The organism is Mycobacterium gordonae, assembly GCF_017086405.1.
GTDB lineage: Bacteria > Actinomycetota > Actinomycetes > Mycobacteriales > Mycobacteriaceae > Mycobacterium > Mycobacterium gordonae_D.
The window spans coordinates 6,159,669-6,217,339 of the sequence record NZ_CP070973.1 but is presented as its reverse complement, the minus strand read 5'-3'; the positions used below and the strand labels follow the sequence as shown (position 1 = coordinate 6,217,339).

The 57,671-nt window shown below is 66.4% G+C and carries 54 protein-coding genes and 4 pseudogenes (2 of these 58 cut by a window edge); 26 read left to right on the top strand and 32 right to left on the bottom strand.

Translation table 11 applies throughout. The features are described from left to right. Together JX552_RS26605 and JX552_RS26600 are read right to left on the bottom strand one after the other, a co-directional pair. Positions 1-586: the 5' portion of an SDR family oxidoreductase gene (locus JX552_RS26605; protein WP_205874769.1), read on the bottom strand. It extends 185 nt beyond the left edge of the window; 586 of the gene's 771 nt are visible here — the first part of the coding sequence; the start codon lies at positions 584-586; the stop codon falls past the left edge of the window. Between the two features lie 86 nt (positions 587-672). Further along, positions 673-3,415 (bottom strand): annotated as a pseudogene (locus tag JX552_RS26600) (helix-turn-helix transcriptional regulator). Between the two features lie 142 nt (positions 3,416-3,557). Here JX552_RS26600 and JX552_RS26595 point away from each other — a divergent pair. From JX552_RS26595 to JX552_RS26540, 12 genes are all read left to right on the top strand, one after another. Beyond that, on the top strand, positions 3,558-4,364 hold the full coding sequence (locus JX552_RS26595) for an SDR family NAD(P)-dependent oxidoreductase (RefSeq protein WP_205878706.1): 807 nt from the start codon (positions 3,558-3,560) through the stop codon (positions 4,362-4,364). A gap of 96 nt (positions 4,365-4,460) precedes the next feature. Beyond that, the gene (locus JX552_RS26590) at positions 4,461-5,285 is read left to right on the top strand and encodes an SDR family NAD(P)-dependent oxidoreductase (protein WP_205878705.1); all 825 of its coding nucleotides are present in this window, start codon (positions 4,461-4,463) and stop codon (positions 5,283-5,285) included. Between the two features lie 11 nt (positions 5,286-5,296). Then, entirely contained in the window at positions 5,297-5,683 is a 387-nt protein-coding gene (locus tag JX552_RS26585) for a DoxX family protein (protein WP_205878704.1), read from the top strand. A 31-nt stretch (positions 5,684-5,714) separates the two neighbouring features. After that, entirely contained in the window at positions 5,715-6,377 is a 663-nt protein-coding gene (locus JX552_RS26580) for a TetR/AcrR family transcriptional regulator (protein ID WP_205874768.1), read from the top strand. Next, the gene (locus JX552_RS26575; protein ID WP_205874767.1) at positions 6,374-6,568 is read left to right on the top strand and encodes a ferredoxin; all 195 of its coding nucleotides are present in this window, start codon (positions 6,374-6,376) and stop codon (positions 6,566-6,568) included. The genes JX552_RS26580 and JX552_RS26575 overlap by 4 nt, the downstream gene beginning before the upstream one ends. Before the next feature lie 3 nt (positions 6,569-6,571). After that, entirely contained in the window at positions 6,572-7,816 is a 1,245-nt protein-coding gene (locus tag JX552_RS26570; RefSeq protein WP_205874766.1) for a cytochrome P450, read from the top strand. 10 nt (positions 7,817-7,826) lie between these two features. Next, the gene (locus JX552_RS26565) at positions 7,827-8,987 is read left to right on the top strand and encodes an amidohydrolase family protein (RefSeq protein WP_205874765.1); all 1,161 of its coding nucleotides are present in this window, start codon (positions 7,827-7,829) and stop codon (positions 8,985-8,987) included. Next, a complete protein-coding gene (locus JX552_RS26560) occupies positions 8,984-10,216 on the top strand; it encodes a M24 family metallopeptidase (protein ID WP_205874764.1) in 1,233 nt (410 codons plus the stop codon). The genes JX552_RS26565 and JX552_RS26560 overlap by 4 nt, the downstream gene beginning before the upstream one ends. Further along, complete coding sequence (locus tag JX552_RS26555) at positions 10,206-11,324, top strand: M24 family metallopeptidase (RefSeq protein WP_205874763.1); 1,119 nt, start codon at positions 10,206-10,208, stop codon at positions 11,322-11,324. Before JX552_RS26560 ends, JX552_RS26555 begins: the two co-directional genes overlap by 11 nt. 3 nt (positions 11,325-11,327) lie before the next feature. Then, on the top strand, positions 11,328-12,299 hold the full coding sequence (locus JX552_RS26550; RefSeq protein ID WP_205874762.1) for an enoyl-CoA hydratase/isomerase family protein: 972 nt from the start codon (positions 11,328-11,330) through the stop codon (positions 12,297-12,299). Continuing rightward, positions 12,299-14,677: a CaiB/BaiF CoA transferase family protein gene (locus JX552_RS26545; RefSeq protein WP_205874761.1), complete on the top strand. Its 2,379-nt coding sequence runs from the start codon at positions 12,299-12,301 to the stop codon at positions 14,675-14,677. Before JX552_RS26550 ends, JX552_RS26545 begins: the two co-directional genes overlap by 1 nt. Positions 14,678-14,707: 30 nt before the next feature. Beyond that, on the top strand, positions 14,708-15,541 hold the full coding sequence (locus tag JX552_RS26540; protein WP_205874760.1) for an SDR family NAD(P)-dependent oxidoreductase: 834 nt from the start codon (positions 14,708-14,710) through the stop codon (positions 15,539-15,541). Positions 15,542-15,608: 67 nt separating this feature from the next. On the opposite strand, the gene JX552_RS26535 is transcribed toward JX552_RS26540, so the two are convergent. The 4 genes from JX552_RS26535 to JX552_RS26520 form a co-directional block, all read right to left on the bottom strand. Then, positions 15,609-16,445 (bottom strand): SDR family NAD(P)-dependent oxidoreductase, encoded by an 837-nt coding sequence (locus JX552_RS26535; protein ID WP_205874759.1) that lies wholly within the window; start codon positions 16,443-16,445, stop codon positions 15,609-15,611. A gap of 22 nt (positions 16,446-16,467) precedes the next feature. Next, positions 16,468-17,307, bottom strand: coding sequence for a mycofactocin-coupled SDR family oxidoreductase (locus tag JX552_RS26530; RefSeq protein ID WP_205874758.1), 840 nt, complete (start codon positions 17,305-17,307; stop codon positions 16,468-16,470). 18 nt (positions 17,308-17,325) lie between these two features. Next, positions 17,326-18,528: a cytochrome P450 gene (locus tag JX552_RS26525; RefSeq protein WP_205874757.1), complete on the bottom strand. Its 1,203-nt coding sequence runs from the start codon at positions 18,526-18,528 to the stop codon at positions 17,326-17,328. A 207-nt stretch (positions 18,529-18,735) separates the two neighbouring features. After that, positions 18,736-19,389 carry a TetR/AcrR family transcriptional regulator gene (locus JX552_RS26520; protein ID WP_205874756.1) on the bottom strand — a complete coding sequence of 218 codons (654 nt, stop codon included), beginning with the start codon at positions 19,387-19,389 and terminating at the stop codon, positions 18,736-18,738. A gap of 210 nt (positions 19,390-19,599) precedes the next feature. Between JX552_RS26520 and JX552_RS26515 the strand changes: the two genes are divergently transcribed. Next, on the top strand, positions 19,600-20,787 hold the full coding sequence (locus tag JX552_RS26515) for an acyl-CoA dehydrogenase family protein (RefSeq protein ID WP_205874755.1): 1,188 nt from the start codon (positions 19,600-19,602) through the stop codon (positions 20,785-20,787). 80 nt (positions 20,788-20,867) lie between these two features. Here the strand turns inward: JX552_RS26515 and JX552_RS26510 are convergent, their stop codons facing one another. From JX552_RS26510 to JX552_RS26480, 7 genes are read right to left on the bottom strand one after another with little or no spacing between them, the layout of a single operon-like run. Continuing rightward, a complete protein-coding gene (locus tag JX552_RS26510) occupies positions 20,868-21,602 on the bottom strand; it encodes an acyl-CoA dehydrogenase family protein (RefSeq protein WP_205878703.1) in 735 nt (244 codons plus the stop codon). Between the two features lie 46 nt (positions 21,603-21,648). After that, positions 21,649-22,737, bottom strand: coding sequence for an acyl-CoA dehydrogenase family protein (locus JX552_RS26505; protein WP_205878702.1), 1,089 nt, complete (start codon positions 22,735-22,737; stop codon positions 21,649-21,651). 15 nt (positions 22,738-22,752) lie between these two features. Beyond that, positions 22,753-23,214, bottom strand: coding sequence for a nuclear transport factor 2 family protein (locus JX552_RS26500; protein ID WP_205874754.1), 462 nt, complete (start codon positions 23,212-23,214; stop codon positions 22,753-22,755). Further along, positions 23,198-24,412: a metal-dependent hydrolase family protein gene (locus JX552_RS26495; RefSeq protein ID WP_205874753.1), complete on the bottom strand. Its 1,215-nt coding sequence runs from the start codon at positions 24,410-24,412 to the stop codon at positions 23,198-23,200. Before JX552_RS26495 ends, JX552_RS26500 begins: the two co-directional genes overlap by 17 nt. Positions 24,413-24,415: 3 nt before the next feature. Then, entirely contained in the window at positions 24,416-24,742 is a 327-nt protein-coding gene (locus JX552_RS26490; RefSeq protein ID WP_205874752.1) for a hypothetical protein, read from the bottom strand. Next, positions 24,723-26,015, bottom strand: coding sequence for an aromatic ring-hydroxylating oxygenase subunit alpha (locus JX552_RS26485; protein WP_205874751.1), 1,293 nt, complete (start codon positions 26,013-26,015; stop codon positions 24,723-24,725). Before JX552_RS26485 ends, JX552_RS26490 begins: the two co-directional genes overlap by 20 nt. A 2-nt stretch (positions 26,016-26,017) precedes the next feature. Next, positions 26,018-26,569 carry a carboxymuconolactone decarboxylase family protein gene (locus JX552_RS26480; protein WP_205874750.1) on the bottom strand — a complete coding sequence of 184 codons (552 nt, stop codon included), beginning with the start codon at positions 26,567-26,569 and terminating at the stop codon, positions 26,018-26,020. A 304-nt stretch (positions 26,570-26,873) separates the two neighbouring features. Between JX552_RS26480 and JX552_RS26475 the strand changes: the two genes are divergently transcribed. From JX552_RS26475 to JX552_RS26445, 7 genes are all read left to right on the top strand, one after another. Beyond that, positions 26,874-28,172, top strand: a complete 1,299-nt coding sequence (locus JX552_RS26475) for an amidohydrolase family protein (RefSeq protein WP_205874749.1) — start codon at positions 26,874-26,876, stop codon at positions 28,170-28,172. A gap of 91 nt (positions 28,173-28,263) precedes the next feature. Further along, a complete protein-coding gene (locus JX552_RS26470) occupies positions 28,264-29,430 on the top strand; it encodes an acyl-CoA dehydrogenase family protein (protein WP_205874748.1) in 1,167 nt (388 codons plus the stop codon). A gap of 97 nt (positions 29,431-29,527) precedes the next feature. Then, positions 29,528-30,676 (top strand): thiolase family protein, encoded by a 1,149-nt coding sequence (locus JX552_RS26465; RefSeq protein WP_205874747.1) that lies wholly within the window; start codon positions 29,528-29,530, stop codon positions 30,674-30,676. Positions 30,677-30,774: 98 nt separating this feature from the next. Next, positions 30,775-31,389, top strand: coding sequence for a TetR/AcrR family transcriptional regulator (locus tag JX552_RS26460; protein ID WP_205874746.1), 615 nt, complete (start codon positions 30,775-30,777; stop codon positions 31,387-31,389). Next, complete coding sequence (locus JX552_RS26455) at positions 31,386-31,889, top strand: hypothetical protein (RefSeq protein ID WP_205874745.1); 504 nt, start codon at positions 31,386-31,388, stop codon at positions 31,887-31,889. Before JX552_RS26460 ends, JX552_RS26455 begins: the two co-directional genes overlap by 4 nt. Positions 31,890-32,070: 181 nt before the next feature. After that, on the top strand, positions 32,071-33,348 hold the full coding sequence (locus JX552_RS26450; protein WP_205874744.1) for a cytochrome P450: 1,278 nt from the start codon (positions 32,071-32,073) through the stop codon (positions 33,346-33,348). Positions 33,349-33,358: 10 nt separating this feature from the next. Beyond that, positions 33,359-33,547, top strand: a complete 189-nt coding sequence (locus JX552_RS26445; protein ID WP_205874743.1) for a ferredoxin — start codon at positions 33,359-33,361, stop codon at positions 33,545-33,547. Positions 33,548-33,551: 4 nt separating this feature from the next. On the opposite strand, the gene JX552_RS26440 is transcribed toward JX552_RS26445, so the two are convergent. The 5 genes from JX552_RS26440 to JX552_RS26420 all read right to left on the bottom strand — a co-directional run bounded on the left by JX552_RS26440 (position 33,552) and on the right by JX552_RS26420 (position 39,668). Further along, complete coding sequence (locus tag JX552_RS26440; protein ID WP_205874742.1) at positions 33,552-35,420, bottom strand: PE family protein; 1,869 nt, start codon at positions 35,418-35,420, stop codon at positions 33,552-33,554. A gap of 137 nt (positions 35,421-35,557) precedes the next feature. Then, positions 35,558-35,746 (bottom strand): ferredoxin, encoded by a 189-nt coding sequence (locus JX552_RS26435; RefSeq protein ID WP_205874741.1) that lies wholly within the window; start codon positions 35,744-35,746, stop codon positions 35,558-35,560. After that, positions 35,743-36,948, bottom strand: a complete 1,206-nt coding sequence (locus JX552_RS26430) for a cytochrome P450 (RefSeq protein WP_205874740.1) — start codon at positions 36,946-36,948, stop codon at positions 35,743-35,745. The genes JX552_RS26435 and JX552_RS26430 overlap by 4 nt, the downstream gene beginning before the upstream one ends. Positions 36,949-37,074: 126 nt before the next feature. Next, the gene (locus JX552_RS26425) at positions 37,075-38,016 is read right to left on the bottom strand and encodes an alpha/beta hydrolase (protein WP_205874739.1); all 942 of its coding nucleotides are present in this window, start codon (positions 38,014-38,016) and stop codon (positions 37,075-37,077) included. Continuing rightward, the gene (locus tag JX552_RS26420) at positions 38,013-39,668 is read right to left on the bottom strand and encodes a thiolase C-terminal domain-containing protein (RefSeq protein ID WP_205874738.1); all 1,656 of its coding nucleotides are present in this window, start codon (positions 39,666-39,668) and stop codon (positions 38,013-38,015) included. Before JX552_RS26420 ends, JX552_RS26425 begins: the two co-directional genes overlap by 4 nt. 96 nt (positions 39,669-39,764) lie before the next feature. Here JX552_RS26420 and JX552_RS26415 point away from each other — a divergent pair, with 96 nt between their 5' ends. From JX552_RS26415 to JX552_RS26400, 4 genes and pseudogenes are all read left to right on the top strand, one after another. After that, positions 39,765-40,532, top strand: coding sequence for an enoyl-CoA hydratase/isomerase family protein (locus JX552_RS26415; protein ID WP_205874737.1), 768 nt, complete (start codon positions 39,765-39,767; stop codon positions 40,530-40,532). Between the two features lie 17 nt (positions 40,533-40,549). Then, positions 40,550-41,074: pseudogene (locus JX552_RS26410) on the top strand (acyl-CoA dehydrogenase family protein); the annotation flags it as partial. A 323-nt stretch (positions 41,075-41,397) separates the two neighbouring features. Next, positions 41,398-42,657, top strand: a complete 1,260-nt coding sequence (locus JX552_RS26405) for an IS110 family RNA-guided transposase (RefSeq protein WP_205873902.1) — start codon at positions 41,398-41,400, stop codon at positions 42,655-42,657. A 21-nt stretch (positions 42,658-42,678) separates the two neighbouring features. Further along, positions 42,679-43,449: pseudogene (locus tag JX552_RS26400) on the top strand (acyl-CoA dehydrogenase family protein); the annotation flags it as partial. On the opposite strand, the gene JX552_RS26395 reads toward JX552_RS26400, so the two are convergent. Genes JX552_RS26395 through JX552_RS26380 form a run of 4 tightly spaced genes read right to left on the bottom strand, consistent with a single transcriptional unit; the run spans position 43,446 to position 46,742 of the window. Next, positions 43,446-44,405 (bottom strand): phosphotransferase family protein, encoded by a 960-nt coding sequence (locus JX552_RS26395; RefSeq protein WP_205874736.1) that lies wholly within the window; start codon positions 44,403-44,405, stop codon positions 43,446-43,448. The pseudogene JX552_RS26400 and the gene JX552_RS26395 sit on opposite strands and share 4 nt — an antisense overlap. After that, positions 44,393-45,178: an SDR family NAD(P)-dependent oxidoreductase gene (locus tag JX552_RS26390; RefSeq protein WP_205878701.1), complete on the bottom strand. Its 786-nt coding sequence runs from the start codon at positions 45,176-45,178 to the stop codon at positions 44,393-44,395. The genes JX552_RS26395 and JX552_RS26390 overlap by 13 nt, the downstream gene beginning before the upstream one ends. Further along, positions 45,175-45,471: a ferredoxin gene (locus JX552_RS26385; protein ID WP_205874735.1), complete on the bottom strand. Its 297-nt coding sequence runs from the start codon at positions 45,469-45,471 to the stop codon at positions 45,175-45,177. The genes JX552_RS26390 and JX552_RS26385 overlap by 4 nt, the downstream gene beginning before the upstream one ends. Then, positions 45,468-46,742, bottom strand: coding sequence for an NADH-ubiquinone oxidoreductase-F iron-sulfur binding region domain-containing protein (locus JX552_RS26380; RefSeq protein WP_205874734.1), 1,275 nt, complete (start codon positions 46,740-46,742; stop codon positions 45,468-45,470). The genes JX552_RS26385 and JX552_RS26380 overlap by 4 nt, the downstream gene beginning before the upstream one ends. A 27-nt stretch (positions 46,743-46,769) precedes the next feature. On the opposite strand from JX552_RS26380, the gene JX552_RS26375 reads away from it, so the two are divergent. Beyond that, entirely contained in the window at positions 46,770-47,243 is a 474-nt protein-coding gene (locus tag JX552_RS26375) for a hypothetical protein (RefSeq protein ID WP_205874733.1), read from the top strand. Between the two features lie 5 nt (positions 47,244-47,248). On the opposite strand, the gene JX552_RS26370 is transcribed toward JX552_RS26375, so the two are convergent. The 8 genes and pseudogenes from JX552_RS26370 to JX552_RS26335 form a co-directional block, all read right to left on the bottom strand. After that, entirely contained in the window at positions 47,249-48,115 is an 867-nt protein-coding gene (locus JX552_RS26370; RefSeq protein ID WP_205878700.1) for an alpha/beta fold hydrolase, read from the bottom strand. 11 nt (positions 48,116-48,126) lie between these two features. Continuing rightward, entirely contained in the window at positions 48,127-48,519 is a 393-nt protein-coding gene (locus JX552_RS26365) for a Rieske (2Fe-2S) protein (protein WP_205874732.1), read from the bottom strand. Next, positions 48,520-49,665: an amidohydrolase family protein gene (locus JX552_RS26360; protein ID WP_205874731.1), complete on the bottom strand. Its 1,146-nt coding sequence runs from the start codon at positions 49,663-49,665 to the stop codon at positions 48,520-48,522. A gap of 23 nt (positions 49,666-49,688) precedes the next feature. Beyond that, entirely contained in the window at positions 49,689-50,786 is a 1,098-nt protein-coding gene (locus JX552_RS26355) for an amidohydrolase family protein (RefSeq protein WP_205874730.1), read from the bottom strand. Positions 50,787-50,900: 114 nt separating this feature from the next. Continuing rightward, positions 50,901-51,785: an NAD(P)-dependent oxidoreductase gene (locus tag JX552_RS26350; protein ID WP_205874729.1), complete on the bottom strand. Its 885-nt coding sequence runs from the start codon at positions 51,783-51,785 to the stop codon at positions 50,901-50,903. 4 nt (positions 51,786-51,789) lie between these two features. Further along, positions 51,790-52,170 carry a carboxymuconolactone decarboxylase family protein gene (locus JX552_RS26345; protein WP_205874728.1) on the bottom strand — a complete coding sequence of 127 codons (381 nt, stop codon included), beginning with the start codon at positions 52,168-52,170 and terminating at the stop codon, positions 51,790-51,792. A 91-nt stretch (positions 52,171-52,261) separates the two neighbouring features. Continuing rightward, positions 52,262-52,654, bottom strand: a complete 393-nt coding sequence (locus tag JX552_RS26340; protein WP_205874727.1) for a DUF4189 domain-containing protein — start codon at positions 52,652-52,654, stop codon at positions 52,262-52,264. Between the two features lie 208 nt (positions 52,655-52,862). Continuing rightward, positions 52,863-53,703: pseudogene (locus JX552_RS26335) on the bottom strand (phosphotransferase family protein). 162 nt (positions 53,704-53,865) lie between these two features. Here JX552_RS26335 and JX552_RS26330 point away from each other — a divergent pair. Then, a complete protein-coding gene (locus tag JX552_RS26330) occupies positions 53,866-55,572 on the top strand; it encodes a PE family protein (protein ID WP_205874726.1) in 1,707 nt (568 codons plus the stop codon). A gap of 42 nt (positions 55,573-55,614) precedes the next feature. On the opposite strand, the gene JX552_RS26325 is transcribed toward JX552_RS26330, so the two are convergent. After that, entirely contained in the window at positions 55,615-56,517 is a 903-nt protein-coding gene (locus JX552_RS26325; protein WP_205874725.1) for a LysR family transcriptional regulator, read from the bottom strand. 106 nt (positions 56,518-56,623) lie between these two features. Then, positions 56,624-57,671 carry the 3' portion of a CaiB/BaiF CoA transferase family protein gene (locus tag JX552_RS26320; RefSeq protein WP_205874724.1) on the bottom strand. Its footprint extends 131 nt past the window's final position, so 1,048 of the gene's 1,179 nt are visible here — the last part of the coding sequence; its start codon lies off the right edge, out of view; it ends in the stop codon at positions 56,624-56,626.

Below are 57,671 nucleotides of genomic sequence, written 5' to 3'. Positions count from 1 at the left end.
GGTCGTCCATGCCGAACTTGTCCGGCCCGGCGACGTTGGTGGTCCCGTTGAGTGGCCGGTTGATCGCCGCCTGTGTGACCGCGGTGGCAACATCCTTGGCGGCGATGGGTTGGATGGCGGCATCGTGCGACAGGCGGACCGTGTTGCCGTCGGTCGCCGAATCGACTATTCCCATTGCGAACTCGAAGAACTGGGTCGCTCGTACGATCGAGTACGGGGCACCGGATTCGGTGATCAGCTTCTCCTGGGCCGCCTTTGCGCGCAGATAACCGCTGCCCGGCACCCGGTCGGTGCCGACGATCGAGAGTGCGACGTGGTGGCCGACGCCGGCGGCCCGCTCCGCCTCGAGCAGGTTCCGGGTCGAGGTGGTGAAGAAGTTCATCACGTCGTCGTCGGTCCACGACGGCGCGTTGGACACGTCGACCACGACGTCCACGCCGGCCATCGCCGCAGCGACGCCCTCACCGGTCACGCTGTTGACGCCGGAGCTCGGCGAGGCCGCGACGGCGTCGTGCCCCAGCTCGGTCAGGTTGGCGACCACCTGCGATCCGATCAGCCCGGTCCCACCGATTACCAAAATCTTCATTGCCCCGCCTTTCAAGATCTCCCGATGAACTGGCTTACCCAGCATCACCCGCCCCGTGGGCCGATCGAGCCCTTGAAAGTCCGTAGTCAGTCCGTAGCGGCGTTGCGTAGTTGCCGGCGCGACTTGATGCCGAGCTTGGCGAACACCTTCCGCAGGTGCCACTCCACCGTGTGGGTGCTGATGAACAACTGGGCGGCGATCTCGGGGTTGGTCAGCCCCTCACCGGCCAGCTTGGCGATCTGCGCCTCCTGAGCGGTCAGTTCACCGGCGGGCGTGCTCGAGCGCTTGCTCGCCTTCTGCCCGGTCACGAGCAGCTCGCGGCGGGCCCGCTCGGCGAAGGCCTGGGCGCCCATCCCGGTGAACATCTCGTGGGCGGTGTGCAGCTGGGCGCGGGCATCGACGCGGCGATTGCAGCGACGCAGCCATTCCCCGTACACAAGATGGGCGCGGGCCAGCTGCACGGCCATTCTGGTGTTGCTCAGGTGTCCGATGGCGTCGCGGTACAGACTTTCGGCTCTCGTTTCCTCGGCCAGCAAGGCCTGCGACAGGGCCAAAACACCTCGTGCCCAATCAGTTCCGCTATTGCGCGCGCGTTCTTCCAGCTGGGCCAGCGCAGCACCCGCCGCTTGGAGATCACCGCTTCGCGCACCGGCTTCGATGAGCTCGACCAGGCACCAGCCGTACAGGCCGAGGTCTTCGTCCTCGCACGCCTGCCGCGCCGCGCTGAACGCCTCCTCGTAGCGACCCAGTCCGTTGTACAGCACGGCGACAGCGAAATTCGTCAGACCGACGACTCGTCCTTCGCCGCGTGCGACGCCGTCGCGGCGCGCAGACTCGATCAGGGTCGAGGCTTGCGATTCGTCGCCCCGCAACGCCGCCAGCAATACCGAGTGATACTTGACCGGCGCGTAGCCGGTGGCGGTCGTGATGGCATCGGCCTCCTCGATCAGTGCCGTGGCCGCGGCGAACTCACCCGCCTGCACATGGACGCCGGCCCGATAGACCAGAGCCAGCGGCAAGACGGCCAGTGCTCCGGCGCCCCTGGCGAGGCGCACCGCGTGGGTGGCCAGTTGATGCCAGACGTCGTCGTCCCAGAGCTCGTGAGCCGCCGACTCCTGCACGATCGGGAAGGCCTGCCAGAACCATCGCATGATCTCTGTGCCCCCGCGCTCGGCTTCCGTGCGGATCAATGCGAGCGCGTCGCGCAGGGTCGCCAGGCTCGCGGCGTGACCGTCGGTGGCCCGGATGGCGATCCCGTCCAGCAGCAGGTCGACTGCCCGGGCCGGATTCGGTCCGAGTGGCGCGGCGCGCGCGGCCGCCGCCGTCATCCGGATGCCGCCGTGTGGACACAGGCGGCCGCCGAAGAGTGCCGCCCCCACTGCCTCCAGGTAGGTCTCGCGCGACTGGGCGATATCGAGGGTGGCGAGTTGGCGTGCGGCATCCAGCAGACCGATGGCGGCTTCGGACACGGTCGGTGCGTCGGCGTCGCCGCTGCGGCTCCGGGCGAAGGCGATCTGAGCGCGCAGTCGAGTCAGCCGGGCCCGCTGCACATCGTCCAATGACACCGACGCGGCCGACTCCGCGATGGTCAGCAACTCGTCGGCGGCGTCGAACGCCGCGGTGTCACGCTTGGTCTGGGCCGCGGCCAGTGCCCGGGCCGCGCGCCTGACCGGGTCGGCGCTCAGTTGGGTGGCCCGCTCCAGGAACGCCGCAGCGGCCGCCACCCCGCCTCTGGCCTGGCTCGCGCTCGGCGGAGAGTTCCAGTTGGACGGCGACCGACTCGTCGGGCCCGGTCGCCGCGATGGCGAGGTGCCAGGCGCGACGGTCGGGATCGGCCGAGCCGTCGGTCGCCTCGGCCAGCGCCCGATGCGCGCGCCGGCGTTCCGGCAGATCCGCGGCGCGGTAGGCGGCGGAACGAACCAGCGGATGACGGAACCGCACCGTCGTCCCCACGTCGATCAACCCGGCCGCCTCGGCCCCTTCGGCCGCGTCGCGCGGTATGCCCAGCAACTCGGCGGCCCGCATCAGCAACACCGCGTCACCGACCGGTTCGGCCGCTGCGGTCAACAGCAGTCGCTGGGTGTGACCCGACAACCGTTCGATCCGGCGCAGGAAGGTTTGCTCGATCTGCCCGGCCAGCGGTCGCGCATCCGGCGGCCCGAATCCGCCGGCCAACTCCTCGGTCGTCAATCCTTTGGGCAGTTCCAGCAGGGCCAGGGGGTTCCCGCGGGTTTCCGCGACGATGCGATCACGCACCTGGTTGTCCAGCCGGCCCAGGACGGCCGAGTCCAGCAACGCGCGCGCGTCACCGGAATTGAGTCCCTGCAGCGTCAGCTCGGGCAGGCCGGTCAACTCGTCGTCGTCGAACCCGTCCCGGATGGCGAACACCAGACACACGGGTTCGGCGACCAGGCGGCGCGCGACGAATGCCAACGTCTGGGCCGAGACGCGGTCGATCCACTGCGCGTCGTCAATCAGGAACAGCAGCGGCTTGCCCGTGGCGGCGCTGCCGATCAAATTCAGCACCGCCAGGCCGACCAGGAAGCGGTCCGGAGCGGGGCCCGCCCTTCGCCCGAGGGCGATCTCGAGTGCGTCCTGTTGCGGGGCGGGCAGCTCGTCGAGGCAGTCCAGCAGCGGCACACAGAGCTGATGCAGCGCCGCGAATGCCAATTCCATCTCTGATTCGACGCCGGCCACGCGGGCGGTCCGGAAACCCCGCGCGCACTCGGCGACGAAGTCCACGAGCGCCGTCTTGCCGATGCCGGCTTCACCGCGCAGGACGAGCACCTGACTCTCGCCCGAGCGGGCACGAGACGTCAACCGCTGCAGGGCCGTGCATTCCGCGCGCCGCCCCCGTAAACGCAATGCATGAACAGTGTTGATCACTTGGACGTCGACCTTACCGACCGTACCCGCGGAGTGTTTAAATCAACTGCTTGACTTGATAACGTGGCCCCGATTGACTCGACGGGTGGGCAACGAACTGCTGGACAAGGTCGTCATCGTCACCGGAGCGGCCTCCGGCCTCGGCCGCGGGATAGCCCAGCGGTTCGCCGCCGAAGGGGCGCGGGTGGTCATCGCCGACATCGACACCGACGGCGGCGAGGCACTGGCCACCGCTCTGGGGCCGGACGCCCTGTTCGTGCGCACGGACGTTTCCGATCCCGACCAGGTCGGTGCGTTGGTCGCGGCGGCGGTCGCGCGATTCGGCGGGCTGCACGTCATGGTGAACAACGCCGGCGTCTCGGGAACCCTGCGCCGCCTGCTCGACGACGACCTGTCCGACTTCCACCGGGTCATGGGGGTCAACGTCCTCGGGGTGCTGGCAGGCACCCGAGATGCTGCGCGGCACATGGCGATTCATGGCGGCGGATCGATCATTAACCTGACCTCGATCGGCGGCATCCAGGCCGGAGGCGGGGTGATGACCTACCGCGCATCCAAGGCCGCCGTCATCCAGTTCACCAAGTCTGCTGCAATCGAATTGGCGCAGTATGAGATTCGGGTGAACGCCATCGCGCCGGGCAATATCCCGACACCGATTCTGGCCTCGTCGGCCGGGGATCTAGATCCTATGGAGATCGAGCGATTCGAGGCCCGGATTCGTCAGGGGATGCGAGACGATCGGCCGTTGAAGCGGGAAGGCACACCCGACGACGTCGCCGAGGCGGCCCTGTATCTGGCGACCGAGCGATCGCGCTACGTGACGGGGATTGTGTTGCCGGTCGACGGCGGAACCGTCGCCGGCAAGGTGAATCGGCCGCGCGGGCCGCGGTAGCCCCGGCGCACGCTTTTGGGTCCAGATTGCCGTCAGGGTGGTGGTTGGGTGGACAATCACGACCATCAGGGCGATTTCGGCGCGGAAGGGTCAGCCATGGACGGATTTGCCGGAACGGTCGCAGTGATCACCGGAGCCGGTTCGGGCATCGGCAGAGCGCTGGCGCTGGAATTGGCCCGCTACGGAGCGCGACTGGCGATCAGCGATGTCGATGTCGAGGGACTCGGACAGACCGAGGCGCTGATCCGGCGGATCGGCGCGCCGGTACGGACCGACCGCCTCGACGTCACCGAACGCGAGGCTTTCCTCGCCTATGCCGACAGTGTGAACGCCCACTTCGGGATCGTGCACCAGATCTACAACATCGCGGGCATCGCCTTCCTCGGCGACATCGAGGTCAGCCAGTTCAAAGACATTGAAAAGGTGATGGATGTCGACTATTGGGGCGTTGTCAACGGAACAAAGGCTTTTCTTCCGCACCTGATCGCGTCCGGCGACGGCCATGTGGTGAACATGTCCAGCATGTTCGGCCTGTTCGGAGTTCCGGGCCAGGCTGCTTACAACTCAGCCAAATTCGCGGTGCGCGGCTTCACCGAGGCGCTGCGCCAGGAGATGGCGATTGCCGGCCACCCGGTCGCCGTGACGGTCGTACACCCCGGGTTCGTCAAAACGGGAATCGCGGCCAACGCCGGACACGTGGAGGGGCTCGACAAAGAAGCCGGGGTCCGGGTCTTCAACAAGCTCGCGATCACCAGCGCCGAACGTGCCGCGCGGATCATCTTGAAGGCGGTCCGCAAGAAGAAGGCGCGGGTGGTAGTGGGTCCGGACGCCAAAGCCTATGAACTGCTGGTGCGACTGGCACCGGCGGGCTACCAGCGCATCCTCGGGCCCTTGACGGCGCGCTTCCAATCCGGGAGATAGGGGCATCCGTGCTGCGGACTTTGGCGCGTGTCCTCCTCGGGGTGTTTCTGTCCTTCGCCGGCCTGGCTCACCTGAGCTTCGCCCGTGCCTCTTTCTACGCCCAGGTGCCGCACTGGTTGCCACTGGATGCGGACTTCGTGGTGATCGCTTCCGGCGTGGTGGAAATCGTTCTGGGAGTGAGCCTGCTGGCGCTGACGCGGTGGCGGGCCGCGGTGGGATGGGTCGTCGCGATCTTCTTTGTGCTGGTTTTTCCGGGCAATATCGCTCAATTCATTTCTCACCGGGATGCCTTCGGCCTCGACTCGGATCTTGCGCGCGGCATCCGCCTGCTGTTCCAGCCGCTGCTGGTGATCTGGGCACTCTGGTGCACCGGCGCCTGGTTTAAATCAATCGCTTGACTTAACCTGCAGGGCGCGGTTGACTGTCGGTATGACCACAGTCGGGCGTGCTGTCCGTGGCGACCGGGCCAGCTCCACGCAGGAGGCGATCCTCGCCGCGGCCGAGCGGTTGTTCGCCGAACACGGGGTGTTCGCGGTGTCCAACCGGCAGGTCAGCGAGGCCGCTGGACAGGGCAATAACGCCGCGGTCGGCTATCACTTCGGCACCAAGGCCGACCTGGTCCGGGCCATCGAGGAGAAGCATCGCGGACCCGTCGAGCAATTGCGCGAGCAGATGGTGGCCGCGCTGCCCGCGTCGGCCGGGATGCGGGAGTGGGTGGCCTGCCTGGTCTGCCCGCTCACCGAGCATCTGGAGGACCTCGGCAACCCCACCTGGTACGCCCGGTTCGCCGCGCAGGCCATGACCGACCCGGCGTATCACAACATCGTCGTCAAGGATGCGCTCAGCTCGTCGTCTCTGGTGCAGGTCATCGACGGCATCAACAGCTGCCTACCGGAACTTCCGGTGGCGGTCCGATTCGAGCGAAACATCATGGCACGCAACCTGTTGATGCATACCTGCGCGGATCTGGAACGGGCCCTGGCCGAAGGCACCTCGATGCCGCGCCCATCCTGGCGGGCGGCCGCAACCGGGCTCATCGACGCCATCGTCGGGTTGTGGCTGGCACCGGTCACTGCGGAGCCGGCGCCATGAAAGTCCATGTCGACCAGAATGTTTGCGCGTCCTCGGGGAACTGCGTGATGAACGCGCCCGAGATCTTCGATCAACGCGACGAGGACGGCGTCGTGGTGTTGGTCAACCCGAGTCCACCCGCCGATCAGGCCGAGGCCACTCGCAAAGCCGCCGCTCTCTGCCCGGCTCTGGCCATCCAGATTGAGGAGTGAGCCGTGTCCGAGACCCTGGCGAGCACCACCCCGGAAACGGCCGCCGACGTTCCCGTGTACCCGATGCCCCGCGCGGCCGGTTGCCCGTTCGCCCCACCGCCTGGGGTGATGGCCCTGGCCGAGGCCAGGCCGCTGTCGCGGGTGCGCATCTGGGACGGCAGCACGCCGTGGCTCATCACGGGTTACGAGCAGTGCCGCGAACTGTTTTCCGACTCCCGGGTCAGCGTCGACGATCGAGAGCCCGGCTTCCCGCACTGGAACGCCGGGATGCTGGCGACGGTGCACAAGCGCCCTCGGTCGGTATTCACCGCGGACGGCGAGGAGCACACGCGATTTCGGCGGATGTTGTCCAAGCCGTTCACCTTTCGGCGGGTCGAAGGACTTCGGCTGGCCATTCAGCAGATCACCGACGAGCACATCGACGCGATGCTGGCCGGGCCGAAGCCGGCCGACTTCGTCACGGCGATCGGGTTGCCGGTGCCGTCGTTGGTGATCAGTCAGCTGCTCGGTGTCCCCTACGCGGACGCCGAGATGTTTCAGCACCACGCCAATGTGGGGCTGGCGCGGTACGCATCCGGCGAGGACACCGTCAAAGGCGCCGTGAGCCTGAACAAGTACCTGGCTCAACTCGTCGAAGCCAAGATGGAAAGCCCGGCCGAGGACGCGGTGTCCGATCTCGCCGAGCGCGTCAACGCCGGTGAGCTCAGCGTCAAGGAGGCAGCTCAACTGGCCACCGGGCTGTTGATTGCCGGGCACGAGACCACCGCGAACATGCTCGGGCTGGGAGTGCTTGCGCTGCTGCAGAATCCGGACCAGTTGCCGGCCATCCGCGACGCCGGCGATCCCAAGATCGTCGCCAACGCGGTCGAGGAACTGCTGCGCTACCTCAGCATCATCCAGAACGGTCAACGCCGGGTCGCCGTCGAGGACATCGCGATCGCCGGCCAGGTGATCCGCGCCGGAGAGGGCATCATCATCGACCTGGCCCCGGCGAACTGGGATCACGACGCCTTCACCGACCCCGAGCGGCTGTACCTGCACCGCTCCGGCGCCGACCGCAACGTCGCCTTCGGCTACGGCCGCCACCAGTGCGTCGGCCAGCAGCTGGCCCGCGCCGAAATGCAGATCGTCTTCCGCACCCTGTTCCGGCGCGTTTCCACCCTGCAGTTGGCCGCTGGGATCGAAGACATTCCGTTCAAGCACGACCGCCTCGCCTACGGCGTCTACGAACTTCCCGTCACCTGGTAACGAAAGGTCGATGATGACGAGCACGCTTTATCCGCCCAAAGGCTTCGGGGCGCCCAAAGATCGAACGGGGCACGCGCTGGGCAGCGACGTCGGCCTTCCGACCGGAACCGAGGTGTTCTCGGCCGACAACCACATCTCACTGGCCGCCGACATCTTCTACGAACGGTTCCCCGAAGACCTGAAAGACAAAGCCCCCCGAATCTGGTATGAGAAAGGCGCGTATCAGGTTGGGCGCAAGGGCCAGTCGTTCCTGCCGGGTGACTTCAGTGCCGTGCTGATGCAGTACGACGACCTGCCGGGGGCAGCCAGCACCAACATCGAGGCCAGGATTCAGGAGCTGCGCGAGGACGGCGTCGACAAGGAACTCGCCTTTCCCAACGCGGTCCTGGCGCTGTTCCACTACCCGGACAAGAAGCTTCGCGAACTCACCTTCCGCATCTACAACGAGTACATCGCCGAGTTGCAGGAGCGGTCGGGCGGCCACTTCTACGGCGCCGGTCTGATCAACTGGTGGGATCCGGAGGGCACCCGCCGCACCTTGGCTGAACTGAAATCCTTGGGACTGCGGACATTTCTGATGCCCCTGAACCCCGGCAAAGACGACGACGGCAATCCGATCGACTACTCCTGCACATCGATGAGCGCCGTCTGGGATGAGATCGAGGCCGCCGGCCTGCCGGTCACGCACCACATCGGCGAAACGCCGCCGAAGAGCCCGTGTGAGTTCAACAGCGTCGTCGTCGGCATGATGATCAACATCGACGGCTTCCGGGAAACGTTCTCCAAGTACATCTTCGGCGGAATCCTCGATCAGCACCCGGCGCTGCGGATCGGCTGGTTCGAGGGCGGGATCGCCTGGGTGCCGTGGGCTCTGCAGGATGCCGAGCACCTGGTGGCGTCTTATCAGCACATGTTCAACCGGCCGTTGGAACACGATGTCCGCTACTACTGGGACACCCACATGAGTGCCTCGTTCATGGTTGATCCGCTGGGCCTGGAGCTGATCGACCGGATCGGGGTCGACAAGGTGATGTGGTCGTCGGACTACCCACACAATGAAAGCACCTACGGTTACTCCGAGAAGTCCCTGGCGGCCGTCGTCGAGGCCGTCGGCCCGGACAACGCGACCCGGATCGTCAGCGGCAACATCAGGGAATTCCTGGGCCTATGACCACTTTCGCGCAACACGGCAGCGAGTTGGCGATACCGGAGACGCCCGACCTGTCCCGGATGCGCCGAGAAACCGGAGCGCGGCTGCGTGCGGCGATGACCGAGCGTGGTGTCGACGCCCTGGTGCTGCTGGGCAACAACGCGGTGGTCTATGCCACCGGCACTAGCTGGCCACTGGGTGATGCCGGTCTGTCGTACGTCGAGCGACCGGTGGCGGTGGTGCTCGCCGACGACAAGTGGCCGCATCTGTTCCTGCCGTTCCGCGAGGGCGCCGCGCAGGAGTCCGAATTGCCGGCCGACCACCTGCACGGCCCGGTCTACCTCGAATTCGACGAGGGGGTAACCGATTTCGCGCGGTTCCTGGCGGACCTGGTGCCGGGCGGCGCGACCGTCGCCGCCGACGAATTGACCGGTGCGATGTCGCGTGCACGGATGACGCTGTTCCCCAACGGCTTTCCGATCGACGCCGCCGCGGTGATCAGCGCCGCCAAGGTCATCAAGACACCGGACGAACTGGCGTGCATTCGCACGGCGGTACGTATCACCGACGAGGCGATGGTCGAGGTCCACAAAGCCCTGGCCCCCGGGATCCGGCAGATCGACCTGTCGGCACGCTTCGTGCGCCGCGCCTTCGAACTGGGCGCCATGACCAGCATGCTCGAGCCGATCTGGCAGGTGATGCCGCGCAGCAGGGCCGAGGGTGTCTGGACCACCCACGGGGATCTGGCCCTGCCGTTGCTGAGCACCGAACGCGAACTGGCCAGGGGTGACGTGCTGTGGACGGACGTCAGCATCACCTACGCCGGTTATTGCTCCGACTTCGGCCGGACCTGGATCGTCGGACAGGATCCCTCGCCACGCCAGCAGGCGCAGTTCCAGCGGTGGCGGGCCGTCATGGACGCCGTGGTGGGTGTGGCCCGCGCGGGAGCGACCGCCGCCGACCTCGGCCGCGCGGCGATCGCGGCCAACGGTGGCGCCCGGCCCTGGCTGCCGCACTTCTACCTGGGCCACGGGATCGGCGTCAATGCGGCCGAAATGCCGATGATCGGAACGGATCTCGGCGAGGAGTTCGACGAGAACTTCGTCCTGCGGCCGGGCATGGTGCTGGTGCTGGAGCCGGTGGTGTGGGAAGACGGCACCGGCGGATACCGCAGTGAAGAGGTGCTGGTGATCACCGAGGAAGGCTCGATCCGATTAACCGACTACCCCTATGACCCGTATGTCGACTGAAGTCCTGCCCGACGCACGGACGTTGCGCCTCGGGCGCCGGGAGCGCGCGCTGGCCCAGATGGCCGCTTACGACCTGGATGTGCTGGTGCTCGGCCGGCAGGCCAACGTCCGTTACGTGACCGGGGCACCACAACTCTGGGTGGCCGGGACACGGCCGTTCGGGCCCTCGTGTGTGCTGGTGCGGGCCACGGGTGCCGTCCATCTGCTCAGTACCTGGGACGAGGGCATACCCGAGGACATCCCGCACGAGAATCTGTACGGCATCTCCTGGAATCCGGCCAACACCATCGCCGCGCTGAGCCGCATCAATGGTGCGTCCGCCGCCCGCCGGGTTGGAACCGATGCGCTGTCACCGGTTTTCGCGCAACTGCTGCCGACCGCGTTTCCCGACGCGGAACTGGTCGACGGAGAACTCGCCATGCGCGCGGCGCGGCGGATCAAGACCGCCGAGGAGATCGGCGCGCTGCGGGAATCGATCGCGGTGGCCGAGTCCGGCCTGGCGGCCGCGGTTTCCGAACTGCGGCCCGGGGTGAGCGAGCAGGAACTGGCCGGGGTGCTGCTGGAGGCGGTGGCCGCCGGCGGCGTCAGCACCCCGTCGAATCAGGATGTGGCCTGGGTGACCTCGCGCGAGCATCCCTGGCGGCGTGCCACGGGGGACGGCCACGTGCAGTCCGGGGACCTGGTGGCGCTGTCGGCCGGCGTCCTGGCCGGTGGATACATCGGGGAGGTGGGGCGCACCTGGCCGGTCGGAGACGTCACCGGCGCGGCGGGCCTGTTCGGCCGGTGGGACCGGCTGTGGGACATGCTGATTGCCGTGTGCCAACCGGGTGCAGGAGCTGGTGAGCTGCTGGCGGCCTACGCCGCCGCGGGTGAGCCGGCGCCGCCCATGCCGGTGGCCCGGGGCCTGGGCATGGGCTTCGACCCGCCGGTGATCTCCGCACGCCTGCCCCGCACCGCGGACTCCGAGCGGCTCGAGGCGGGTATGGTGCTCGCTGTCACCGGCTACGTCTGGGAACAGGGGCTCGGTGCGGTGTTCGGCCGCGAAGCGGTGCTGATCACCGCCGACGGCCCGGAGGTGCTGACCGCCAGCGCATTCTGGCGGGCCTAGGTCATGGCCTCAAGGCCGGATCCGCAGGCCAAGAAGATAACTCGGTACCAGAAGGACGCTGACACACGCATTGCCACCATCACATTCGACCGCCCCGAGTATCTGAACGCGCCGACCATTGCCGCGCGGCACCGGTACGCGTACCTGCTGCACCGGGCCGCCATCGACGACGACGTCAAGGTCGTGGTGATCCGCGGCGCGGGTGACGACCTGGGATCCGGTGCCGATCTCGAAGAATTATTGCGGACCAAGGATTCTGACGATCCGGGACCGCTGTTGGCGGAGTTCCGGGTAGGCGCCGGTGACGTCACCTACCCGCCGCGGGAATCGTTCCGGCACGGTGCGTCGGTGGGGCAGTGGTATGCCAACCCGAACTCGGGGATTCGCGGGCTGCAGGACTTCAAGAAGATCTCGATCCTCGAGGTCAAGGGCTATTGCTACGGCTGGCACTTCTACCAGGCCGCCGACGCCGACCTGGTAATAGCCTCCGAAGACGCGCTTTTCGGCCATCCGTCGTTCCGGTACTACGGCTGGGGACCACGGATGTGGTGGTGGGCGCAGACCATGGGAATTCGGAAGTTTCAAGAGATGGTCTTCACCGGGCGGGCGTTCACCGCCACCGAGATGTATGACTGCAACTTCCTCAACAGTGTGGTGCCACGGGCGCGGGTGGCGGCCGAGGTGGACAAGTACGCGCTGGCCTGCGCCCGCAATCGTCCCACCGACACCGTGTTCATGCAGAAGACGTTCTTCGAGATCATGAAGCAGTTCCAGGGCGAGTACATGGGCAGCCTGCTCAGCGGCTTCTTCGAGTCCACCGGTGGCATGGTGCGGGCCGACGGCGACGACTTCCTGCTCGACGACGCCATAGGCCGCGGACTCGGCGACGCCGTCAAGGCCAACGACGACAGGTACCCACCGGAGTGGAGGTTGAGCAAGAAGGCGCGGCGAAAAGCCCGGAAGGCCAAGGAGTAGTGACGCTACCGCCGTTGTCCGGTTACACCGTGATCGACCTGTCCTCCGGGATCGCGGGCGCCTACTGCACCAAGCTGCTCGCCGACGGCGGTGCCGTCGTCGTTAAGGTCGAGTCACCGGAGGGCGACTGGCTCCGGTCATGGTCGGCGTCACGGTCAGACCCGTCCGGTGATGGCGCGTTGTTCAACTTCCTGGCCGGGTCCAAGCACGGTGTGGTCGCCGATCCGGACGCGGACGCCGAGCTCGTCGGACGGTTGTTGGACGGGGCGGACGCGGTGGTGTGGTCGTCGGGATCCACCGTGGCCGAGCGGTTCTCGCCTCACGCGATGCGGGAACGGTGGGCGCACCTGGTGGTTGCGTCGATCACCCCGTTCGGTTTGCACGGCCCCTGGCGGGACCGTCCTGCCACCGAGTTCACCCTGCAGGCATGGTCCGGTGGGATCGTCGGCCTGGGGCGCGGTGTGGCAGAGCGCGCCCCGGTGTTCGTCGGCGGTCAGGTCGGCGAGTACCTCGCCGGCGCCTACGCGAGTGCCGCGATCCTGGCCGTGCTCCACGGTGGCCGCGGTCAGGGCCAGCTCGTCGACCTGTCGATGCTGGAGACCCAGATCCTCGGGCTGACTTACTATCCGGTGACGTATTTCGAGATGCTAGGCCGGCCGTGGCGGGACGCCCGGCGCCTCACCGTCCCCGGCGTGGCCGAAGCGCAGGACGGCCTGGTCGACCTCGGCTGTGGTACCGCACAACAGTGGTTCGACCTGTGCGCGATGGTCGGTCACCCCGAGTGGATCGACGAAGAATCTCCGTTGTCGATCACCGAGCTTGCCAACGTCTACGCCGACGACATCTACGAATGGGTGCGCAATCACCCGGACGACGAGATCCGTGAATTGGCTACCGCGTTCCGGATACCCAACGCCCCGGTGGCCAACGGCGCCAACATCGTCTCGCTGGACCACTTCGTCGAGCGGGGGTCGTTCCTGCGCAATCCCCGCGACGGATACCAGCAGCCGGGCCATCCGTACCGGATGCGGCCGGCGCAGTTGCGGGAACCTGGGGCGGCGCCCCAGCTGGGGGAGCACACCGCGCACTACCGTGCGGCGTGCCCGGCGCCACGCGCCGTATCGTCCCTGCCCGCAATGGGATTGCCGCTCGCCGGCCTGCGGGTGCTGGACATGACCGCGTTCTGGGCGGGGCCGTCGTGCACCCATCTGCTGGCGATGCTCGGCGCCGAGGTGATCCACATCGAATCGACCCGCCGCCCGGACGGTACCCGGCTCATCGCCGGCATCCCGACCACCGAGGAGCAGTGGTGGGAGAAGTCGCCGATCTTCGCGGCGCTCAACACCAACAAGAAGGGCCTGACCCTGGACCTGCAGCGTTCGCGGGGGAGAGAACTGCTGCTCCGGCTGATCGGTACCTGCGATGTCATTGCGGAGAACTTCACCCCCCGTGTACTCGATCAGATCGGCCTGGATTTTGCTGCGGTGCAGGCGGTTCGGCCCGAGGCGATCCTGTTGCGGATGCCTGGCTTCGGATTGGACGGACCTTGGCGCGACAACCCGGCGTTCGCCTACGTCATCGAGTCGGCGTCGGGCTTGAGCTGGCTGACGGGCTATCCCGACCGCACGCCGTTCGAGCCCTACTCCGTGGGCGATCCCAACGCCGGAATTCATGCGCTCAACGCGCTGCTTCTGGCGCTGGAGCACCGACGTCGCACCGGACAGGGGGTGATGGTGGAGGCGGCTATGGTGGATGCGGCCCTGAACATCGCGGCCGAGCAGGTGATCGAATTCTCCGCGTACGGGGCTCTGCTGCAGCGGGCCGGCAACCGGGGACCGACGGCCGCGCCGCAGAATCTGTATCTAAGTGCCGACATCGACGAGTTCGGGCGCCTCGACAGCTGGGTTGCCATCGCGGTGGCCACCGACGAGCAGTGGGTCCAGTTGGGACGCGCACTCGGGTCACCTTCCTGGGCAACCGATCTCGCATGCGCCACGGCGGACGGCCGGCGTGCGCAGGAGGATCTCATCGATGCGCGCCTGGCGCAGTGGTGTGCGGGTCGCACGCGGGACGAGATCGTGGCCACCTTGTGGGATGCCGGTGTGCCGGTCGCGAAGGTCATGCAACCGCACCGGCAGACGGAGTTGGACCAGCTCACGGCGCGGGGCTTCTTCGAAGTCGTCGATCATCCGGTGTGCGGCCCGGCTAGGCTCAGCAGCGTGCCCATGCGACTGTCCGGCGGCCCGTGCCGATTTCACACGCAGCCGGCGCCGTTGCTGGGGCAACACAATCGGGAGTTGTTGGCGGAGTTGGGCCTTACCGAATCGGAGATTGCCGGTTTGGAAGCCGACGGTGTGATCGGCCGGAGCCCGTCATGACTCTTGATGGCGCTCGCGGTGGGAGGCGACATGGCGATCGCACCGGCTGACATTCTGCTGACCGACCGGGTAGCGGTGGTCACCGGTGGGGGAGCGGGCATCGGGCGCGGAATCGCCTCGGGCTTCGCGGCATTCGGAGCCCGGGTGGCCATCTGGGAGCGCAACCCCGACTCCTGCGCCCGGACCGCGGAAGAGATTGGTGCGCTGGCAATCCCGACCGATGTGCGGGACAGTGACCAGGTCGACGCGGCGCTGGCACGGACGATGGCGGAATTGGGGACGCCGACCATCCTGGTCAACAATGCCGGCGGTGTGTTCTCCTCACCGCTGCTGGATACCAGCGAAAATGGCTGGGACGCTTTGTATCGCGCTAATCTGCGGCATGTGTTGCTCTGCACGCAGCGGGTCGCGCGGCAGCTGGTGGCCGACGGGCTGCCAGGCAGCATCATCGCGGTCACCTCGATCGAGGGGGTGCGGGCCGCGCCCGGTTACGCGGCCTACGCCGCCGCAAAAGCCGGCGTCATCAACTACACGAAAACCGCCGCGCTCGAGCTGGCGCCGCATGGTATCCGGGTCAACGCGATAGCGCCCGACATCACCCTGACCGAGGGTCTGGCCGAGCTGGGCGGAGAGGGTGCCACCGGCGCCTCGGCTGCCACGGCTGCCACGGCTGCCATGGGTGCCGTAGTGCCGTGGGGGCGGCCCGGCCACGTCGACGAAACTGCAAGCACGGCGGTGTTTCTCGCCTCGGACATGTCCACATACATCACCGGGCAGACCCTGCACGTCGACGGTGGCACACACGCCGCGGGCGGCTGGTACCACGACGCGCAGACCGGCCACTATCGCTTGGGCCCCAGTTAGCGCGAGCAGACGCAAAAGCGCCCGACACGCCGGCGATTTGGTTGCCTTTGCGTCTGCTCGCGGAGCTTCAGTGGTGCCAGCCTTCGGCGGCCTGTTCGTCGAAAGTCCGGTCGATGCGGTCGAACCGGCGCCGGATCGACGCCCGGGACGCCTCGTGCGGAAGGATGTATAGGCGATTGGCCAGGATCGCGTCGGCGGTCAGCCGGGCCAGCGCAGTGACACCCAGCGTCTCGTCCTGTTCCGGCAGCGGCCCGAGCGATCCGGTCACATCGGGCGTCGACGCCAGGCCGTAGTCCGCGCCCCGGATCCGTTCGGAGTTGGACACCAGCTTGGTCTCCACCACCATCGGGCACAGCACCGACACTCCGATGCCATTGCCCTTCACCTCCCGCGCCAGGGTCTCCGCCAGGCTCACCACGCCGTACTTGGCAACGCCGTACGCCCCGAGCCCGGCGTTGGGCACCAAGCCGGCGAAGGAGGCGGTGAACGCGATGTGGCCGCCGTTGCCCTGCTTGAGCAACCGCGGCAGAAACGCCTCGACGGCGTGGATCGAACCCCACAGATCGATGTCGATCACCCAGCGCCAGTCCTCGTGCGTCATCTCAGCGATCGGGCCGGCGACCACGATGCCGGCGTTGCTGAAGACGATGTCCACCTGGCCGAGTAACCGGAACGCCTTATCGGCCAGGCGCACCACCTCATCGAGATGGCGGACGTCGCACATCACTCCGTGGGCTTCGAAGCCCTGGCCGCGCAGGTGAGTGACCGCCAATTCCAGGCCCGGTTGGTCGACGTCGGCGAGTACCACCCGGGCTCCGCGGCCGGCCAGCTCGGTGGCGGTGGCCAAGCCGATCCCGCTCGCGCCCCCGGTGATGACCGCCCCGCGTCCGTCAAAATCTGACAAGTGTCCGTCCACAGGACGGACCCTATTTCAGGCAGCCGCCCGCATCCACCGGCAGGGTGACGCCGGTGATGTACCGGGATTCATCGGAGGCCAAGAAAAGCACCGCGTTGCTGATGTCGCGCGGTTCCACCCAGGGGATCGGCAGGGTGTGGAACATCTGGCAGATCGGCGCCATGTCGTCCGGTCCCGGATTCTGCAGGTCGGGCCGGAACATCTTGAAGGTGCCGTCGTTGTGCAGCATCGGGGTGGCGACATGTGTGGGATGCACCGAGTTGACGCGAATCATGTGCTGCCCCAACTCGACAGCGAAGGAGCGCATGATGCCCACGACGCCATGCTTGGCGGCGACGTAGCTGCCGCACTGCGGGTACGCCTTGAGGCCGCCCACCGAGCTGGTCAGGATGATCGAGCCGCCCCTGCCGCCCGCCAAGATATGCGGCACGGCGGCTTTCACCGACTTCCAGACGCTGGACAGGTTGACGTCGATCATCTCCTGCCAGTCGTATTCGCTGGTCTTGTCCAGGGTGTCACCCCCGTTGCCGATACCGGCGTTGGCGACGACGATGTCCAGTCGCCCCAACTGCTCCACACCGCTGTCCACCGCGGCCTTGAGCGCGCCGAAGTCGCGCACATCGACTTCGGTCGTGACGATTCGGCGATTGAGACCCTTGACCAGGTCGGCGGTCTCGGCCAGGTCTTCGGGCGTCGATGCCGGGATGGTGGTGTTCTTGACGATCGGCTTGCACACGTCGACGGCGATGATGTCGGCGCCTTCCTCGGCCAGGCGCACCGCATGGCTGCGTCCCTGCCCTCGCGCCGCCCCGGTGACAAAGGCGACTTTGCCTTCTACACGTCCAGTCATGTTTCCCTCCTGCGTTTCTCAGCCGAATATGGCCGGCATGGACTCCCAGCCCCGCACGGTCGACGTCGGGGAGAGTGTGGCCTCGGCAATGTCGACATCCCATTCGGGAAACCGCTTGAGAATCTCCTCGAGCGCGATCCGGCCCTCGAGTCGGGCCAGCGCGGAGCCGAGACAGTAGTGAGTGCCGACGCTGAACGTCAGGTGCTGGCGGGGCTCCCGGCGGATGTCGAAAACATCGCCGTCGGGCGGAAATTGGCGGTGGTCGCGGTTCGCCGCGCCGATCAGCATCATCATCACGCTGCCTTCGGGCACCCGTTGGCCGTAGTAGTCGACATCGCGGGTGACATACCGGGCCACGTGCGGCGCCGGTGGCTCGTAACGCAGCAACTCCTCGACCGCCGCGGGAATCAACGCCGGATTCTCCACCAGCGCGCGACGCTGATCCGGGTGGTCGGCCAAAACCTTTCCCGCCCAACCGATCAGCCTGGTAGTGGTTTCGTTTCCGGCGCCCGAGACGACGGTGACGTAGGTCAACAGCTCGTCACGCCGCATCCGCCGAAGGGTTCCCGTCTCATCCTCGAACTCCGCGTTGAGCAACTCGGTCATGATGTCGTTGGATGGGTGCTGTGCCCGCCAGTCGATGTACTGACCGAAGAACTCACCGTTGAGCATGGTTTCGGCCGAGAACTCCATCGGCTTGCCGGCCTCGGTGCGCATCTGTGCATTGGCGAAGTCGCGCGCGGCTTCCTGGTCTTCCTCCGGGACACCCAGCAGCATCCCGATGACCCGCATCGGCATCTGGGCGCCGAGGTCGTTGACGAAGTCGAATCTTCCGGCGCCGACCAGCGGATCCAGGCTGCGTGCGCAGAATTCGCGGATCTTGGGTTCCAGGTCGCTGATCTTGCGCGGAGTGAACATGCGCGACAACAGCTTGCGGTGGATATCGTGGACGGGCGGGTCCTCGAAAATGAGCACGCCCGGCGGCATTTCAAGATTGGCCCGAATCAGTTCGAGGATCGCGCCGCGGGCGGAGCTGAACGTCTGGTAGTCGACGATCGCGTTGTCGACGTCGGCGAAACGGCTCAGCGCATAGAAGTCGTGCTGCTCGTTGTAGTACAGCGGCGACTCCTCGCGCAGCCGCGCGAACATCGGGTAGGGGTCAGCGTTGAGCTCGACATCGTAGGGATCGAAATAGACGTCGCTGGCCGCGCTTACTGTCACGGGTAATCGCCCTCTCGCCGGTTACGCGCGGCCCCGTTTCGGCCGGGGGGCGCGAGCATGCCGTCTCAAGAACTCTGTCATCCCCCACCAACGAGTGTCAACGCGGAATCCGTTTCTGCTATTTTCGGTTCTTCTAAGCCGAGAAGAACGTTCTCACGCGGCCGTGGATGTGCGATATTCGCTCGTCGGAGAAAAAGCGGGCCGAAACTAGTTGCCGGCGAATCCACGAGAGCAGAAATCCCACACCTCGTCGGCGCTGATGGGGTGGACCGTGGCTTCGTCGGAGCCGCCGCTGGATTGTGCGATGAACATCACCGTTTGCATGGTCATCGCGGCCATCCGCTTGGGGTTGACGCCGCCGCGCAGCTTCCCGGCGTCGCAGGCGGCTTCCATCAGTTCGGTGAGCAAAGCCAGCAATGGGGCATGGGCGATCTTGACCTCTGCCGGATGTGTCACCAGTAACCGCGGCGCAAAGTCGGTGAACAGCGGTCGCCTGGCCGTCGGGTCTGGACGGGAGGCCTCATACAGCAGTTCGACCGCGACTTTGAGCCGCTCCAGCGCATCGGTGTGACTTTCCGTCGCGGCCCGAATCTGGTCGGCAGAACGGCTCAGCGCGTCCTCGAACAGCGCGAGCAACAACTCGTGCTTGCCGTCGAACTGCAGGTAGAAGCTGCGCAACGACTGGCGGGACCGGTCGACGACCTCCTGCACAGTGAAGTCCGTGCTGCCCTTCTCGATGATGATGGCCTGGGCCGCATCCAGGAAGCGCTGGACGCGTTGCGCCGCGCGCAGTTTCGCGGTCTTGATGGATCGCTCGACGGCCCGCTGTTTCCACGCAGGCTCTTCGCCCGGGCTAGTCACGGGCGGCTCAGAAGATTGCCGCGAGGAGGGAACATGGTTGGACTGTACCGGAGAACGTCGGGCCATAGCTGCGCTCGACCTCCTCACCGACGATGTCTTGGAGATTGTAACTTCCTCACGAAGAGAATAATATTCTCTTGCACAGGTGTTTGGGAAGCGCATTCGTGAGAGCGCAACGCCGGGAGCCGGGAGAAGCAGCGAGGAGATTTTGTGCAGCTGACTTTTGATGCCGATGTCGAGGCATTCCGCGCCGAATTCGTCGCGTTTCTCGACGAGCATCTACCCGACGAGGCCCAGGGTGTGGTGCGGCCGACCTCGTGCTCGCAGGTGCCGGAGTGGGCGGCCCGCTGGCAGCGTCTGCTGTTCGACAACGGTTGGCTGTTACCCGGAAATCCACCCGAATTCGGTGGGCGCAACGCGACGTTGTTGCAGCAGTACGTGCACGCAGACGAGATGGCACGGCGTCGGATCTACCGCAGTTTCAACCCCCAGGGCGTGGGGATCATCGCGGCTTCCCTGCTGTCGTTCGGGACCACGGAACAAAAGCAGCAGTGGGCGGTGCGAATCCTGCGGGCGGAGATCACTGCGTCGCTGGGGATGAGCGAACCCGGCGCCGGTTCGGATCTGGCGTCGCTGAAGACCCGGGCGGTGCGCCATTCCGATTCGCAAGGCGACTACTTCGTGGTGAACGGACAGAAGGTGTGGACCTCGGGCGCGCACGACGCCGACGTGCTGCTGACATTCGTGCGCACCAATCCCGACGTGCCGAAGCACAAGGGGATCAGCGTATTGCTGATTCCCACCGACACACCGGGTGTGGTGCGCAGGCCGTTCGCGTCGGTGTGCGACCACGACGACGTCGAATTCAACGAGGTGTTCTTCACCGACGCCCGGGTACCGGCCGACAACCTGGTCGGTGATCTGGACGGTGGTTGGCGGGTGGCGACCGGGGCGCTCGGTCACGAGCGCGCCATGCTGTGGCTCGACTACGCCAACCTATTGGACCAACAGACAACAGATTTCACGCCGAGCGGGGTGTTGGAACGGGATCGGTACGCCACCCTGGTGATGGACGCCTGGGCAATGCGACTGCTCGGGTCGGTGACGCTGGCCAAGGCCGCGCGCGGGGAAGAGGACGTGCCGGGCCAATCGGTGTTGAAACTGCTCGGGTCGGAGGCGGTCCAGCGTGCCTCTGAAGACGCGTTGAACGCCAAGGGGGCTGCGGGCCTTGTTCACCCCGCGATGACGGCGCCGTTCGCGCCACTGAACCTCGACGCGCACTACGGCAGCTGGTTCGACCGGTACGCCCGCAGCTTCGCCGGGACCATCGCCGGCGGCACGTCGGAGATCCAGCGCAACATCATCGCCGAGCGGGTACTGGGGATGCCGCGCAACTAGACTCCGCCTGCCCCGGGCGTGAATCCCACGACGCCACAACGGCGTGTCGCGTCGTACGGTTCACACTCGGCGTCAGCTCGTCAGAGGTGGACGAGCCGGGGCGCTGAGCCCACCGCCTTGATATGCGCCCCAGCTTCCCTGGTCAGCTCCCGTGAGCTGCCCAGCAGCCCTTCAAGCACAAGAGCGCGCTTGACGTGGCGGTGCAAGGCATGCTCGGCGGTGAAGCCGATGCCCCCGAGTACCTGCTGGCTGTGCCGCGCGGCGGTCAGCGCCGCCTGGCCCGCCGCCGCCTTGGCCAGTAGAAACGCGAACTCATTCGGCTGATCGGTAGCGGCCTGCAAAGTGGCTTCAGCGCCCTCGATGGCGACCAGCGTCTCGGCGAGCCGGTGTCGCACCGCCTGGAAAGAAGCTATGGAGCGGCCGAATTGGACCCGGTCCAGTGCATGCCGGCGGGCCAGCGACAGCATGGCCCGGCTGGTGCCGACGAGCCACCAGCCCACTGCCTGCCGTCCCGCACGCAGCGGGACGGCATCCCCGGTCGGAACCCGGTGCAAGGGGAGCTCCTCATCCATCGCCGGAGTCGCGCTGTCGGCACGCTCCCAGACCACCCAGGAACCGCCGGCGTAGGGCAGCGGCACCGGGTGGCTGCCGTCACGCAACACGACGTCGTTGAGCACGGGCGCGTGCGCGCCGGTCTCGCCGAGCAGACGGAATACCAGAGGGATTGCGGTTTCCGGCATTTCGTCGAGCATGTCGAGCCAGCCGAGCTCAGTCAGGGCAGCGTCCAGGGCGGCGCCGGACGGCGACGTCGTCATCACCGTCCGCAATGAATCGGCCAGCAGCGCCAGCTCGGAATCCACGTCACTCCTTCCCGAGGTCGAGCAGCCGGCGGGCGATGATGTTGCGCTGGATCTCGGCTGTCCCGCCGTAGATGGTCGCCGCCCGCGAGTAGAGGTACTCCGGACGCCAGGCTGTGTCGTCCAACTCCAGCGTGCCGGGCAACAGGTCGCGGACCGCGTCGTAGAGCTTTTGTTCGGCACCGGCCAGCAGCACCTTGTCGACCGAGGTGTCCGGTCCGAGCCGCGCCCCGTCGGCCAACCGGTGCTGGGTGGCGCGGGATCGGCAGCGCAGCGTATGCAGTGCGAGATACGCTGCGCCCAAGGCAGACTCGTCCGGTTCGGTCGCCTCGGCGATCAATGCGTCGAATCTCGAGTACAGGTAGGCGATCCGCTGCCAGAAGCAGGTTGAGCGTTCGTAGGGCAACAGATTCATCGCGAGCCGCCAGCCGTCGCCGGGCCTGCCGAGCATGCGGCTGGACGGGATGACCACATCGTCGTAGTAGACCTCGCAGAATTCGTCGACGCCGTGCATAGTGCGCAATGGGCGCACGGTGATGCCCGGTGTATCCAGGTCGACAAAGAATGCGGTGATGCCGTCATGACCCGGCGCGGTGCGGGTGAGCAGGACACACCGGGTGGAGAACTGGGCGTAGCTGGTCCAGACCTTCTGCCCGTTGACGATCCAGTTGTCGCCGTCGGGGACCGCACGCGTCGTCAACGACGCCAGGTCGCTGCCGGAGCCCGGTTCGGAGAAGCCCTGGCACCACTGCTCGCGACCGCTGAGCAGCCGCGGCACCATCTCGGCCGCGAGTTCGGTCGGCGCGTAATCGATCATGGTGGGCGCCAGGACCTCCACCATCGAGTAAGGACCGGGTTCGGCGAGGCGCCGGCCCACCACCTCCTCGCCGACGATCGCGCGCAGCAGTGCCGCCCCGCCCAGTCCGCCGACCGAGACCGGCCAGCCGTAGCGCATCCACCCAGCCTCGTACAGCGCCGAACTGACCCGGGCGAACTGCCGCATATGGCCCTGCAGGGAATGGTCCGGTCCAGGTGTCAAATCGTGCTCGTCGAGCCAGGCGCACAGCCCCGCTCGGAACTCCTCGACATTCACCGGACTCGGGCTCAATTAGCCTGCTCCTCCTCGGGCCGTTGCACGGCCCGCATCGTCGCCGGCTGGACGGCCTACGGCGTGCGGGCGCCCGGAGTCGTGCACGCCGCTGCGCCGGATGAAGGTCATGGCACGGGTTTTCAGCCGCCAGCCGTCGGCGGTGCGCAGGTACGTGTCGCGGTAGTAGCCGATACGCATGTCGTGCGCGGAGTGTTCGATGAAGCACAGCGGTTGGGTGCCGGTGGCCGTATCGCCGTCGAGATCTTCCACCAGCGAGGTGCCTGTCATGAACAGGCCCTTCGGTGCGGCGGCGACCAGCTCCGGGAACCGGTCGAGTGTGTAGGTGTCGCCGAAAGCGCTGTAGGTGCCGTCAGGGGTGAACACGCCGATCAGTCCTTCGATGTCGCCCTGGGTGATGGTGACCGCATACCGGGCGAGCAGCTGCTGGATCTCCACCAGGTCGTCAGTTCTGGTTGGCATAAACCTTGCCGCCTTTCATGACGAAGCTCACCATGCGGGTAACGGTGATGTCCTGCAACGGATTTCCAGGCACCGCGATGACGTCGGCCAGCATGCCCTCGGCCAGGCGCCCGAGGTCGGTCGAGTTGATCAGCTCCGCCGCCGTCACGGTCGCGCCGCGCAACACGGCCAGCGGCGGCAATCCCCACTCGACCAGAGTGACGAGTTCATCGGCGTTGCGGCCGTGCGGTATTGCCGGCGCGTCGGTGCCGACGGCGATCTTCACCCCGGCCTGGTACGCCGCCAGGATCGAGGTGCGCGACTTGGGGAACATCTCGGCGGCCTTGGCCTGAAGTTCGGGCGGCGCATGGGACACGTCCATGCCCTCGGCCAGTCGGCGGGTGCTGACCAGGAAGGTGCCGTTGTCGACCATGAGAGCGATCGCCTCGTCGTCGATCAGAAAACCGTGTTCGATGCAGTCGATGCCGGCTGCCACGGCGTGTTTGACGGCCTCGGCGCCGTGCGTGTGTGCGGCGACCCGCAGCCCGCGCCGGTGCGCCTCGTCGACGATGGCGCGCAGTTCGTCGTCCGAATAGTGTTGCGCGCCAGGCGGCCCGGTCAGCGACATGACCCCGCCGGAGCAGCACACCTTGATCAGCTGGGCGCCGTGCTTGATCTGGTAGCGCACCGCCCGGCGGATCTCGTCGACGCCGTTGGCGATGCCCTCCTCGATCGTCAGGTCCAGCACGTGCGGCGCGAAGGCCGCGAACATGGTCGGATCCAGGTGCCCACCGGTAGGCGTAATCGCATGTCCGGCAGGCACAACGCGCGGTCCGTCGATCCAGCCGGCGTCGATGGCCTTGCCCAGTGCCACGTCGAGCAGGTATCCGCCGGTCTTGACGAACAGACCCAGATTTCGCACAGTGGTGAACCCGGCGCGCAGGGTGCGGCGGGCATTGCCCACGGCGCGCAGCACCCGGGTCGGCGGATCGTCCTGCACCTGGGACAGACCCGGCTTCTCGCCGCGGCCACCCATCAGCAGGTTGACCTCCATGTCCATCAACCCGGGCAACAGGATCTGGTCCCCGAGATCGATCAGGTCGCCATCAGGCTTGCCTCCCACACCGACGATGCGGTCGCCGTCGATCCGCAGGATGCCTGGGGAGACGATCTCACCGGCATCGACATCGAGTAGCCCAGCTGCCTTGAGGGTCAACACCTGTCAGATCACCGGTTCCCGGATGCACTCCACCCACGCCGCGCCGCTGTCGGGAACCCGGGGCTGCTTCCACGCCTCGATCGGAAACGAGACCATCACCAGCGACTGCATCAGGTGCATGAGCGTGCGCGCGTCCTCGGGTAGATCGTCCAGCGGGTACTGGTCACAGTAGGCGATGACGTCGTTCAGGCGCGGGAAGGCAATGTCGTAAAACTCCTGCAGCTGAACCATCGTGGTGGCCAGTCGCTTGGCATAGCGTTCGGGCTCGGTGGCCAGGTCCCAGTCCAGATATGGTTCCAGGTCGGCGAATTCAGACGGTAACTTTGCCATTCTGGCTCTCCTTCGCGAAGTCGGCTACGTAGTCACCGGTCACCTTGTGCAGGTGGCGCAGCAGAATTTCCTGATCGCACAAGGGGAAGTCGTTGACCACCCGGGTGCCGATCATGGTCTGCGTCGCTTCCAGGGTGTTGGCGTCCTGCAGCGCGTACTCCTTGAACGTCACCGCGGCCAGCTCATGCGCCAGGCGCTCCCGGGCATTTCGCGGCGGGACGAAGTACAGCGTGCACTCGAAGATGTGTTTGTCCACGGCCGTCGGCCAGTAGTGGTAGGTCAGGAACCAGCCCGGTTCCCAGATCAGCAGCATGAAATTGGGGTAGAAGTGCCAGGAGTCGACGCCCCACTGCTTGACCTTCTTCGGGTTAACGCCCGGTGGTAGTCCGTCGAGCGTCGCGATGACTTCCGGCTTGTCCCAGGGACCGAACAGCCCGCTGCGCAGGACCTGGTCCATCGGCTTGACCATGCTCATGTCCGCCGGCGGGGCCTGGCCGCCCCAGGTCGAGATCATCCCGTGCGGGCTGGCCAGCTCGTAGTGCAGCGCCTCGAAGCCGTACTTCATGATCTTGGCGGCTTCTTCTTTGGTGTACTGCCCTTGGTGCAGCACCGGCGCATGGTAGAACTCGGCGAACGCGTCGATGAACAGTTTCCAGTTGCTGCCGACTTCTGCTCGGTAGGAATAGGTTTCGGTCATCTCGTGGAAGGGGTAGCCCTCGATGCCCTTGCCCATCGGTCCGAGATAGTCCACCAGTGGCTGAGCGTTGTGGTCGAAGTTGATGAAGATGAAGCCTTCCCACACCTCGCAGCGCACCGGCACCAACCCGTAGTCGCTCTTGTCGACGTCGAAGAACTCGTCTTCCTGCTGGATGTAGGTCAGGTCGCCGTCCAGACTGTACCGCCATGCGTGATACTTGCAGGTGAACTGCCGGCAGGTGCCAGATGTCTCCTCATGGGGAAAATCGTTCCACACCAACTTGTTTCCGCGGTGTCGGCAGACGTTGTGGAACGCCTTGACCGATCCCTCCTTGGTCTTGACGATGATCACCGACATGCCTCTGCCGGCCGACGGCAGCTCCTTGGTGAAGTAGCTGCCGGTGCGCGGCAATCGCTCGACACGACCCACGTTGAGCCAGGTGCGTTTGAAGATCGCGTCGCGCTCGGCTTCGAAGAACGCGGGATCGATCGAGTCGCTGTAGTCCACGGGTGCCGTGCCCAGCTCGGGATAGTTCTGCGTCCAGCTCCCGGCGGCTGGTTTGGGGAAGTGGGCCACTGTTACCTCTCCTCGTCAAAGTCGGTGTCGGTCTCGAGCTGCACGCCAAAAGTGTTGAGGGCCATGGCCAGCATCGTGTAGGAGCCGACCGTGAAGACGTAGTCCATGCGCTGACGGTCGTCGAGTCGGGTGCCGAGGGTGGCCCAGGTCTCGTCGGATAACTGCGACTGTTCGTCGAGTTCGTCGACGCCAGTGAGCACCGCGCGGTCGAATTCATCGAACGGCCCGTCACCGCGGCGGACCGCGTCGATCTCGGCGTCGGTGATGCCTTCTCGTTTCGCCAGATCGACGTGGTGCGTCCATTCGTATGCGCACTTGCGCCGGTGGGCGACGCGCAGGATCGCCAGTTCCCGGATCCGGGGCGGCAGGGTGGAGGAGTACAAGAGGTGGACGTTGAATTTGAGGAACGCCTTGGTCAGGACCGGATGGTTGGCCAGCGTCGACAGCACGTTGGAGGCGTCGCGCGGATTGCGTCGCTCCGGCGGCAGCATAACGGCCAGCGCCCCTTCGACAGCCTCATCCCACTTCTCGGGGGGCAGTGGGGGTAAGCGCATCCGGATCGCCCTTCTCAGGTGCATCCTCTCACTGAGAGAGAATCATATTCTCATTTCCAACCAATAGACTTGCATGAAACGGACGACGGGTCAATGCTGGCTCTAAGGGTGGCCGTCGAAGGGTGACCGGCCACGCCTGGAAAGGGCGCTCAGCCGCTCGGACGCCTATGCTGGATGTTGATTCTCGCTTCACGAGAAGATAGTTTTCAAAATATAGAGAGCTCGGCGCAGGTGGGCTCTGCTCTGCGGCTTGAAGCCTGCTCAATACACCCGATCAGGTGGATCAAATGAGAAGGGAAGACCCGTGAATAAAGAGGACATGATCCTGATCAGCGTGGACGACCACACCGTCGAACCGCCCAACATGTTCAAGAATCACCTGCCGTCGAAGTATCTGGACGACGCTCCGCGTCTGGTGCACAATCCGGACGGCTCGGACATGTGGAAGTTCCGCGACACCGTCATTCCGAACGTGGCCCTCAACGCGGTCGCCGGCCGGCCAAAGGAAGAGTACGGGATCGAGCCCACCGGTCTGGACGAGATCCGGCCCGGCTGCTACAACGTCGACGAGCGCATTAAGGACATGAATGCCGGCGGGATCCTGGCCTCGATCTGTTTTCCGTCCTTCCCCGGTTTCGCCGGACGCCTGTTCGCCACCGACGACTCGGAATTCTCGATAGCACTGGTGCAGGCCTACAACGACTGGCACATCGAGGAGTGGTGCGGTGCCTATCCGGCGCGGTTCATCCCGATGGCGATTCCGGTGATCTGGGACGCCGAGGCGTGCGCCGCCGAGGTGCGCCGGGTCGCCAAGAAAGGTGTGCACGCGCTGACCTTCACCGAGAACCCGGCCGCCATGGGCTACCCCAGCTTCCACAACGAGTACTGGAATCCACTGTGGAAGGCGTTGTGCGATACCGACACCGTGATGAACGTGCACATCGGGTCCTCCGGCCGGCTGGCGATCACCGCACCCGACGCGCCGATGGACGTGATGATCACGCTGCAGCCGATGAACATCGTGCAGGCCGCCGCGGACCTGCTGTGGTCGCGGCCGATCAAGGAGTACCCGGACTTGAGGATCGCGCTCTCCGAGGGCGGCACCGGGTGGATTCCCTACTTCCTGGAGCGGGCGGACCGCACCTATGAGATGCACTCGACCTGGACGCACCAGAACTTCGGAGGGAAGTTGCCGTCCGAGGTCTTCCGCGAGCACTTCCTCACCTGTTTCATCAGCGACAAGGTGGGCGTCGCGCTGCGCGACATGATCGGCATCGACAACATCTGCTGGGAGGCTGATTACCCGCACAGCGACTCGATGTGGCCGGGCGCCCCCGAAGAGTTGTGGGACGTGTTGTCGCTCAACAACGTGCCGGACGACGAGATCAACAAGATCACCCACCAGAACGCGATGCGCTGGTACTCCTTCGACCCGTTCACTCACATCACGCCCGAGCAGGCGACGGTCGGAGCGCTGCGCAAGGCCGCCGAAGGGCATGACGTGTCCATCAAGGCGGCGGGCCACGCAAAAGAGAGCCGCGGCGGCTCGTCGTTCGCTGAGTTCGCGGCCAATGCGAAGTCGCTCAGCGGCAACACGGACTGAGGTTTTCCCCGGCGAGCAGACGCGACAGCCCCCAAATCGGGCGATTTTCGGGTGCTTTTGCGTCTGGTCGCGCAAGGAAAGGTGCGGGCGGATGGAGTTTGAGCTCACAGAAGATCAGGAGCTGATCCGGCGGTCGGTGGCCGAGTTGGCGGCCAGGTTCGACGACCACTACTGGATGGAAAAAGACCAGGCGCACGAATTCCCGACCGAGTTCTACCGCGCCATCGCCGACGGCGGCTGGCTGGGCATGACCATCCCGACCGAGTACGGCGGGCACGGATTGGGCATCACCGAGGCCACTCTGCTTCTCGAAGAGGTCGCCAAGTCCGGTGGCGCCATGAACGCCGCGAGCTCCATCCACCTGTCGATCTTCGGCATGCAACCCGTGGTGGTGCACGGCTCCGACGAGCTCAAACAACGCACTCTGCCGAGCGTTGCGACGGGGGAAACCCACGTCTGTTTCGGCGTGACCGAGCCCGGTGCGGGGCTGGACACCTCGCGCATCACCACGTTCGCCAAGCGCACCGGCGACCACTACGTCATCAACGGCCGAAAAGTGTGGATTTCCAAGGCAATGGAGTCCGACAAGATTCTGTTGCTGACCCGCACGCAGGCCTACGACGAAGTCGCCAAGAAGACCGACGGCATGACGCTGTTCCTCACCGATATCGACCGCAGCCGGGTCGACATCCGGTCGATCGCCAAGATGGGCCGCAACGCTGTCAGCTCCAACGAGCTGTTCATCGACAATCTCGAAGTTCCCGTCGAGGACCGGGTCGGGCAGGAGGGCAAGGGTTTTCAGTACATCCTCGACGGCCTGAACCCGGAACGGATGCTGATCGCGGCCGAGGCGCTCGGCATCGGACGGGTGGCACTGGACAAGGCCGTGAAGTACGCCAACGAACGCGAGGTCTTCGGCCGGCCGATCGGGATGAATCAGGGCATCGCGTTCCCGCTGGCGGATTCGCTGGCCCGCCTGGACGCCGCCGAGCTGATGCTGCGCAAGGCGACCTGGCTGTATGACAACGGGAAACCCTGTGGGCGCGAAGCGAATACGGCAAAGTATCTGTGCGCCGACGCCGGGTTTGCCGCGGCCGACCGGGCGCTGCAGACCCACGGTGGCATGGGGTATGCCGAGGAGTATCACGTCACCCGCTACTTCCGCGAGGCCCGGCTGATGAAGATCGCGCCGATCAGCCAGGAGATGATCCTGAATTTCCTGGGATCGCATGCGCTTAAGCTGCCCAGGAGCTACTGACGTAGGTTGGTAGCCATCGAATGTGAACTGACGGCGACTTTTTCACGTTTTCCCCGCCGTGAGGTCACGCTCGGCGACGGAGAGGCGGAGTAACAAGATGCGCGAAACGGTCATCGTCGAGGCGGTGCGTACGCCGGTGGGCAAGCGCAACGGCGGGCTCGCGGGTGTGCATCCCGCCGACCTGTCCGCTGTCGTCCTCAACGAACTGATGGAACGCGCCGGCGTCAGCCCGGAGTTGGTCGACGACGTCATCTGGGGCTGCGTCAGTCAGGTCGGTGATCAGGCGGCCAACATCGGCCGCTACGCGGTGCTGGCGGCGGGCTGGCCGGAGAGCATCCCGGGAACGACGGTCAACCGCGCCTGCGGGTCCAGCCAGCAGGCCCTCGACTTCGCGGTGCAGGCGGTGATGTCGGGGCAGCAGGATGTGGTGGTGGCCGGCGGCGTCGAGGTCATGAGCCGCGTCCCCCTGGGCGCGGCCCGGGCCACCGGCATGCCGTACGGTCCCAAAGTCTCTGCGCGCTATGACGATTTCTCGTTCAACCAGGGCGTCAGTGCGGAGCTGATCGCCAGGAAGTGGGGTCTGTCCCGCGCGCGGCTCGACGAATACTCGGTCCGGTCCCACGAACTGGCCGCCGCGGCTCAGGACAGCGGCGCCTTCGTCGAGCAGATCGTCCCAGTGTTCGCCGATGACGCCCTGGTGGTGCACCAGGACGAGGGCGTGCGGCGGGGGACGACGACGGCGAAACTCGCCGGCCTCAAGTCGGCTTTCGTCGAGGACGGCGTGATCCATGCCGGCAACTCCTCGCAGATATCCGACGGCGCCGCCGCGCTGTTGGTGACGACGTCAGAACTCGCGCTGGAGATGGGTCTGACCCCGATCGTTCGCTACCGCGCCGGCGCCGTCTCGGGAGCCGACCCCGTGCTGATGCTGACCGGCCCCATTCCTGCGACGGAGAAGGTGCTGGGCAAGTCGGGCGTGCGGGTCGACGAGGTGGGTGTGTTCGAGGTCAACGAAGCATTCGCGCCGGTGCCGCTGGCCTGGCTGGCCGAGACGGGAGCGGACCCGGAGCGCTTGAATCCGCTGGGCGGCGCGATCGCGCTGGGCCACCCGCTGGGCGCGTCCGGCGCGGTGCTGATGACGCGCATGGTGCACCATATGCGGGCCAACGGGATTCGCTTCGGGCTGCAGACCATGTGCGAGGGCGGCGGCACGGCCAACGCCACGCTGGTCGAATTGGTCAGCTGACAGCAGGCCCGCGAGGAGGCCTTGCCACGTCTGGCCGATCCAACCTACTGTGTATTCACTAGGTTGGTTACGGCCCATTCGATTCGACGAGGAATCCGGTGCCCGACGTAAGGCCCTACGAGACGCTTCTCGCCAAAGGCGAAGACCGCAAACAGCGGATTCTGCAGGTGGCGCAGCGGCTGTTGTCGCGCAACGGCTGGCGCAATACGACACTTGCCCAGATCGCCGGCGAGGCGGGGGTGACCCCGGCGGGCCTGCTGCATCATTTCGAATCCAAGGAACAGCTGCTGCATGCGGTGCTGGATGCGCGCGACCTCGACGACGACACGCACTCCGACCGGGGCGCTGATCTGCTGGGTGAGATCGCGCTGGTCGCCGACCGCTTCAGTCGGCAGCCAGAGTTGGTGGGCACGTTCACCGTGCTGCTGGTAGAGAACATCGCCCCCGACGCACCGCTGCACGACCGCCTGGTGAACCGGCAGCGGGAAGCCACCGAGATCGTCGCCGCCGGCATCCGCCGCGGGCAGACCGCCGGCCGATATCGCGCCGACATAGACCCCGCCGTCAAGGCGGTAGAGATCCTCGCCTTCATCCACGGAATGGAAATGACATGGCTGCTCGACCCTTCAATACCCCTGGCCGAGGTGTTCAAGGAGTACGCGGAGGCGCTGGCGCGCGACTTCTCCCCGTCCAACCCGACGAGCGCGACATGAGATACCGGCTCGACGTCGTGGCGTCCAGCGTGGTCGACGTCGTGAAGTTCGCGGGCGGCTGGCTCTTCGACCGTTCGATGGCGGGCTGGGATGTCACGGTGCTACTCACCGACGACCCCGACGACCGTCCGCTGCACATCCTGGGGGCCAGGACGCTCGACCTCGAATCGGTGCTGGCGTCGGTGGGAACGCGTCCGCGTCCGCAGGCCCTGGCGGCCGCCGCGGATCTGCTCGGCTCGGACCCCCGGGTGCGCACCGGCGTCCTGCAGGCCCTCGACCATGGTGTCACCGAAGTGACGCTCTGGGGCACCACCTGGCCTGTCGAACTCGACGACAGCGTGGGGCGGGTCCAGCATCGGTTGAGCATGGCCGCGCAAACGTTCAAGGCCGCGGCGCTGGCCGCGGCGGCGGTGCCGGTGGACACCATCGGTGCGGTCGAGACATTCCGCAGCGGCCTGATGGCCCGCCGGTCGGTGGCCGCCGACCTGCTTCCGGCCTGACCCGCCTCAGCGCCGGCCGTGACTCCGGCGCCGGAAGGCCGATGTTGTGACGTCGGGAATTCCACGGTCGCCGGGTGGTCGTCGCTGGTGTGGCGTTGCGGTTCGGCACCCGCTGTGGAAATGTAATATCCGTAACCGAGAAGCTTATTCTCGCTAGCTGAGATTCGAAACGGAGCACGCCATGGTGGAGGACTTCACCGAACTGGATTTCTTCCGTGACCGCCAGCTTGTCGAGGATCCCTACCCGTACTACGAGGCGCTGCGCCAGCGGTGTCCGGTAACCCGCGAACCGCATCATGGCGTCACGATGGTGACCGGCTGGGACGAGGCGTGCGCGGTGCTCAACGACGCGCAGACCTTCTCCTCGTGCATTTCGGTGACCGGCCCGTTCCCTGGCTTCCCGGTGCCGTTGGACGGTCAGACCGACATCACCGAGTTGATCGAGCAGCACCGCGACGAGTTGCCCTTCAGTGACCAGCTGCCGACGCTGGACCCGCCCACCCACACCAATCACCGCTCGCTGTTGATGCGGCTGATCACCCCCAAGCGCCTCAAGGAGAACGAGGATGCCATGTGGGTGCTGGCCGATCAGGTGCTCGACGAGTTCCTGGCGCCGGGGCAGGGAGAGTTCATCAAGGGATTCGCCGGCCCGTTCACGCTGCTGGTGATCGCCGACCTGCTGGGTGTGCCGATGGAAGATCGCGACTCGTTCGTCAAGGGCATCCGCCAGAACTCAGGTGGCGGCGTCGGGGGCACCGGCAAAGAAGCGCTGGCCCACAGTCCGCTGGAGTTCCTCTACGGTCTGTTCTCCGACTACGTTCGCGACCGCCGGCGCGAGCCCCGCGACGACGTGCTGACCGGCCTGGCGACCGCCACCTATCCCGATGGCTCGATACCGGAGATCGAAGACGTCGCCCGTGTGGCCAGCAACGTCTTTTCCGCAGGGCAGGAGACCACCGTGCGACTCTTGGGCGCGGCGTTGCAGATCCTGGCGGAGTGTTCTGATCTCCAGCAGCAATTGCGGCGGGACCGCAGCCTGATCCCGAACTTCATCGAGGAGGCGCTGCGCGTCGAAAGCCCGGTCAAGGGGGACTTCCGGCTGAATCGGGTGCCGGTCAACGTCGGCGGCGTCGACCTACCGGCAGGCACCACGCTGATGGTTCTGCAGGCCGCCGCCAACCGCGATCCGCGCCGCTTCGAGGATCCGGCGACGTTCGACCCGGCCCGCAAGAATGCCCGGCAGCACCTGTCGTTCGGGCGCGGCATTCACAGCTGCCCAGGCGCCCCGCTGGCGCGTGCCGAAACGCGGGTCGCGCTCGAGCGCCTGCTGGACCGGACATCGGACATCAGACTTGACGAGCGGCGGCACGGCCCAGCGAATGACCGCCGCTACCAATACGTTCCGACCTACATCCTGCGTGGGTTGACCGAGTTGCATTTGGAGTTCACCGCGGGATGAGGGGTCTGTCATGAGGGTCTGGGTCGACGACGGGACGTGCCGCGGTCACGGCATGTGCCTGACGTTGTGCCCGGAAGTGTTCAGCTTGACCGACGACGGCTATGCCGAGGCGATAACTAGTGACGTGCCAACGGAATTCGAGGCGGCCACGCGCGAGGCCATCGAGTGCTGCCCGGAGCAGGCGATCAAGGAGCGCTGACGACTCAACCCGGCAGCCCGGCGCTGCCGGTCGGGCCATCGGCGCCCGCCTGCCCCGGCCCGCCCGGGGCGCCGTTCGCCAGGTTAACGAAGCCGATCCCGCCGGCGCCGCCGTCACCGAAGTCGCCGCCGCTGCCACCCGTCCCAGCGCTGCCACCCGCGGCAGCGGCGCCCGCGGCGCCGAAGAATCCCGCACCGCCGCCGGCGCCGCCGTTTCCGCCCGTTCCGCCGGCCCCTCCTGAACCACCGTCACCGCCGGTTCCACCGCTGCCGCCGAGAAATCCGTTGCCGCCGACCCCGCCCTGCCCACCCTGGGCGCCGGCACCGCCGGCGCCCGCGTTACCTCCCACGCCGCCCACGCCGCCATCGCCCATCAGCAGGCCGCCGTGACCACCGGCCCCTCCCGCACCGCCGGCGCCGCCGGCGCCACCGACGCCACCAACGCCACCCGACCCCCCGAAGCCGCCGGCGCCCGGCAATACCACGGCCAAACCGCCATCGCCCCCGGTGCCGCCGAAGCCCGCCCGGGTACCCATGCCGCCGATCCCGCCGGCGCCGCCGGCGCCGCCGGCGCCGCCGGTACCGATCAGAAACCCGCCGCGACCGCCGGTTCCCCCCGCGCCTCCGCTCCCGGCGGCCCCGCCGGCGACCCCGACGCCGCCCGATCCGCCGGCACCGCCGCCTCCTCCGATATCGGTGAGGCCCACAGCGATCCCGCCGGTGCCACCCTGTCCGCCGTCCGCGCCGACGCCGCCAGTCCCGCCCGTACCGCCGGCCCCGCCAACAGCGTGACCGTTGATGTCCGTGGCTAAGCCTCCGGTGCCGCCGGTACCGCCCACCGCTCCGGCGCCGCCGGCTCCGCCGGTGCCACCGGATCCGCCGATGCTGATCCCCAGAACTGAATTCGCTGCGCCGCCGGCGCCTCCCGTGCCGCCCACGGCGCCGGCGCCTCCGTTGCCGCCGATTCCCCCGCTCCCGCCGAGCGCAGTGTTTCCCGCACCCACTCCACCGGTGCCGCCTTCGCCGCCGGGCTGCCCGAGGGTGGGGCTGCTGACACCGTTACCCCCGGGGCCACCTGGCGCGCTGGTAAACACCGCATCGGTGCCCTTCGTCGCGGCCGGTCCCGCGGGCAGGACGCTCGGGTTGACGGCGTCGTCGCCCGCCGCGCCCAGTCCGCCGCTACCGCCCGCCCCACCGTTGCCGAAAAGTCCGGCAGATCCACCGCTTCCGCCCATGCCGCCATTGCCGCCGGCCACGATGGCGTTGCCGCCGCTGCCGCCGGCGCCGCCGTTGCCAGAGAACAGTCCGCCGTTGCCGCCGCTGCCGCCCGTCGCGCCGGGAGCGCCTTGGCCACCGCTACCGCCGGAACCGAACAGGCCCGCGTCGCCACCACGGCCGCCGGTCGGGTGTGCCCCACCGCCGGATCCACCGTTGCCGCCGTTGCCGAACAGCAGCCCCCCGGCCCCGCCGTCCTGTCCGGTGCCGGGCGCACCGTCGGCGCCGTTGCCGATCAGCGGGCGACCCAGCAGTGCCTGGGTCGGGGCGTTGATCAGGCCGAGGATCTGCTGCTCCGCCGCCTGCAGGGGCGACGCGGCGGTGGCGTCGGCAATCGCGTAGGAGCCTGCCGCGCAGGTGAGTTCCTGGATGAACTGGGCGTGAAACGCCGCGGCCTGCGCGCTGAGCGTCTGGTAGCCCCGGGCGTGCGTGCTGAACACGGTGGCGATCGCCGCCGACACCTCGTCAGCCGCTGCTGCCGCGAGTGCGGTGGTTGGTGCGGCCGCGGCGGCGCCGGCGGTCTGCAGTGTCGACCCGAGGCGGACCAGATCTGATGCCGCCGTTGCCATCATGTCCGGCGCTGCGATCACGTATGACATACCACTGACTCCCTCGGCAGGACGACCGTTACCTGGGCAACCGGCGACCCGACCGGAAGGAAGAGTGTATCGCTACTGCGCCGAAAGTGGTTGGCGTTTCGACAATTAGAACCACATTTCAGCAATGGGCGGCTCAGCTAAACGATGGAGATGGCCTGCCGCGGACACTGCCGCACCGCATCACGGACCAGTTCCTCGTTCTCTGGGGTGACCTCTGGCTGCAGGACCGTCAGCATGTCGTCATCGCCCAACAAGAACACGTCAGGTGCGATGCCCATGCACACGGCATTGCTCTCGCACAGATCCCAATCGACTTCGATTCTCATGGCAGCACCCTTACTGGAACGTTCTTCCATCCTGCGACATTCTGCATATGCACGCGGTTGCAGTTCTCCCAGTCCACCTCATAGCGCGGCATGAAGTTGAGTAACTTCTCCAGCGCAATGCAGCTCTCCATGCGGGCCAGCGCCGCGCCCAGACAGCTGTGGATTCCGTAGCCGAAGCTCAGGTTGAGCGCTTCGTGGCGGTCGCGGTCGATGTCGAACTCTTCGGGCTTGGTCCAGGCGGCGGGATCGCGGTTGGCCGCGCCGTTGATCAGGAACACCGGTTTCATGGCGGGTATGGTCACGCCATGCAGCTCAACGTCTTTCAATGAGCAACGAACCTGATACTGGGAGGGCGCCTCGTAGCGCAGCAGCTCCTCGACCGCCGCGGGGATCTTGCTGCGGTCCTCGAGCAACTTCTGCCACTGCTCGGGGAACCGCGCGAACACCACCGGCGCATTGCCCAGCAGCTTGGTCACCGTCTCGGCTCCGGCGCCACCCAATAGTGTTGCGAAGCCTGCTATCTCGATGTCGTCGAGTTTGGTCATCTGACCGTCTTCGCGCTCGATCTCGGCGTTGATCAGCTTGGTGAACAGGTCGTCGCGCGGCTCGGCGCGACGTTGTTGCAGGAGCTCGTAGTACAGCATCCAGGTTTCGATGTTGGCCTGCATGCCGCGTTCGCCGACCTCGACCTGTCCGGGTTCGCGGTGCAGCGACTCGTCGATCAGGTGACGCACCCGCTGGGCATGCTCTTCGGGCACTCCGAGCATCGTGGTGATCACCTCGACCGGGAACGGCCCCGAGAAATCCTGCACCACATCGAATCGGTCCGGATCGACCCTGCTGAGGTACTTGTCGATCTTCTCGCCGACCATCTCCCGCTGGTCCTGGATGGCGCGCGGCGTGAACACCTTGTTGAGCAGGCTGCGCATGTGCCGGTGATCGGGCGGGTCCATGAAGATGATCGACTTCTGCTCCGGTGGTTTGCCCGTCCGCACCATCGACAGGTCGATGCCGTAGGCCGATGAGTAGGTCTGGAAGTTCTTCAGGCCGGCCGCCACGTCGGCGTGCCGGGTCAGCGCATAGAAGTCATACTCCTCGCTGTAGTAGACCGGCGCTTCTTCCTGCATGCGCCGATAGGTGTCCCAGGCGCCGTTGAAGAAGTCCTCGGAGAACGGATCAAAGGTGACCTTCGACTTGGTCATTGAACGCTCCTTGCTGCTGAGCTGCGGGCTGACACCATTACAGCTGAACGCCTGACTGTAACGCTAACGGTAGCGGCTTCCGGGCCTGGCGAAAAGTGGTCGAAGGTCCCATTCTGGGGCGGCACATCAACCAGCCTCCGGGCCCGCTCCCGTCGAGCGTGACGCTGGATTCACGCTCGACGACGGTGAAGTCGGCTTCCCACTCGAGCCGTTGGCCGCCGCACATTCGTCGACGAACGCGAACACGCTGCGGTGGTACTCGGCTGCGTTGAGTCCGAGGCTGAGGTTGTGTCCCGCGTCGGGAAACCGGTTGCCGGTGAAAACGGGTGCTTGAGCGAACATTCCGGCGATTTCGGCCAGCTTGTCGTCGTCGCCTCGATACACCCGGTCGTGCTCGCCGATCGTGAACCGCACCGGCACCCGCACCGCCGGCGCCAGTTCCGGGAAGTACCGGTGTGGCCAGTTCACCGCCACATCCCGTTCGTAGGGCGGGGACGTCGAGGAGTTGGTGACCCCACGCAGAATGTCGGGCGGATACAGCCGGATCGGCTCCCACAGCAGCTCGCGGGTGCCAGGCGGGCGCTCCTTGACAGCGGCCGCCTTCATGATCTCCTTGGCGGCGTCGTGGTAGCGCCGGCCGGTGCCGCCGAGTTCCAGGCCCAACAATCCGGCGCCCCGGTCGTCGGCCGCCATCCGGGTCGCCAGCTCACACCCACCGGAATGGCCCAGTATGAACAGCCCCGCACCGCGTGATCGCTCACCGAGAATGCGTTCGACCGCACCGTATGCGAGATCGACGCGCTGTTCGGGAGTCTGCACCGCCTCCGGATACGGCCCTGAACTGCCATGCCCCGGCCGGTCGATCGCGATCACCGTGTAACCCAGCGCCGATCCCAAACGCAGCAACGACAACTCGGGATGCCCCGGGCAGTCGAAGTAGACCGCGGTGGTGCCCCCGCCGTGGATCGCCACGACGACGGCCTTGGGCTCGTCTGCCTCGGCGATGACGCCAGACATGGGCACGCCGTCGACGACGACCACGCGCGGGCGGGGAGTAACAGCAGTCATGCGTCGACCCGCAGCAGGATCACACCGCTGGGCGTCAAACCACCGCTGCTGACCACCGCGACCCGGGCCCCGGCGACCTGCCGATCACCGGCCTCACCGCGCAACTGGCTGACGGCCTCGTGCATTAGGCCCATGCCGTGGGTGCGGCCGTGGGAGAGCTGCCCCCCGTGGGTGTTGAGCGGTATGAGGCCGTCGCGGGCGATGTTCTTGCCCCCGTCCAGGAATTCACGCGCTTCGCCGATGCCGCAGAAGCCGAGCGCCTCGAGCCAGGACAGACAGTTGATGGTGAACCCGTCGTACAGCTCGGCGACGTCGACATCTTTGGGGCGCAGCGATGTTCGCGTCCACAGATGCGCGGACTGCCCCAGCACCTGCGGTTCGTGGGTGAGCGTGCTCTGGTCCCAGTCGATACGTTCGATGATCTGGGTTCCCACCGCCTCGACCAGGACGGGTGGCTTGGCCAGGTCGCGGGCGGCGTCGACGGCCGAGACGATGACGGCGATGGCGCCGTCACACGGGACGTCGCAGTCGTACAGGCCGAAAGGGGTGGTGATGGGTCGGGCGTTGAGGTAGTCGTCCATCGTCATCGGGTCGCGATAGACGGCGCTCGGGTTGAGTACGGCGTTGGCACGCTGGTTCAGCGCGATCCAGCCCAACGTCTCCTTGTTGGTGCCATAGCGGTGAAAGTGGCGCTGGGCGTTGATCGCCAAAGTGTGGGCCGCCGACGTGGCGCCGAACGGCCACTGCCAACTGTCGGTTCGCCCGCCGGACGGGACGATCCTGCCCTGCTTCATCAACTCGTTGAAGGTGGCTTCCCACAGCGTCCGGAAACACAGCACGTGTCGGGCCAGTCCGGCGGAGACGGCGAGCATCGCCGCGATCACCGACCCGCCCGGGCCGAAGGTTTCCATGCCGCCGTTGTGCCACGTCGGCCGGATGCCCAGGGCCGCTTCCAGCGCGGTCACCCCGCCCTCGTTGAACCCGCCGAAGTTTCCCCCGCCGGGGTAGGTCGAAAGGCCGTCGATGTCGTCGAAGCTCAGACCGGCGTCGGCGATCGCCGCCTCACACGCTTGCACGGTCAGCGACAGGGCAGGCACCATTTGCCGGCGGCCGATCGGTGACATACCGATTCCGGTCAGCGCGACCTTGTCTTCGAACTTCTCGGTGGTCAGCATCGGGCGGACGTGATCGCCGAAGCGTTCCGGCGCGATCTCGTCTTCGGGCAGCGGGCCCGGCTCAGCACCGGGGACTGGACGGAATAGCGGCAGCCATACATCCTCGATCTGTTCGAACACAACTTCGACGGTTTGGCCGAGCTGCAGGTCGCCGGGGTCTGAGTCGATGATGTTGGTGGTCAACCGAACTCGCGGATCTTCGGCGATGGCGACCTCGGCGATCACGTAGGGCGCCGGCATGCCGGGCACGCTGAACCGGTGGTTCACCGTGAACCCGGCCAGCGTCGCCCGGCCCGAGACGTCGCGCACGCCGATGTCGTGGCCACGACAGTAGCGGCACACCGGTGCAGGAGGGTGGATCAGCGACTGACAGGTCCGGCACTCCTGGAACCGCAGGACGCCGTCAGCACCTGCCTTCCAGAAGAACTCGTTCTCGTCAGTGAGCTGGGGCAGCGGGCGTCCCGGTGCTGCTGACACGTCACCTCCGCACGGTAGCGCCGTTATGCGAAACCGAGAATTACGTTATCATCTCTTCCAGCGTGCCAGCGCGGACACCTTCGAGCGGATCCTGATGTGAGTGTGCTTCAGCAGTCACCGAGTGCCGGTGTGACGGTGCTCCGATTGAACCGCCCTCAGCGGTTGAACGCCATCAACCACGGGATGCTGGCGGAACTCACCTCGGCGCTTGCGAATCTGGCCGCGGGCACCCGTGCCGTGGTCATCACCGGGGAGGGGCGGGGATTCTGCTCCGGACTGGACGTGCGCGACTTCGGAGCGGGAATTCCGGCCGCCGACGACCCGGCCATCGACCGGTTGCGCTTTCAGGAGTCGATGGCCGCGCTCCCGCAGGCGATCCGGGATCTGCCGCAACCGGTGATCGCGGCCGTCAACGGCCCTTGTGTGGGTGCTGGTCTGGCGTTGTGCCTGGCGGCCGACATCCGGATCTGTTCGACGGCAGCGACATTCGGGAACGCCGCGATCCTGCTGGGGTTGTCGGGGGCTGAGATGGGCATAAGTTACCACCTGCCGCGCATCGTCGGCACCAGCGTTGCCGCGGACTGGATGCTCACCGGCCGGACCGTGCCCGCGCAGGAGGCGGACCGCCGCGGATTGGTCAGTCAACTGGTTGCTCCGGAGGAATTGGACAACTGCGCGCTGGACTTGGCGGACCGGATCGCCGACCTCACGCCGCTCGGCGTCCAGCTCACCAAGCGCGCGCTACAGGTGAATACCGATGCTGCGGGCCTTGACTCGGCAGTTGAACTGGAGAATCGCAACCAGGTGATCAGTCATGCCACCGCCGAGGCTGCCGCGCTTCGCCAGAAGTGGTCGCAGGGATAAAGGGAAAGGATTGGCCTGTGGCGTGGGACTTCTCGACTGACCCGGAGTGGGCGGCGCAACTTGCCTGGGTGGACGACTTTGTGCGCTCAGAGTGCGAGCCGGTTGACCTGCTCGTCAAGGAGTCGCACGATCTCAACGACCCGGTTCGTCAAGCCCTGATTCCGCCGCTGCAACAGGTCGTGAAGGAGCGAGGTCTGTGGGCCACCCATCTCGGGCCGCATCTGGGCGGGCCCGGGTACGGGCAGCTGAAATTGGCACTGCTCAACGAAATCCTGGGTCGGTCGGAGTGTGCCCCCATCGTCTTCGGTTCGCAGGCGCCCGATTCGGGGAATAGCGAGATTCTGGCTCACTACGGCACCCCGGAACTCAAGAAACGATACTTGGAGCCGTTGCTGGATAACCGCATCGTGTCGTGCTTTTCGATGACCGAGCCGCAGGGCGGCGCCGACCCGAAGATCTTCACGACCTCGGCGGTCCGCGACGGTGACGAGTGGATCATCAACGGGGAGAAATGGTTCTCATCCTTCGCGTCGATGGCATCCTAATCGTTTGTAGGGATGGGTTGATCGGTCGAAATGACCGGGACTATTTCTGATCGGTCTGCTGCCAGGTGACGCCTGAGTTGTCCCGTCGTTCGACGACTTCTGAAAGAACGGCGCGCCTGGCGGCAGACCTCCCGGTGAGGTGGTGGGATTCCGTTGCCCGAGCCTGCCGCAGGGTTGACTTCCCGATGGTTGTTCCCGAGCCTTGAGCTCTTCGACAGAACGAAGTCCTGCGGTGCGCTGGAGTCACGGACGGCTAGTGAGATGACGGACCTTTGAGTCCCACGATTAGGGCGCCGCGTGAGTCCACCGGTAACAGCACGATGATCAACCGAAGGAGTCAAGGAACATTGAGACAGTATTGCGGAATTGATTGGGCTACAGCCCATCACGATGTCGCGGTGATCAATGACGATGGCAAAGTGGTGGCCCGCGGCCGGGTCAGTAACGACGCCGCCGGATTCGCCGCACTGCTGACGCTGCTGGCCGAAGCCGGCGACACCGCCGAGGATCCGATCCCGATCGGGATCGAAACCGACCGTGGCCTGTTCGTCGCGGCGTTGCGCGAAACCGGCCGGGTGATCTATCCGATCAACCCACTGGCTGCCTCCCGCTACCGGGCCCGGTACTCGGTCTCCGGCGCCAAATCCGATGCCACCGACGCGGTGCTGCTCGCCAACATCGTGCGCACCGACCCAGACGCGCACCGCCCGTTGCCGGCCGATACCGATCTGGCCCAAGCGATCCGGGTGTTGGCCCGGGCCCAGCAGGACGCGGTCTGGGCGCGTCAGCAGGTCGGCAATCAGATCCGCGATCTCCTCAAAGACTTCTACCCGGCCGCGCTGGTCGCGTTCGCCGGCCTGCCCGAAGGCGGACTGGCCCGCGCCGATGCCCGCACCGTCCTGACCGCCGCGCCGACGCCCACTCAGGCCGCCAACCTGACGCCGGCCCGGTTGCGGCGGCTGCTGATCAAAGCCGGCCGCAAACGCTACCTCGACCGTGACGTCGAGCGGCTGCGCGACATCTTCACCGACACCTACCTGCACCAGCCACCGGTGGTGGAGAACGCGATGGGCATTCACCTGACCGCGCTGCTGAGCCAGTTCGACGCGGCCTGCGCTGCCGCCGACGCACTCGCCGAGGCGGCGATCGCCCATTTTGACCAACACCCGGACGCCAAGATCATCACCAGTTTCCCCGGACTGGGGATGCTCGCCGGTGCCCGGGTGCTCGCCGAGATCGGTGACGACCGCACCCGTTTCGCCGATGCCCGCGGACTCAAAGCGTTCGCCGGATCGGCGCCGATCACCCGTGCTAGCGGCAAGAAAACCGCTGTCCTGCAACGCCATATCAAAAACCGTCGCCTCAACGCTGTCGGCCCGATCTGGGCCCTGGCATCGCTGCGCGCCTCCCCGGGAGCCCGCAGGCACTTCGACGCCCGCCGCGCAGCCGGAGACTGGAACCATCAAGCCCAACGACACCTGTTCAACAAATTCCTCGGCCAACTCCACCACTGCCTGCACACCGGCCAGCTCTACGACGAACATGTTGCGTTCCCACCTCCTCTCCAGCTCGCGGCTTGACCTTTAACTTCGTGAGATGTCTTTCTGATTGTCATGGCCGTCACCGATCCGGAAGCTCCGCCCTACGAACGCCATTCGATGTTCGTGGTTCCCGGCGAGACGGCAGGTATTCGTGTGCTGCGCGACGTGGGACTCGGGTACCAGCCGCTCGGCGGTGGTCGTGAGGGCTATGTGCGTTACGACAACGTACGGGTGCCCGCCGACCACATGCTCGGACCGCGCGGCGGCGCGTTCGTGGTCGCGCAGACCCGGCTCGGAGGTGGCCGCATCCACCACGCTATGCGCACCGTGGGGCTGGTGCGCCGGATCTTCGACATGCTCTGTGAGCGTGCGGTTTCCCGTCATACCCAGGGCCAGCTGCTGGGCGATAAGCAACTCGTCCAGGAGATGGTGGCCGACTCGTGGATGGAGATAGAGGCGTTCCGCCTGCTGACTCTGCAGACGGCGTGGAAGATCGATCAGTACAATGATTACAAGGCCGTCCGCGCCGATATCTCCGCGGTGAAGGCGATGATGCAGAAGGTCCTGCACGACGTGTCGGCGCGGGCGCTGCAGCTGCACGGCTCTCTGGGCACCACGCACGAGATGCCGTTCGTGCAGCACCTGGTCGAGTCGTTCGTGCTCGGGCTGGCGGACGGGCCGACCGAGGTGCACAAGACGGTGCTGGCCCGGCTACTGCTCAAGGACCGCAAACCCGCCCCGGACCTGTTCCCCTCCGAGCACCTGCTGCGGCTGCGGGAAGCGGCGGAGCGGAAGTTCGCGGTACAGCTCGCGGGCGTCCCGCGGTCCTAGTGCAGGTACCGGCGCGCGCGAGACAATAAGTGCGGCAAGATATCCGACACCTCTTCAATAGCGGGTTCCGGGCGGGTGCGCCGACGGTTGTGCTTGACGATAAGCGACCAGGTCGCGACAGACTTGAAGCAAGCTAGTGCCTGAAACCAGTCGAGGTCGGGTAACGGCACTGCCATTGCCGCTTGGTAGATCCGGGCCAACTCGTCAACTGGCGGTGTGCAGCCCACGCAGGGTGTGTCACGCCGATAGGTCAACGGATCGCTGTTGATAAGAAACCACCCGGCATCGACCCGCGGATCTCCCACCGACCAAATCTCCCAGTCGATGACGCCGGTGATCCGATCACCGACCGCGAGCAGATTGCCCAGTCGGAAGTCGCCGTGCACCAGGGCGGGCGGCAGCGGGGGAGGTAGCGAGGCGTGCAACGCAGCACCCACGTCGCGCCATCCGGGCGCCAGCGCCGGCTCCACCGTCTCCAATGCCCGACACCAGCGGTCGATCTCGGCGCCGGCGGTGACCACAGGCTCGCCGGCCAGACCGATCTCGGCGGGTTGGATCCGGTGTAGCCCAGCCATCATCGCGGCGGCATTACGAAACAGGTTGGCCACCAGAGGTTTCGACTGGGCGACATCCTCGAAATCGAACAACGGTTCCCGCGAGCTCCCGTCGAGGCGGGACATCACGATCAGCGGCGGCACCTCTGGTGGGCTGCCCGGGTCTTCCCACAGCACCCCGGGGACTGGTATCGCTGTCCCGTTGAGCGCCTTGATGATGCGGGACTGGCGCAGCACGTCGCGATTGCCCGTCGGCGCGACACCCGCGGGAGCGACCTTCACCACCACCGGCCGGCCTGCGAGCTGGCCGGCGTAAGTCAGGCTGGAGGCTCCGCCGCCGAGCGGGTGCAATCCCTCGACAGCGAGCCGGCTGCTCAACTCCTCGAAGGTCAGCTCAGCCATCCGATTTCGCGGAGAAAGCTCTGGGTGTGCGCGATGCGACCCGTCATCGTGCTGGCGTCGCCGGTGCACAGTTCGAGCACTGTCTGGGTGATGAGCCCGATGTCCTCGGTGTCGGTCTTCGCCAGGTCGAGGCTGCCGGCACCAGGTGTGGCAACCGGTTTCGACGGGGCAGCCGCATTGACGGCGATTCCGTCTTCATACAATTCGGCCGCAAGGCTTCTGGTCAGCCGGTTCAGTGCCGCCTTGACCGTGCCGTAGATGCCGAATCCCGCGCTGCGGTCGAATTCGTCGAAGGGCGGGCCACTCGGCAGGTCGCCGCCTACGGAGGTCACATTCAGCACCCAACCGCGGCGGCGCTCACGCATCGCGGGGATGGCCAGTTGCGTCAGGTGCAGCGGTGCCAGGACATGCATCTCCATCATCAGGCGCACCCGGCGCTCCGGAAACTCATCGAGTGGCCGCAGGAAGGTGACCGCCGCATTGTTGACCAGGATGTCAGGAGCGCCGATACAATGCACTACCTCGGCGAACAGGCGCTCACGGTCCTCGGTCTTCGACAGGTCGGCTTGGACGGCGATGGCCGATCCGCCGGCAGCGGCGATCTCGGCGAGTGTCTCCTGCAGCGAGCCCTGGTATTTGAGGTCGGGCTCCATCGTGCGGCCGGTGACGGCGACCGTAGCCCCCTCGCCGGCCAACCGCTGCGCGATCGCCTTACCCAGGCCTCTGCTGCTGCCGGTCACCAGCGCGGTCAGACCCGCGCAGCGGCCCGTCACCGGATGAAGCCCCACTCCGCTTCGTTGTCCTCGGTCTTGACGTGCGAGGCGGGATCGTCTTCGTCGTGCAGTTCGGGTTGCGGGATGCTTGGTTTGGGCTCGCCGATCTCGGTGATGGCGTGCACCGGGCAGTCCAATATCGCCCGCATCACCTTGTCGTGGTCGTCGGCCGGCACAGTGCCGTTGCCGGCCAGACTCGCATAGCCCCAGTCGTCGAGCGTGAAATAGCCAGGTGCACGCTTGCCACACAAACCGAAGCCGTCGCAAATGGTGCGGTCCAGGCGGATTTTCATGATCCCCCCATTACCTCGAAGGGGCGTTCGGCGCGATAAGCCCCAAGACTGCAATCCGGGCATGTCCCGTCGAGATGGGTTGCCACCTCGTCGGGAAACTGGTCGAGCAGGGTCGCCGCGACGTTGCAGGCCGCGTCCAGCGTTGCGCAGGCACCGCGGCCCCGCAGCACCACCGACCAGCGGCGCAGCCGCTCGACATCTTCTGCGGTGGCGGCGCCGTCGCGCAGGGCGCCGGCGGCGGCGGCCATGGCGGCGGTGCCGTTGAAACACGACCCGCACTGCCCGGCGTTCTCGCGGTCGAAGTACGCCGACACCGCGGCCGCGACCGCGACCGGGCATTCGTCGGTGATCAACGAGATTGCGCCGCAGCCCAAACCGCTGCCGATGCCGCGAATCGTCTCGTGATCGAGGGTGGTCTCCAGCACCCTGCCGTTGACCAGGCCGGCGAAGTAACCACCCATCAGGACGCCCCGTAGAATGTCCGGCGAAACACCATGGCGGGCAAGCAGTTCGGTGAAAGGCAGGCCGTGCGGGAGTTCGTAGAGAACGGCCGGCTTGCCCGCACCGGTGATGGTGGCCAGGAAGGTGCCCGGTGACTTCACGGTGCCCTGCGCGCGGAACACCGCCGAGCCGTGGCCGTGGATGTAGGCCAGGTTGGCCAGTGTTTCGACATTGCTCACCAGCGTCGGGCGTCCGCCGACCCCCGATTCGAAGGGGCGCGGCGGCTTGTCGGTCGGCTTGGCCGGTCCGCCGTCGACGGCCCGCACCGCCGCGGTCTCCTCGCCGGCCACATAACCCGGCTGCACCGGGAACACCTCGATGCTGACGTCACGCGAGCCGAGTTCGCTCAACGCCGACTCGACGCTGCGCGCCGAATCAGCTTCCGAAACAAGAACATAGGCGCGGTCGGCGCCGACCAACGTCGCTGCCAGGCACAGCCCGTCGAGGACCAGATGCGGCCGGTTGCGCAACAACCAGCGGTCTTTGACCGAAGCGGGCTCCCCCTCTTCACCATTCGCCACGACCACCGATCCACTGCAACGCCCATTGGCTCGCACCGTGTGCAACTTCACCGCAAGCGGAAAGGCCGCACCACCGCGGCCCAGCAGACCGCTGGCGTCGACTTCGGCGAGCAGCGCGTCGGCGTCGGCGAGCAGTCGGTAGCCACCCCGTTCGCGATATGCCGCAAGATCTTCGCGGCCTTCGGTCAGCAACCGGGGCGGGAAACCGGGCCAGGCGACGGTGCTGATCGCGACGTCGGCGGTGGTCATCGGCCGGCTCCGGTTAGGCTTGGCCGCATGCGGACTGCGGTGGTGCGCGTCAATGTCGACCAGACCGGTGTGCTCACGCCGGCGCAGTTAGGTGAGGGCATGGCCACGCTCCTCGGTCTCACTCGTGAAATCGGTGCTGAGATAGTCGAAAACGACCTTGCCGGCAGGCCGCCGAGCCGGCGGGAGGTCGAACTTCTGATCACCGGTGCGGACGTCGAGGCGACCACGGCTGCGGCAACCAAGCTGTGCAGCAAGGCCTTTGGCACAGAACCGAGAGTCGGCGTGGTCACCTTCATCAGCCGGGGAACCGACGCCGACGCGCACGGTGTGCTGGCGGCGTTCGGCCTGTCGGGCGAGATCGTGCGTGAGCCGGGTGACGACGGCTACGACGTCGTCTACGTCACGTTGCGCGAGGCCGACCTCGAACGAGTTCCGGAAAGCCGGATTCACACCGCCTTGGAGGCCTCGCTGAACTGCGAGGTCCACATCCGCGCCCGGTGACGGCATCACGATCTCAGGAAATCCAGGATCGCGGGAGCGGCCTGCACCCAGGTGTCGAACATGTTGAAGTGAGTCACCCGGCCGGCCGCGCGATCTTCTGACGCGCGCTCCCAGGCGTCCTCCGGCCACGGTGGGTCGATCAGCTGTGAACCCTTGATCAGGCAGCTGACTTCCAAAGACGTGCGCTTGGGATGATCCATGTCGTTCTCGCCACCGCGGATGATCAACGTGGGAATCTGGATGCGGTCGAACATCTCGTCCTCGACGCCCGGAATAGTCTGGCCGGGCTTGGACACGAACGCGTTGAGCCAGCGCAGCATCACCTTGAGAAAATCGTCTTTGTCGAAGTCGAGAAACCGTTGCTTGTTCGCCGGGTTTTCTGCGATGCGATCGCGCCACTCCGACACCTTGATCACGCCGTCCATGCCGGTGCCCCGCACCGCGAGAATGCTGGGGACGATGTAAAAGGACCCCAGCACGAACGTCCCGTAGATGCCGCCGACGATGTTCCACACCACCAGCTTGGTGATTAGGTCCGGATAGAGCATCGTGGCGAGCATCGAATCCCTTGCGCCGCCCGAGCCTCCGGCCAAGATGCACCGTTCGAAACCGAGTCCCGTCACCAGCTTCTGCAGGGTTTCGGCCCGCATATGGGATTCGCTCTGACCGTAGAACTGCACATCGGAGGCGCCGCAGTTGGGGCGGTCCCACAGCAGTACCCGGTAGCCGCCGTTAACCAGAGCCTCGGCCAGCGGGCGCAGTCCCTCGATGTCCTTGCTGAACCTGCCGCCCGGCGTCAGGGCGATGAGATCGCCCGCGTCGCCGAGTATTTCGTAGACGACGTGGCCGCCGTTGATCTCGAGTGACGACACGCCCGGCCGCGTCACGCCTGCACCAAGACGTCGTTGCCGATCACCCGGACCGGGTAGGTGCGGATGCTCCACTCCGGCTTGACCGCGGTAGTACCCGTAGCCAGCTCGAAACCCCATTGATGCCAAGGGCAGTAGATGTATTCCAGGTCGCGCACCATCACGGCGTCGCCCGCGGCCGTCTCGTCGACGACGGTACGTCCGCGCGCTCGTCCCGAACACAGCGGACCGCCCTGGTGCGGACAATAATTGGCGATCGCGTAGAAGGTGCCATGGACGTTGTACACGCCGACGCCGTGCCGCCCGATCGGCACCAATTTATGCGTACCCGGCGGGATCTCGTCCACCGTGGCGACGACGTGTTCGCGACCCTGAGCCAGGCGGGGTCGCGGATTCTCCTCGAGCATTCAGAGCACCCGGACCTGTCCCTCGAGCACCGGCACGGTCTCCGGCAGGTGATAGGTCGCAATGCCGTTCTTGTACATCACCGCATCGCGCGCGCCTTTGGGTAGATGCTTGACCAGCCAACGCGGATCGTCGAACGTCCAGTGCGGGTAGTCCGAGGAGAACAACAGGATCTTCTCGCACTCCATCCACTCCAGCATGCGGGTCAACTCCGTCTTGTCCTCCGGGTAGTCCAGCGGTTGGGTGGTGAACTTGATGTGATCCTTGACGTAGTCCGACGGCTTTCGTTTGATGTCGACGCGTGACGTGCGGGCCGCATAGATCGCGTCCATCCGCCACATCAGCGGCAGGATCCAGGTGAAGGCGTGCTCGACGAACACGATGCGCAGCGTGGGGAACCGGTCGAACACGCCGTCGAAGATCAGGCTCATCACCTGGTTGGCGGCCAACAGCGAGTAGGTGACCATGAAATCGTGGTTGTAGCTGGGGAATCCGACCGGTGGTGTCGGCAGCATCTCGTAGTTGCTGCGGGACAGATGGCAGCTCACCGTGATGTCGTGCTTGGTGGCCGCTTCCCAGATCGGGTTGTACATGGGGTGGCCCCAGGACGGGCGCGGCTCGGCCTTGATCAGTATCTGGGCCATGTAGGGGTGGCCCGCCCACTCCTCGATTTCGCGGGCGGAGCCGGCCGGATCTTCGACGGCCGCGCAGATCGACCCGCGCCAGCGCTGGTGCCAGTTGTTGTGATTGTCCAGCCAATGGTTGGCCTGCCAGTGGTTGAGGGCGGTCGAGTAGGCCTGGTGTGCCTCGGGTAGCCGTGGCGTACGCCCGCCCGGCTCTAGGATCGCGATGTCGGAGCCCGCCTCCATGATGAGCTGACGAAACGCCATATCCGGGTCACTGCCGGGGAATTCGCCGTCGGGCGGGAAGGTGTCGACCCGCATCGCGAACGAGTGCGCGTAGTCCGGTGCGTCGTAATAGATCAACTCCCCGACCTTGTGGTCGAGGAAGAACTTGCTGCGCCAGGGCTCTGGGATGTACTGAGTGATTTCACCGCGTTTGGGCACGGGGTGGACATCCGAGTCGACGCATCGGACGGCGATGCGCTCGGCGGCCGGAACCCTCTCGTGCATATGGGTCAGCGACATGGCATTCTCCTAAGTACTCACTTCTACTGTGCGCCCGAGCCGACGGTGATGTCTATGCCGTACAGCCCGGCCGCGTTCCGCCAGCACAACTTCTCGCGCTGCTCGGCCGAAAGCGCCTGGGGCAGGTTGGTCACATCGCCGCACTGCCAGTGCGGATAGCTGGACCCGAACATCACCATGTCGTCCTTACCGGTGAAATGCAGCCAGTCACCGGCGAAGTCGGCGTCGCCGGGCCCGTCCATCGCACCCTGGACGAAGTACACATGGCCGGGTAGGTAGTCGCTCGGTATCCGGGGAGCCCACGGCGTCTGTTCCAGGTGCGGGCGACCGAAGGTGTCCATCCGCCAGATGAACGGCGTGATGAAGTCTCCGGCACCGTCCGCCCAGACGAACTTCAGCGCCGGAAACCGCTCGAAGACGCCCTCGGCGATCATGTTCATCAGGTGATACAGGTAGTTCAGCGCCATGAAGCTGACGTATTGCTCGTAGGTGCGGGTATGCCCGGACGGCGTCGGCGGGAACCCGATGCCCTCGCCCGACTCGATGTGCACGGCCACCGGGAGGTTCGCATCCGCCGCGGCTTCCCACAACGGCCAGAACTGCGGCTTGCCGTACACCTCGCGCGACTGCAGCGGAACGCCGACTTGCACGACGCGTGGATGCCCGCGCCATTTCTCGAGTTCGCGTACCGCGCCGGCGATGTCGTCGGGGTTGACCCGGATGGTGCCGCGGAACCGGTCGCCGAACTCGGCGTGCTCGAGCCAGCGTGACACCATCATCTCGTTGTGGGCGGCATGTAGTGCGGTGCCCAGGTGACGGTCCGGCATGATCCCGCGCCCCATCGGGTGCAGGATCGCGACATCCACCCCGCGATTGAGAAACAGCTCATTGGCAACGAAGTCCGGGTCGGAACCGGGATAGCGGCGACCGCGCTCGGGTCCCTCGGTGTTGGGTGCGTACTCGCTGCCGGGCGCGCCGTACCAGTCCATCTCGTAGTCGGGGAAGCCGCGGCTCTTGAACGGCTCGCGCAAGAAGCTACGCAGGTCCTGATTGGTGGGGAAGAAGATGTGGACACTGGCGTCGATGACCGGCGTACGCGTCCCGTCGGCGTGTTCGATCATGTAGTCCATCCTCCCGTCGTCACGGCATATGTCCTGCTAACGGCGCTTTTGCATTGCTATTTGCGAGTAATGTTCTTAAAACCGGATAATAACATTCTCTAATCGAAATGTAACTCAGCGTCTTGCCGGTCGGACGGTGACGCCGGCGGCCTCTTCGAACGGCTTGATCACCGAGGTGAAGTCGGAATCGGCGCCTTGGCTCGCCGCCGCGGCTTCCCACAGCCGGCCCACGGTCTCGGCGAGCTCGACCGTAACGCCGAGTGCTCGAGCCTCTTCGAGATAGAGGCGGACATCCTTGACCATCAGTCCGGTCGCGAACCCGTAGTCGAAGGTGCGCGGCAGGATCGCCCGTGGGAACTTGTCGCGGCTGGCGCTGGTGGCACCCGAGCCCGCATTGAGCACGTCGATCATGATGGCCGGGTCCAGGCCGGCCTTGACGCCCATCACCACGGCTTCTGCCGTCGCCACCAGCACGTTAGCGGCCAGGATGTTGTTGACCAGCTTCATCGTCTGCGCCGAACCCGGCGTGTCGCCGAGGTAGCAGGGGTGGCCCAGCGCGTTGAGCACCGGCTCGAGGTCGTCGAATTCGGCGCGCGGGCCCGACACCATGAGTGCCAGTACGCCGCGCTCGGCGCCGCTGACTCCGCCGCTGACCGGGCTGTCCAGAGCGACGATGTCACGTTGTGCGAGCAGCTCGTGGATCTGCGCCGCCGTCGGACGGCCGACGGTGGACAGGTCGACGTAGCGCTTGACGCGCGCGCCTTCGATCACCCCGGCGGACCCGGTCGCCACCTCTAGGCAGACGGCAGGGTTGGGAAGACTCGCCAGCACGGTCTCGGCGCGATCCGCCACGTCGCGGGGCGACGTCGCGGCCGGGGCCCCGAGGCGCGCCAGCGCGTCGCTACAGGTGTCGAAAGCGACGATGTCGTGGCCGGCGTCGACGAGTCGCCGGGCCATGGGCAATCCCATGTTGCCCAGACCGATGAACCCGATTGGCATCCGATCAACCGTTGTCCAGCTCGGCGAAGATCTCGCCGGCGGTGCGGAAGCTGTCGACTGCTGCAGGCACCCCGGCGTAGATGGCGACCTGCAGAAAGACTTCGCGGATCTCCTCGCGTGTGACACCGTTGGTCAGCGCGGCCTTGAGGTGGGTGCGCAGTTCGTGCGGCCTGTTCAGTGCCGATGTCATCGCCAGATTGAGCATGCTGCGAGTCTTGCGGGTCAGGCCGTCGCGACCCCACACCGCGCCCCAGCAGTACTCGGTGACCAAGTCCTGCAACGGCCCGGTGAAGTCGTCGGCCTGTTCGATCGCGTTGTCGACGTATTCCTTGCCCAGGACTTCGGAGCGGATCTGCCGTCCACGCTGGTATGTTTCGCTGTCCACTGCCGTGCTCCTATGCTACGAGTTCGAGTAGCCTCGGATTCTACGGCGGCCAGCGAATTATATTGCTGGGAAACGGGATTGAACGCTCCGGTCAGTGGCATGCCCAGTTGACGACCCAGCCGCCGCCGAGATTGGCGATGGCGCGCTGTTCGGCCGCCTGCCGGGACAGGCCCACGCCGCCGTGGTAGGTGGCGCCGTCATGGGCGACCGCACCGCACTTCGTGAAGCTGGCGACCACGGTGCAGGTGGTTGCACCGCAGCGCTGTAAGGCCAGTCGCTCCGCCATGGATTTGTTCTTCTGCCGCCATGCTTTACCCGATGAGCCGTCGTGGCCGTAGGCGATGGCGCCGTAGAAGGTGTGATGTGGCGGCAAGTTAACGGGTTGGATGCGGGCGTCGGCAGGATGGATCGGCGTAGCCATCACGGCGGCTGCGAGCAGGCTGGCGAGCGCCAGGGCGACGCGACGCCGTTGTCGTGTCGTCATGCGTTGACCTTTCCGGTAGTCGTGTGAGCTGAAATTTACTGGAACGAAACATCTACCTTCTACAATACGCGCGGCAGTCGGGGGAACCGTCTGCCGGAAGGCACCGTCGGGGACGCTGCCCGATCTGGTGCTGCTTCGCGGCGACGCGCGCGGACCACCGCAGGGCGCCGGACCGCCGCAAATTCTGTTGGAGCGCTGTCGCGCTCACTCACAGTGAATCGCGCAGTGCGGCAATGGTTTCCAAATCATCCAGCGCTATGACGGCGCGCCGCAAACCCTCCAAGGCGATGTCTTCGACCTGCATACCGCCCATCCCGGCGGTGATCAGAGCCGCCACATACGCATACAGCGCACCCTGCCGGTAGCGCCGCCACAGTTCGTCGCCGCCAATGTCGGGTCCGCCGATGGCCGGCCAGGGCAAGGCGGTATTGGTCGAGCAGTTCCCGTTCAGCCGCCCGGCGGTCCGGTGGTGTCAGGCTCGTGACGAGGGTGTACGCCAGCTCGCGGGAGGGATGTCCGCGGCGCACCGCTTGCCAATCCAGCAGTCCGGGCCTGCCGTCGCGGAAGTACACGTTGCCCAGATGGGCGTCGCCGTGCATGACAGTGTGTGGGGCAGCGTCGATCAGGGCCGCAACCGCGCGATAGTTGTCGGCGATGAATCGGCCCCGCTCGACCGGGATGTCGGTGCGCCCGCGGAGTCGCTTGATCGAGGTGTTCATCATGGAGCCGGTCAGCAGGGAGGTGACGTCGGCCGACGGGGTGTAGAGCGTCTGGGCTGCCAGCTTGACGAACGCCGTTGGCGGGACGCCGTATCCGGTTAGCGCCAGGCGCGCGCGGGTCGAGGTCCCCGCGTCGGCGGTCAGGACGCTCATCGAAGCGACCTCGGTGCCCATGACATCGGACAGGACGCCCGCGCTGAGATCGGCGACGGCGCGCGGCAGCCTGGCGCGACTTCCGACGATCGCGTCGGTGGCGACCCGACCGACACCGCGGCCGAGGTGTGCGGCCAAACCGATGACCGAACGGGCCGGCGCCAGGGGCTTTCGCATGGTTGTCCATTCCCCGTGCCGGCGACGGACGGTGCCGGCGACGGGCGTCACGGTTGCACTAGACGCAAGATTCTATTCGGAATCTTCTACTGGAAGCGGATATCTGACTTCCCTACCGTAGTGGCAGGGCCCGCACGCATGAAACGGTTAGGGAGCGCGTCGATGTCGTATGTGATTGCAGCGCCAGAGATCATCAGCTCGGCCGCGTCGGATCTCGCTGCGATCGGTGTCGCGATCAGCGAGACCAACGTAGCGGTCGTGGGGCCCACCACCGCGGTTCTGGCGGCCGGCGCCGATGAGGTGTCGGCTGCCCTTGCGGCACTGTTCAGCTCCCACGGTCAGTGGTATCAAGCGCTCGGTGCTCAGGCGGCGCTCTTCCACGATCAGTTCGTCCAGCTCGTCGCGGCCGGCGCGAGCCGCTACTCGGCTGCCGAAGCTCTCAATGCCTCACCCCTGCAACAACTGTCGGATGTTGTGAACAATCCGGTGCAAACGCTCACGGGGCGTCCGCTGATAGGAAACGGCGCCGACGGCGCCGCGGGGACCGGACAGAATGGCGGCAACGGCGGGTGGCTGCTGGGCAACGGCGGTCGGGGTGGATCTGGCGGCGTTGGTCAGAGCGGCGGCAACGGGGGAGCGGCCGGTCTCATCGGCACGGGCGGCTTGGGGGGTGCCGGCGGAGCCGGCGCTGACGGCGCACCGGGCCAACCCGGGCAGGCCGGCGGCAACGGCGGCGCCGGCGGCGCGGGCGGATGGCTCTACGGGCTCGGCGGCCAGGGCGGGCTCGGTGGCAGCGGCGGTGCCGGTGGTGCCGCTTCCGTACCCGGTGCGGGCCAGGACGGCGGCAATGGCGGTGCCGGTGGGGCCGGTGGTACCGGCGGATTCCTGTTCGGGCAGGGCGGAGTCGGGGGCACCGGTGGCGACGGTGGCGCCGCCACCGGTGCCACCGCGAGCGGACCCGCCAGCGGCAGCGGCGGAACCGCAGGCAACGGCGGCGATGGCGGGCACGGCGGCTGGCTGTACGGGAATGGCGGCGCCGGTGGAAACAGCGGCAACGGCGGCTCATTCGTGCCGGACACCAGCGTCATCAGCGGGGCCGACGGCGGCAACGTCTACGTCAAGGGCGGTGCGGGAGGTAACGCCGGGCTGTTCGGCAACGGCGGGGCCGGCGGAAACGGCGGTGACGGCGGGACCGGGCAGTCGGCTACCGTGGCAACCGCCGTCAGTGGCGGAGCAGGGGGGAACGGCGCCGACGGCGGCGCGGGCGGGAACGGCGGCTTGATCTGGGGCGACGGGGGAGCCGGCGGCGTTGCTGGCAACGGCGGAAGCGGGGGTAACTGCGTCAATCCCAGTGGGCTGACGTTCAACGGGAACGGTGGCTTCGGCGGTTTCGGTGGTGGCGGCGGCAAGAGCGGTCTCATCGGCAACGGTGGCAACGCCGGCGCCGGGGGCGCCGGCGGCAACGGCGGAACAGGGGGCAATCAGGGTGGCGATGCCGGTCCGGGTGCCCTCGGCGGTTACGGCGGCGACGCGCAACTCTGGGGCAACGGCGGCGCCGGCGCCGACGGCGGTGCTACCGGTACGCCCGGTGCCGAAGGCGTGGTGTGGCAGACCAGTGTCGGCGGGGACGGCGGCCAAGGTGGATTCTTCTACGGCAACGGCGGCAATGGCGGTAGCGCGGGCGCCATACCGCTGGGCTTCGCGGCTCCGCTGAACAACGGTGTGGGCGGCCATGGTGGCAGTGCCCAGTTGTTCGGCAACGGCGGCGACGGCGGGGCCGGCGCTGGCGCCGGGCAGGGCGGCACGGGTGGCCCCGGGGGTCGTGGCGGTCAGCTGTTCGGTCGCAGCGGCGCCGATGGACCTGCCTAGCGCTTCCAATAGGCATGTGCCGCTAGATCTTTGTCTACGTGGCTAAGCGCTGAAATCCTGATCCGGTAGCCCACACGACGCTATCGCGGTGTCGCGGAACGCGGCGGCCGACGGCGGCAAGTACCGGTTGGTCATCCATCCGACGGCGATGGGCCGAACCAATTGTGGGTCGTCGACCGCGATCTCGACGATGTCCGGCGGCGGCGTCGCTGCCTTCGGCAGCACTCCGACGCCCAGTCGCGCCCCGATCAGACCGCGCAGGGTGGTGATGTCGGTGCCTTCGAAGGCAATGGAAGGCGTCATGTCATGGCGTGTGCACGCGTCGTCGAATATTCGCCGCAGCGTGTGGTTGCGGTCCAGGGCCACGAACTTCTGGTCGGCGAGCTCTTCGAAGCCGATCACGTCTCGGTGCGCCAACGGGTGGTCGCGGTCTACGACGGCGTAGAGCTGCTGAGTAAAGAGCTTGTGCCACTTCACCCCTGGCGATTCGTCGAAGGCCATGGGATAGCTGAGGCAGACGTCGATGACACCGGTGGTCAGATCATTGACCAGGGCGGGGCCGGCGCACTGGCGCAGTTCGAAGCGCGCCGCCGGGTGTTGATCGTGGTGACGCCGAATCAGCCGGGGAACCGTGGCCACCCCCAGCGAGACGAGGAAACCCAGGGCCACCGTCCCCGCGTCGACGCCCGCCAGCTGGCGCACGCCCGCGACGGCAGTCTCGAGGCTGCGTTGAGAGGCCAGGCTGGTCCGCAGGAAGGCTTCCCCGAATCGGTTGAGTTCGTTGGCCCGGCCGCGCCGGGTGAACAACTCCACGCCGATCTCGTGTTCAAGCATGGCGATGGCCCTGCTCACGGCCGATTGCGACACCGCCAGTCTTTCCGCGGCGTCGCGCAGCGTGCCGACCTCGGCGACCGTTTGGAAGTACCGCAGCTGATAAAGCTCCACGGGCTCAGATGGTAGTTGCGCGAGCGGCAATTACCAGCATAAAACGTTCGATTGAATACCAGGTCGGCCGATATGGCCGGGAGACGTTCGTCATGGTCGGCTTTCGTTAGGCGGTCTGACGCTCGGCCTCGAGACCGGCAAGCCACGAACGGATCTCGGTATTGTGCTCTCCGAGTCTGGGGGCACGAGTCCGGTAGGTCACCGGGGTGTCGGAAAAACTGATCGGGCTGGCTACCTGACGGCCCAGTGGTCCGTCGTCGTCGCGGCTCTGCCGGATCGGCTGCAACCCGAGACGGGACGCGTACGTGAAGGCTTCGGCGATGTTGTTGACCGCGCCCGCGGGAACGCCGGCATCGGTCAGGGCGGTGGTCCAGTCCCGGGCGGACCGCGCCGACAGCGCCCACTCCAGCCGGTCGCGCAGCCGCTCCCGATTCAACACTCTGGCCTCGTTGGTGCGGAATCGCACATCCTGTGCGAGGTCGCCCACACCCAAGACCTCACAGAGTCGACCGAATTGCTTGTCGTTTCCCACTGCCAGCACGATCATTCCATCGCCGGTGGGGTAGGTGTCGTACGGGACGATGCTGGGATGGGCATTTCCCATCGCCTGCGGGATTTTCTGCGCCAGAACATAACTGGCTGACTGATTGGCCAGTGCGGATAACAGCGTGGACATCAGGTTGATCTCCACGTGTTGACCCCGGCCGGTGCGGTCGCGCTCCCGCAGCGCCGACAGGATGCCTACCGTGGCGAACAGACCTGCCAACACATCGACGACGGCGACCCCGACTTTGGTGGGCTGGCCAGGATTCGGGCCGGTCACGCTCATCAGCCCGCCGAGTGCCTGGACGAGCAGGTCGTAGCCGGCCAGGTGCGCACCGGCATCCTGACCGAAAGCGGTTATGCTGCAATACACCAAGCCGGGATTGGTCTGCCGGGTCGTCGATTCGTCCAGACCGAACCCGGCCATCGTGCCGGGCCGGAAGTTCTCCACCAGCACATCGGCGTTGTCGGCCAGTGTCTTGGCCAGCCGCAGATCGTCGGCGTCGCGCAGATCCAGCACGACGCTGCGTTTGTTGCGATTGACGCCGACGTAGTAAGTGCTTTCCCCGTCGACATACGGAGGCCCCCAGGCCCGAGTGTCATCCCCGCCT

What these genes read in the sequence shown, in the direction of transcription:
- JX552_RS26590 (WP_205878705.1), top strand. Translation starts at nt 4,461, where the DNA reads ATGGACGGATTTGCCGGAACGGTCGCAGTGATCACCGGAGCCGGTTCG.
- JX552_RS26580 (WP_205874768.1), top strand. Translation starts at nt 5,715, where the DNA reads ATGACCACAGTCGGGCGTGCTGTCCGTGGCGACCGGGCCAGCTCCACG.
- JX552_RS26575 (WP_205874767.1), top strand. Translation starts at nt 6,374, where the DNA reads ATGAAAGTCCATGTCGACCAGAATGTTTGCGCGTCCTCGGGGAACTGC.
- JX552_RS26565 (WP_205874765.1), top strand. Translation starts at nt 7,827, where the DNA reads ATGATGACGAGCACGCTTTATCCGCCCAAAGGCTTCGGGGCGCCCAAA.
- JX552_RS26560 (WP_205874764.1), top strand. Translation starts at nt 8,984, where the DNA reads ATGACCACTTTCGCGCAACACGGCAGCGAGTTGGCGATACCGGAGACG.
- JX552_RS26555 (WP_205874763.1), top strand. Translation starts at nt 10,206, where the DNA reads ATGTCGACTGAAGTCCTGCCCGACGCACGGACGTTGCGCCTCGGGCGC.
- JX552_RS26550 (WP_205874762.1), top strand. Translation starts at nt 11,328, where the DNA reads ATGGCCTCAAGGCCGGATCCGCAGGCCAAGAAGATAACTCGGTACCAG.
- JX552_RS26540 (WP_205874760.1), top strand. Translation starts at nt 14,708, where the DNA reads ATGGCGATCGCACCGGCTGACATTCTGCTGACCGACCGGGTAGCGGTG.
- JX552_RS26530 (WP_205874758.1), bottom strand. Translation starts at nt 17,307, where the DNA reads ATGACTGGACGTGTAGAAGGCAAAGTCGCCTTTGTCACCGGGGCGGCG.
- JX552_RS26510 (WP_205878703.1), bottom strand. Translation starts at nt 21,602, where the DNA reads ATGACGACGTCGCCGTCCGGCGCCGCCCTGGACGCTGCCCTGACTGAG.
- JX552_RS26500 (WP_205874754.1), bottom strand. Translation starts at nt 23,214, where the DNA reads ATGCCAACCAGAACTGACGACCTGGTGGAGATCCAGCAGCTGCTCGCC.
- JX552_RS26490 (WP_205874752.1), bottom strand. Translation starts at nt 24,742, where the DNA reads ATGGCAAAGTTACCGTCTGAATTCGCCGACCTGGAACCATATCTGGAC.
- JX552_RS26480 (WP_205874750.1), bottom strand. Translation starts at nt 26,569, where the DNA reads ATGCGCTTACCCCCACTGCCCCCCGAGAAGTGGGATGAGGCTGTCGAA.
- JX552_RS26470 (WP_205874748.1), top strand. Translation starts at nt 28,264, where the DNA reads ATGGAGTTTGAGCTCACAGAAGATCAGGAGCTGATCCGGCGGTCGGTG.
- JX552_RS26465 (WP_205874747.1), top strand. Translation starts at nt 29,528, where the DNA reads ATGCGCGAAACGGTCATCGTCGAGGCGGTGCGTACGCCGGTGGGCAAG.
- JX552_RS26455 (WP_205874745.1), top strand. Translation starts at nt 31,386, where the DNA reads ATGAGATACCGGCTCGACGTCGTGGCGTCCAGCGTGGTCGACGTCGTG.
- JX552_RS26450 (WP_205874744.1), top strand. Translation starts at nt 32,071, where the DNA reads ATGGTGGAGGACTTCACCGAACTGGATTTCTTCCGTGACCGCCAGCTT.
- JX552_RS26445 (WP_205874743.1), top strand. Translation starts at nt 33,359, where the DNA reads ATGAGGGTCTGGGTCGACGACGGGACGTGCCGCGGTCACGGCATGTGC.
- JX552_RS26440 (WP_205874742.1), bottom strand. Translation starts at nt 35,420, where the DNA reads ATGTCATACGTGATCGCAGCGCCGGACATGATGGCAACGGCGGCATCA.
- JX552_RS26435 (WP_205874741.1), bottom strand. Translation starts at nt 35,746, where the DNA reads ATGAGAATCGAAGTCGATTGGGATCTGTGCGAGAGCAATGCCGTGTGC.
- JX552_RS26430 (WP_205874740.1), bottom strand. Translation starts at nt 36,948, where the DNA reads ATGACCAAGTCGAAGGTCACCTTTGATCCGTTCTCCGAGGACTTCTTC.
- JX552_RS26425 (WP_205874739.1), bottom strand. Translation starts at nt 38,016, where the DNA reads ATGACTGCTGTTACTCCCCGCCCGCGCGTGGTCGTCGTCGACGGCGTG.
- JX552_RS26405 (WP_205873902.1), top strand. Translation starts at nt 41,398, where the DNA reads ATGATCAACCGAAGGAGTCAAGGAACATTGAGACAGTATTGCGGAATT.
- JX552_RS26395 (WP_205874736.1), bottom strand. Translation starts at nt 44,405, where the DNA reads ATGGCTGAGCTGACCTTCGAGGAGTTGAGCAGCCGGCTCGCTGTCGAG.
- JX552_RS26385 (WP_205874735.1), bottom strand. Translation starts at nt 45,471, where the DNA reads ATGAAAATCCGCCTGGACCGCACCATTTGCGACGGCTTCGGTTTGTGT.
- JX552_RS26380 (WP_205874734.1), bottom strand. Translation starts at nt 46,742, where the DNA reads ATGACCACCGCCGACGTCGCGATCAGCACCGTCGCCTGGCCCGGTTTC.
- JX552_RS26375 (WP_205874733.1), top strand. Translation starts at nt 46,770, where the DNA reads ATGCGGACTGCGGTGGTGCGCGTCAATGTCGACCAGACCGGTGTGCTC.
- JX552_RS26365 (WP_205874732.1), bottom strand. Translation starts at nt 48,519, where the DNA reads ATGCTCGAGGAGAATCCGCGACCCCGCCTGGCTCAGGGTCGCGAACAC.
- JX552_RS26360 (WP_205874731.1), bottom strand. Translation starts at nt 49,665, where the DNA reads ATGTCGCTGACCCATATGCACGAGAGGGTTCCGGCCGCCGAGCGCATC.
- JX552_RS26355 (WP_205874730.1), bottom strand. Translation starts at nt 50,786, where the DNA reads ATGATCGAACACGCCGACGGGACGCGTACGCCGGTCATCGACGCCAGT.
- JX552_RS26350 (WP_205874729.1), bottom strand. Translation starts at nt 51,785, where the DNA reads ATGCCAATCGGGTTCATCGGTCTGGGCAACATGGGATTGCCCATGGCC.
- JX552_RS26340 (WP_205874727.1), bottom strand. Translation starts at nt 52,654, where the DNA reads ATGACGACACGACAACGGCGTCGCGTCGCCCTGGCGCTCGCCAGCCTG.
- JX552_RS26330 (WP_205874726.1), top strand. Translation starts at nt 53,866, where the DNA reads ATGTCGTATGTGATTGCAGCGCCAGAGATCATCAGCTCGGCCGCGTCG.